Source organism: Pasteurella oralis, assembly GCF_042681465.1.
GTDB lineage: Bacteria > Pseudomonadota > Gammaproteobacteria > Enterobacterales > Pasteurellaceae > Pasteurella > Pasteurella oralis.
This window is the reverse complement of record NZ_JBHUFP010000009.1, coordinates 57,672-107,409: the sequence shown is the minus strand read 5'-3', so window position 1 is coordinate 107,409 and position 49,738 is coordinate 57,672. Positions and strand designations below refer to the sequence as shown.

46 protein-coding genes and 2 pseudogenes are annotated in these 49,738 nt (G+C 36.9%); 21 read left to right on the top strand and 27 right to left on the bottom strand.

What is annotated here, in order from left to right:
• The 8 genes and pseudogenes from ACFSAV_RS07120 to ACFSAV_RS07085 all read left to right on the top strand — a co-directional run.
• A pseudogene (locus ACFSAV_RS07120) lies at positions 1 to 417 on the top strand (electron transport complex subunit RsxC); the annotation flags it as partial.
• Positions 418 to 435: 18 nt separating this feature from the next.
• The gene (rsxD, locus tag ACFSAV_RS07115; RefSeq protein ID WP_379097857.1) at positions 436 to 1,482 is read left to right on the top strand and encodes an electron transport complex subunit RsxD; all 1,047 of its coding nucleotides are present in this window, start codon (positions 436 to 438) and stop codon (positions 1,480 to 1,482) included.
• A 12-nt stretch (positions 1,483 to 1,494) separates the two neighbouring features.
• On the top strand, positions 1,495 to 2,112 hold the full coding sequence (rsxG, locus tag ACFSAV_RS07110; protein WP_379098051.1) for an electron transport complex subunit RsxG: 618 nt from the start codon (positions 1,495 to 1,497) through the stop codon (positions 2,110 to 2,112).
• On the top strand, positions 2,109 to 2,834 hold the full coding sequence (locus tag ACFSAV_RS07105; RefSeq protein ID WP_101775796.1) for an electron transport complex subunit E: 726 nt from the start codon (positions 2,109 to 2,111) through the stop codon (positions 2,832 to 2,834). The genes rsxG and ACFSAV_RS07105 overlap by 4 nt, the downstream gene beginning before the upstream one ends.
• Complete coding sequence (nth, locus tag ACFSAV_RS07100; RefSeq protein ID WP_379097854.1) at positions 2,834 to 3,466, top strand: endonuclease III; 633 nt, start codon at positions 2,834 to 2,836, stop codon at positions 3,464 to 3,466. The genes ACFSAV_RS07105 and nth overlap by 1 nt, the downstream gene beginning before the upstream one ends.
• Before the next feature lie 152 nt (positions 3,467 to 3,618).
• On the top strand, positions 3,619 to 4,983 hold the full coding sequence (locus ACFSAV_RS07095) for a sodium-dependent transporter (protein WP_379097852.1): 1,365 nt from the start codon (positions 3,619 to 3,621) through the stop codon (positions 4,981 to 4,983).
• Between the two features lie 57 nt (positions 4,984 to 5,040).
• Positions 5,041 to 5,874 carry a glycosyltransferase family 25 protein gene (locus ACFSAV_RS07090; protein ID WP_101775794.1) on the top strand — a complete coding sequence of 278 codons (834 nt, stop codon included), beginning with the start codon at positions 5,041 to 5,043 and terminating at the stop codon, positions 5,872 to 5,874.
• 21 nt (positions 5,875 to 5,895) lie between these two features.
• Complete coding sequence (locus ACFSAV_RS07085) at positions 5,896 to 6,711, top strand: glycosyltransferase family 25 protein (protein ID WP_101775793.1); 816 nt, start codon at positions 5,896 to 5,898, stop codon at positions 6,709 to 6,711.
• Positions 6,712 to 6,798: 87 nt separating this feature from the next.
• Here the strand turns inward: ACFSAV_RS07085 and ACFSAV_RS07080 are convergent, their stop codons facing one another.
• From ACFSAV_RS07080 to ACFSAV_RS07065, 4 genes are all read right to left on the bottom strand, one after another.
• Positions 6,799 to 8,733, bottom strand: coding sequence for an ABC transporter ATP-binding protein (locus tag ACFSAV_RS07080; RefSeq protein ID WP_379097848.1), 1,935 nt, complete (start codon positions 8,731 to 8,733; stop codon positions 6,799 to 6,801).
• A 188-nt stretch (positions 8,734 to 8,921) separates the two neighbouring features.
• Complete coding sequence (locus ACFSAV_RS07075; protein ID WP_379097845.1) at positions 8,922 to 10,274, bottom strand: anti-phage deoxyguanosine triphosphatase; 1,353 nt, start codon at positions 10,272 to 10,274, stop codon at positions 8,922 to 8,924.
• 6 nt (positions 10,275 to 10,280) lie between these two features.
• Positions 10,281 to 10,976, bottom strand: coding sequence for a CidB/LrgB family autolysis modulator (locus ACFSAV_RS07070; protein WP_379097842.1), 696 nt, complete (start codon positions 10,974 to 10,976; stop codon positions 10,281 to 10,283).
• Positions 10,973 to 11,386: a CidA/LrgA family protein gene (locus ACFSAV_RS07065; protein ID WP_379097839.1), complete on the bottom strand. Its 414-nt coding sequence runs from the start codon at positions 11,384 to 11,386 to the stop codon at positions 10,973 to 10,975. Before ACFSAV_RS07065 ends, ACFSAV_RS07070 begins: the two co-directional genes overlap by 4 nt.
• Positions 11,387 to 11,518: 132 nt before the next feature.
• On the opposite strand from ACFSAV_RS07065, the gene ACFSAV_RS07060 reads away from it, so the two are divergent.
• The 3 genes from ACFSAV_RS07060 to ACFSAV_RS07050 are packed head-to-tail and all read left to right on the top strand — an operon-like array spanning position 11,519 to position 13,593.
• Positions 11,519 to 12,007: a thermonuclease family protein gene (locus ACFSAV_RS07060; protein ID WP_379097836.1), complete on the top strand. Its 489-nt coding sequence runs from the start codon at positions 11,519 to 11,521 to the stop codon at positions 12,005 to 12,007.
• Positions 12,004 to 13,203 carry a cysteine desulfurase gene (locus tag ACFSAV_RS07055; protein ID WP_379097833.1) on the top strand — a complete coding sequence of 400 codons (1,200 nt, stop codon included), beginning with the start codon at positions 12,004 to 12,006 and terminating at the stop codon, positions 13,201 to 13,203. The genes ACFSAV_RS07060 and ACFSAV_RS07055 overlap by 4 nt, the downstream gene beginning before the upstream one ends.
• Positions 13,204 to 13,593: a SufE family protein gene (locus tag ACFSAV_RS07050; protein ID WP_174674049.1), complete on the top strand. Its 390-nt coding sequence runs from the start codon at positions 13,204 to 13,206 to the stop codon at positions 13,591 to 13,593. It begins immediately after the preceding gene.
• A 294-nt stretch (positions 13,594 to 13,887) separates the two neighbouring features.
• On the opposite strand, the gene hldE is transcribed toward ACFSAV_RS07050, so the two are convergent.
• Entirely contained in the window at positions 13,888 to 15,318 is a 1,431-nt protein-coding gene (hldE, locus tag ACFSAV_RS07045) for a bifunctional D-glycero-beta-D-manno-heptose-7-phosphate kinase/D-glycero-beta-D-manno-heptose 1-phosphate adenylyltransferase HldE (protein WP_379097830.1), read from the bottom strand.
• A gap of 231 nt (positions 15,319 to 15,549) precedes the next feature.
• Between hldE and ACFSAV_RS07040 the strand changes: the two genes are divergently transcribed.
• A complete protein-coding gene (locus tag ACFSAV_RS07040) occupies positions 15,550 to 16,491 on the top strand; it encodes a Kdo(2)-lipid IV(A) acyltransferase (RefSeq protein WP_379097827.1) in 942 nt (313 codons plus the stop codon).
• A 62-nt stretch (positions 16,492 to 16,553) separates the two neighbouring features.
• On the opposite strand, the gene ACFSAV_RS07035 is transcribed toward ACFSAV_RS07040, so the two are convergent.
• The 6 genes from ACFSAV_RS07035 to sstT form a co-directional block, all read right to left on the bottom strand.
• Positions 16,554 to 17,114: a TorD/DmsD family molecular chaperone gene (locus ACFSAV_RS07035; RefSeq protein ID WP_101775784.1), complete on the bottom strand. Its 561-nt coding sequence runs from the start codon at positions 17,112 to 17,114 to the stop codon at positions 16,554 to 16,556.
• On the bottom strand, positions 17,111 to 17,719 hold the full coding sequence (locus ACFSAV_RS07030; RefSeq protein WP_379097824.1) for an NAD(P)H-dependent oxidoreductase: 609 nt from the start codon (positions 17,717 to 17,719) through the stop codon (positions 17,111 to 17,113). Before ACFSAV_RS07030 ends, ACFSAV_RS07035 begins: the two co-directional genes overlap by 4 nt.
• Before the next feature lie 8 nt (positions 17,720 to 17,727).
• Positions 17,728 to 18,177, bottom strand: a complete 450-nt coding sequence (locus ACFSAV_RS07025; protein ID WP_379097821.1) for an NfeD family protein — start codon at positions 18,175 to 18,177, stop codon at positions 17,728 to 17,730.
• Positions 18,178 to 18,202: 25 nt separating this feature from the next.
• Complete coding sequence (locus ACFSAV_RS07020; protein ID WP_101775781.1) at positions 18,203 to 19,126, bottom strand: SPFH domain-containing protein; 924 nt, start codon at positions 19,124 to 19,126, stop codon at positions 18,203 to 18,205.
• Between the two features lie 45 nt (positions 19,127 to 19,171).
• Positions 19,172 to 20,623 carry a molybdate ABC transporter ATP-binding protein ModF gene (gene modF, locus ACFSAV_RS07015; protein WP_379097818.1) on the bottom strand — a complete coding sequence of 484 codons (1,452 nt, stop codon included), beginning with the start codon at positions 20,621 to 20,623 and terminating at the stop codon, positions 19,172 to 19,174.
• Between the two features lie 85 nt (positions 20,624 to 20,708).
• Positions 20,709 to 21,950, bottom strand: coding sequence for a serine/threonine transporter SstT (gene sstT, locus ACFSAV_RS07010; RefSeq protein WP_379097815.1), 1,242 nt, complete (start codon positions 21,948 to 21,950; stop codon positions 20,709 to 20,711).
• Positions 21,951 to 22,317: 367 nt separating this feature from the next.
• Here sstT and ACFSAV_RS07005 point away from each other — a divergent pair, with 367 nt between their 5' ends.
• Complete coding sequence (locus ACFSAV_RS07005; protein WP_101775779.1) at positions 22,318 to 22,767, top strand: LexA family protein; 450 nt, start codon at positions 22,318 to 22,320, stop codon at positions 22,765 to 22,767.
• A gap of 179 nt (positions 22,768 to 22,946) precedes the next feature.
• On the opposite strand, the gene lpdA is transcribed toward ACFSAV_RS07005, so the two are convergent.
• The 5 genes from lpdA to ACFSAV_RS06980 all read right to left on the bottom strand — a co-directional run bounded on the left by lpdA (position 22,947) and on the right by ACFSAV_RS06980 (position 31,435).
• On the bottom strand, positions 22,947 to 24,368 hold the full coding sequence (gene lpdA, locus ACFSAV_RS07000) for a dihydrolipoyl dehydrogenase (RefSeq protein WP_379097812.1): 1,422 nt from the start codon (positions 24,366 to 24,368) through the stop codon (positions 22,947 to 22,949).
• Between the two features lie 123 nt (positions 24,369 to 24,491).
• Positions 24,492 to 26,375, bottom strand: a complete 1,884-nt coding sequence (gene aceF / locus ACFSAV_RS06995) for a pyruvate dehydrogenase complex dihydrolipoyllysine-residue acetyltransferase (protein WP_379097809.1) — start codon at positions 26,373 to 26,375, stop codon at positions 24,492 to 24,494.
• Between the two features lie 75 nt (positions 26,376 to 26,450).
• Positions 26,451 to 29,114, bottom strand: a complete 2,664-nt coding sequence (aceE, locus tag ACFSAV_RS06990) for a pyruvate dehydrogenase (acetyl-transferring), homodimeric type (protein ID WP_379097806.1) — start codon at positions 29,112 to 29,114, stop codon at positions 26,451 to 26,453.
• Between the two features lie 834 nt (positions 29,115 to 29,948).
• Positions 29,949 to 30,488, bottom strand: coding sequence for an alpha/beta hydrolase YcfP (gene ycfP / locus ACFSAV_RS06985; RefSeq protein WP_379097803.1), 540 nt, complete (start codon positions 30,486 to 30,488; stop codon positions 29,949 to 29,951).
• 32 nt (positions 30,489 to 30,520) lie between these two features.
• Complete coding sequence (locus ACFSAV_RS06980) at positions 30,521 to 31,435, bottom strand: ATP-grasp domain-containing protein (protein WP_379097800.1); 915 nt, start codon at positions 31,433 to 31,435, stop codon at positions 30,521 to 30,523.
• A 158-nt stretch (positions 31,436 to 31,593) separates the two neighbouring features.
• On the opposite strand from ACFSAV_RS06980, the gene ACFSAV_RS06975 reads away from it, so the two are divergent.
• Together ACFSAV_RS06975 and argA are read left to right on the top strand one after the other, a co-directional pair.
• Entirely contained in the window at positions 31,594 to 31,857 is a 264-nt protein-coding gene (locus ACFSAV_RS06975; protein WP_379097797.1) for a GrxA family glutaredoxin, read from the top strand.
• A gap of 125 nt (positions 31,858 to 31,982) precedes the next feature.
• A complete protein-coding gene (gene argA / locus ACFSAV_RS06970) occupies positions 31,983 to 33,293 on the top strand; it encodes an amino-acid N-acetyltransferase (protein ID WP_379097794.1) in 1,311 nt (436 codons plus the stop codon).
• A gap of 61 nt (positions 33,294 to 33,354) precedes the next feature.
• On the opposite strand, the gene manA is transcribed toward argA, so the two are convergent.
• The 5 genes from manA to manX form a co-directional block, all read right to left on the bottom strand.
• Entirely contained in the window at positions 33,355 to 34,557 is a 1,203-nt protein-coding gene (gene manA / locus ACFSAV_RS06965; protein WP_379097791.1) for a mannose-6-phosphate isomerase, class I, read from the bottom strand.
• Positions 34,558 to 34,559: 2 nt separating this feature from the next.
• A complete protein-coding gene (locus ACFSAV_RS06960; protein ID WP_101775891.1) occupies positions 34,560 to 35,021 on the bottom strand; it encodes a DUF986 family protein in 462 nt (153 codons plus the stop codon).
• A gap of 137 nt (positions 35,022 to 35,158) precedes the next feature.
• Positions 35,159 to 35,995 (bottom strand): PTS mannose transporter subunit IID, encoded by an 837-nt coding sequence (locus ACFSAV_RS06955; RefSeq protein WP_379097788.1) that lies wholly within the window; start codon positions 35,993 to 35,995, stop codon positions 35,159 to 35,161.
• A 14-nt stretch (positions 35,996 to 36,009) separates the two neighbouring features.
• Entirely contained in the window at positions 36,010 to 36,813 is an 804-nt protein-coding gene (locus ACFSAV_RS06950) for a PTS mannose/fructose/sorbose transporter subunit IIC (protein ID WP_379097786.1), read from the bottom strand.
• A gap of 28 nt (positions 36,814 to 36,841) precedes the next feature.
• A complete protein-coding gene (gene manX, locus ACFSAV_RS06945) occupies positions 36,842 to 37,819 on the bottom strand; it encodes a PTS mannose transporter subunit IIAB (RefSeq protein ID WP_379097783.1) in 978 nt (325 codons plus the stop codon).
• 390 nt (positions 37,820 to 38,209) lie between these two features.
• Here manX and ACFSAV_RS06940 point away from each other — a divergent pair, with 390 nt between their 5' ends.
• Entirely contained in the window at positions 38,210 to 39,427 is a 1,218-nt protein-coding gene (locus ACFSAV_RS06940) for an MFS transporter (RefSeq protein WP_101775767.1), read from the top strand.
• A gap of 44 nt (positions 39,428 to 39,471) precedes the next feature.
• Here the strand turns inward: ACFSAV_RS06940 and ACFSAV_RS06935 are convergent, their stop codons facing one another.
• On the bottom strand, positions 39,472 to 39,810 hold the full coding sequence (locus ACFSAV_RS06935) for a DUF496 family protein (protein ID WP_101775766.1): 339 nt from the start codon (positions 39,808 to 39,810) through the stop codon (positions 39,472 to 39,474).
• A gap of 195 nt (positions 39,811 to 40,005) precedes the next feature.
• Between ACFSAV_RS06935 and serC the strand changes: the two genes are divergently transcribed.
• The 3 genes from serC to aroA all read left to right on the top strand — a co-directional run bounded on the left by serC (position 40,006) and on the right by aroA (position 43,615).
• A complete protein-coding gene (gene serC, locus ACFSAV_RS06930; RefSeq protein WP_379097779.1) occupies positions 40,006 to 41,088 on the top strand; it encodes a 3-phosphoserine/phosphohydroxythreonine transaminase in 1,083 nt (360 codons plus the stop codon).
• A gap of 74 nt (positions 41,089 to 41,162) precedes the next feature.
• Positions 41,163 to 42,260: a histidinol-phosphate transaminase gene (gene hisC, locus ACFSAV_RS06925; RefSeq protein WP_379097776.1), complete on the top strand. Its 1,098-nt coding sequence runs from the start codon at positions 41,163 to 41,165 to the stop codon at positions 42,258 to 42,260.
• Positions 42,261 to 42,292: 32 nt separating this feature from the next.
• Positions 42,293 to 43,615 (top strand): 3-phosphoshikimate 1-carboxyvinyltransferase, encoded by a 1,323-nt coding sequence (gene aroA / locus ACFSAV_RS06920; protein WP_101775763.1) that lies wholly within the window; start codon positions 42,293 to 42,295, stop codon positions 43,613 to 43,615.
• Positions 43,616 to 43,681: 66 nt separating this feature from the next.
• Here aroA and cgtA read toward each other — a convergent pair whose 3' ends face one another.
• The 5 genes from cgtA to rplU form a co-directional block, all read right to left on the bottom strand.
• Positions 43,682 to 44,854 carry an Obg family GTPase CgtA gene (gene cgtA, locus ACFSAV_RS06915; RefSeq protein ID WP_379097773.1) on the bottom strand — a complete coding sequence of 391 codons (1,173 nt, stop codon included), beginning with the start codon at positions 44,852 to 44,854 and terminating at the stop codon, positions 43,682 to 43,684.
• A gap of 8 nt (positions 44,855 to 44,862) precedes the next feature.
• Positions 44,863 to 45,780: a DMT family transporter gene (locus ACFSAV_RS06910; protein ID WP_101775761.1), complete on the bottom strand. Its 918-nt coding sequence runs from the start codon at positions 45,778 to 45,780 to the stop codon at positions 44,863 to 44,865.
• A 1-nt stretch (position 45,781) separates the two neighbouring features.
• Positions 45,782 to 46,714 (bottom strand): DMT family transporter, encoded by a 933-nt coding sequence (locus ACFSAV_RS06905; RefSeq protein ID WP_379097768.1) that lies wholly within the window; start codon positions 46,712 to 46,714, stop codon positions 45,782 to 45,784.
• A gap of 65 nt (positions 46,715 to 46,779) precedes the next feature.
• The gene (gene rpmA, locus ACFSAV_RS06900) at positions 46,780 to 47,037 is read right to left on the bottom strand and encodes a 50S ribosomal protein L27 (RefSeq protein ID WP_101775759.1); all 258 of its coding nucleotides are present in this window, start codon (positions 47,035 to 47,037) and stop codon (positions 46,780 to 46,782) included.
• A 20-nt stretch (positions 47,038 to 47,057) separates the two neighbouring features.
• Positions 47,058 to 47,369: a 50S ribosomal protein L21 gene (rplU, locus tag ACFSAV_RS06895; RefSeq protein WP_101775758.1), complete on the bottom strand. Its 312-nt coding sequence runs from the start codon at positions 47,367 to 47,369 to the stop codon at positions 47,058 to 47,060.
• Positions 47,370 to 47,605: 236 nt separating this feature from the next.
• Between rplU and ispB the strand changes: the two genes are divergently transcribed.
• Positions 47,606 to 48,577, top strand: coding sequence for an octaprenyl diphosphate synthase (ispB, locus tag ACFSAV_RS06890; RefSeq protein ID WP_379098047.1), 972 nt, complete (start codon positions 47,606 to 47,608; stop codon positions 48,575 to 48,577).
• A 353-nt stretch (positions 48,578 to 48,930) separates the two neighbouring features.
• Positions 48,931 to 49,590: pseudogene (locus ACFSAV_RS06885) on the top strand (epoxyqueuosine reductase QueH); the annotation flags it as partial.
• Between the last annotated feature and the right edge of the window lie 148 nt (positions 49,591 to 49,738).

Here is a 49,738-nt window from a genome sequence, read left to right as displayed (position 1 = left end):
GCAAAAGCGAAAAAAGCCGCACAACAGACACAAAGTGCGGTGGAAAAAATCACGATTTCTGCCGACACAATAGTAATCGATGAACAAGATCCGCGTAAAGCAGCAATTGCAGCGGCTATCGCTAGGGCAAAAGCGAAAAAAGCCACACAACAGACACAAAGTGCGGTGGAAAAAATCATGATTTCTGCCGACACAATAGTAATCGATGAACAAGATCCGCGTAAAGCAGCAATTGCGGCGGCTATCGCTAGGGCAAAAGCGAAAAAAGCCGCACAACAGACACAAAGTGCGGTGGAAAAAATCACGATTTCTGCTGATACAGTAGTAATCGATGAACAAGATCCGCGTAAAGCAGCAATTGCGGCGGCTATCGCTAGGGCAAAAGCGAAAAAAGCTGCACAAGAAAATAAAGAATAAAGATAAGAGAAAACCAAAATGTTTAAAATGGTAAGCTCCCCACATACTCATTCAGGTAAGCTCACAATGCGTATTATGTTGTGGGTGATTTTAGCGATGCTACCTGCAATTTGTGCACAATTATATTACTTCGGTTTTGGTGTACTCATTCAAGCCAGTTTAGCCATCAGCTTTGCTTTATTGCTAGAATGGGGAGTGACTTTATTACGCAAAAAACCAGCGTTATGTTATATCTCTGATTTTAGCGTCACTTTAACCGCACTTATTCTTGCTGTTGCCATCCCACCTTATGCCCCTTATTGGTTAATCTTAATTGGCATATTTTGTGCTGTAATTCTCGGTAAACACGTTTACGGTGGATTAGGACAAAACTTATTTAACCCAGCAATGGTTGGTTATGTTGTACTGCTTATTTCATTTCCGCTACAAATGACAACTTGGCTTCCCCCTGCTAGTTTATTAAATGAGCCGCCAACAATTGCAGATGCTTACCATCTTATTTTTACTGGATTCAGTACAGATGGATTTAGCTTACATCAATTGACCACTTCAGTTGATGGAATTACACAGGCTACACCACTTGATAGCGCTAAAGTAGTGCTAAAAGAAGGTGAATATCAACACTTACTTGCCTCGCCAATTTTCGCGTCACATTTAGCCATTGGTTGGTGGCAAATAAATTTAGCCTTTTTGTTAGGTGGGATTTTCTTGATTTGGAAACGGATTATTCACTGGCAAATCCCTATTGCAATGTTGAGCACATTTATATTTTTTGCAGGTATCACTGAATTACTCTATCCAGCACAACATTTGAAAATGGTTGCGCACTTATTTAGCGGTGCGATGATGTTTGGTGCTTTTTTTATTGCGACAGATCCTGTTACTGCCTCTATTACACCGCGTGGTAAATTAGTGTTTGGTGGATTAGTTGGTCTGTTGACTTATATTATCCGCTTCCATGGCAATTATCCTGATGGGGTCGCATTTGCCGTTTTATTAGGCAATATTTGTGTACCATTAATTGATCACTACACTCGTCCACGTGTTGCAGGCTATCGTAAATAAGGAATAATAATGATGAAAACAATCAAAATTTCAACTTATTATGCCTTGTTACTTGCATTTATTGCGTTAATTTGCACTGCATTATCAACAGGGGTATATTTTTTAACTAAAGATAAAATTGCTGAGGAAATCAATAAACAACAACGCACATTATTGTTACAAGTTGTCCCACAGCAATATTTTGATAATGTATTGAGTGAAAACTGTTACGTTCCTACTAGTCAAAAGTTGATTGTTAATCGAATAAAAAATATCTGTGTGGCAACAAAAAATCAGCAAAAAACAGCCTATGCGATTGAAACTATCGCACCTGATGGTTATTCAGGCAATATCCGTTTACTTATTGGTATAACGCCCTCTGGCGAAATACTTGGTGTGCGCGTACTAGAACACCAAGAAACACCTGGACTAGGCGATAAAATTGAAACTCGCATTTCAAACTGGATTTTAAGTTTTACTCATCAACAAATTAACGCTAATAACTTAAATGAATGGGCAGTAAAAAAAGATGGGGGTAAATTTGATCAATTTGCTGGCGCCACTATCACGCCACGCGCAGTAGTTAATCAAGTAAAAAATGCAGCGTTAAATATGTTAGATGAATTGAATCAAGAGAATAATAGACAATGAACGAAACTTTACCAAAACAGACCGCACTTTCTGATCAGCATACACGTTCTTTAGAAACGCCAAAAGCACAATCAGAAAAACAGCCAAATACGATCTGGCAGGAGATTTTTTGGCAAGGCGTATGGAAAAACAACTCAACTCTAGTTCAATTATTAGGATTATGTCCATTACTCGCAATTTCAAATAGTGTTACTAATGCATTAGGCTTAGGACTTGCTACTATGCTAGTATTAATTTGTAGTAATACTGTTGTGTCTTTATTCCGTAAACACATTCCTCATGAAATTCGAATTCCAATTTATGTCATGATTATTGCGACTACTGTCACAATGGTCCAATTATTAATGAATGCTTATACTTATTCACTTTACCAATCCTTAGGCATTTTTATTCCTCTTATCGTAACGAATTGTATTGTGATTGGACGTGCTGAAGCATTTGCTTCCAAAAATTCCCTCTCTCATTCAATCTTCGATGGTTTCGCGATGGGATTTGGTATGTGCTTAAGTTTAATAGTACTAGGAGCAATTCGTGAAGTACTCGGAAATGGGACGTTATTTGATGGAATAGAACACTTATTGGGCGATTGGGCAAAAAGTTTACGTATTGAATTATTCCAATTAGATAGTCACTTTTTATTAGCTATTCTCCCCCCCGGCGCATTTATTGGTTTAGCGCTTGTTTTAGCAATAAAAAATTTTATTGATCAGTATAAAAAATAATGAATAAACAAAAACGAATTGAGATTTTAACTCGTCTACGAGATCAAAATCCGCATCCAACAACAGAACTGAATTATAGCTCACCTTTTGAGCTATTGATTGCGGTTATTTTATCTGCCCAAGCAACAGATAAAGGGGTAAATAAAGCAACGGATAAACTTTTTCCAGTGGCAAATACACCGCAAGCCATTTTAGCCTTAGGTGTTGATGGGTTAAAAGAATATATTAAAACGATTGGTCTATATAACAGTAAAGCAGAAAATATCATCAAAACTTGTCGCGATTTAATTGAAAAGCATAATGGTGAAATTCCTCAAAATCGTATCGCACTTGAAGCGTTAGCTGGTGTTGGAAGGAAAACAGCCAATGTGGTATTAAACACTGCATTTGGTCAGCCAACTATTGCTGTCGATACACACATTTTTCGAGTTTCTAATCGTACAGGATTTGCACCAGGTAAAGATGTTGTAAAAGTAGAGGAAAAATTACTTAAAGTTGTCCCTGATGAATTTAAAGTCGATGTCCATCATTGGTTAATCTTACATGGACGCTATACCTGTATTGCACGTAAGCCACGCTGTGGTTCCTGTATTATTGAGGATTTGTGCGAATTTAAGCAAAAAACGGAATAAAATTCCTCTTTTATTATGATTTACTACTAATAAATAAGGTAAAAGTGAAATCAAAAAGTTATCTTACTTGCATACCTAACAAAAACGACGAAAGATAATCTTTTCATTCTCAGTTGAGAATAAATAAATTTTTTAATAATTTGGATTTAATTATGACAACAAAACAAGAAAGACAAACTTGGTCTAGTCGACTTACTTATATTATGACAGTAGCTGGAGCAACTGTCGGTTTTGGCGCAACTTGGCGCTTTCCTTATTTAGTCGGTGAAAATGGTGGCGGTGCTTATGTGTTTTTATTCTGTTTAGCTATGCTCCTAATCGGCATTCCAATGATTCTTGTAGAAAATGTGATTGGTCGCCGATTACGTGTCAATTCCATTGATGCTTTTGGTGACAAATTAGAAACACGCAATATTTCAAAATATTGGAAAATTATAGGCTATTTAGGCTTACTCGGTGCCTTTGGTATCATGGCATATTATATGGTACTGGGTGGTTGGGTAATCACTTATATTATCAATTTAATTACAGGTACTCTTGATATATCAGTACCGATTAGCAAAGAAATTGCAAAAGATTTTTACGATTTACACATTAGTAACAGTCCCATTGAAGTTGCGTTATATACTCTATTGTTTGTTGCTGTAAATTACTTTATTCTCGCTAAAGGAATTATTGGCGGGATTGAACGCGCTGTAAAATACTTAATGCCATTATTATTTATCTTCTTAATTGGTATGGTTATTCGTAATATTACGTTACCAGGCGCAATGGAAGGTATTATCTTCTATCTCAAACCAGACTTCTCTAAAATTACACCACAATTATTCGTTTTTGTATTAGGGCAAGTATTTTTTGCTTTAAGCCTTGGTTTTGGTGTGCTCATTACACTTTCAAGCTACTTAAACAAAGAAGAAAATTTAATTCAAACCGCAATTATTACTGGCTTTACCAATACGATTATCGCCGTACTTGCTGGCTTTATGATTTTTCCTTCACTTTTTACTTTTGGTATTGCCCCAAATTCTGGACCAACTCTCGTCTTCCAAAGCTTGCCTATTGTATTTTCACATTTATGGCTAGGAAAAATCTTTGCAATCATTTTCTTTAGTTTGTTACTTATTGCTGCCTTAACAACTTCATTAACTATCTATGAAGTGATTATTACTGCATTACAAGAAAAACTGAAAATGCGCCGCAGCAAAGCAATTATTCTCACGCTGGGTAGTATCTTTGTTTTCGGCAATATCCCTGCTATTCTTGGTGATAACTTACTCAAAAATGTCACTATTTTCGGCAACAGTATTTTTGATACATTTGACTACGTCAGTGGTAATATTTTATTTATGTTAACTGCCTTTGGATGTGCTATTTTCGTTGGTTTCGCGCTGAAAGATGATGCCAAAAAAGAACTCTCTTCAAATCCAAATTCGACATTCACAATAATTTGGTTCAACTATGTAAAATTTGTCGTTCCTCTTATTATTTTAGTTATTTTTGTGAGCAATTTGTTGTAAGATTAAACAGGCGAACAAAAGTTCGCCTTTTCATTATAATAGATTGAAGGTTATCTCATGCATACTAATTATGTCATTAGCTTAACGAATGCTCACAGGCGTCGAGAGCACATCATAAAAGAATTTGGTCGCCAAAACATACCATTTGAGTTTTTTGATGCTTTAACCCCATCAAAATACTTAGATGATACTATCAATACTTACTTACCCAATCTTGCTCAAGCCTCCTTATCAGCGGGAGAAAAAGCCTGTTTCATGAGCCATTTTATACTTTGGCAAAAATGTTTGAATGAGAACTTACCTTACCTTTTTATTTTTGAAGATGATATCTTATTAGGTAAAAATGCAAATGCTTTTTTAAATGATGAAAAATGGTTAGAAGATCGCTTTGACTTGACTGACAGTTTTATCTTACGTCTTGAAACATTTTTACAGCCTGCAAAATGTGAAAAAACAAAGATTACACCTTATTTAGAAAGAGAATTTAATTCCCTTAAACAAGTACATTATGGTACTGCGGGTTATATTATTTCTCAACAAGCTATAAAAAATCTGATTAATACATTTAGACAATACAATAGCAATGATTTAAAGCCGATAGATATGATACTCTTTTGCAAAAGTTTAAATGATCCTCAACAAAATATATTTCAACAGTCTCCCGCACTGTGTGTACAAGAACTCCAATTTAACCAGAATAAGAGCCAGTTAAAAAGTCAATTAGAGCAAGAACGTATCCACATAAGACAGCAGAATAAAACAATAAAACCTAAACGCACCTTTAAAGAAAAGCTACAACGGCTCAAGCATAATATTATTCGTGCCCTGAAAAAATACCAACGTATTAAGCAACGGCAAGAAGCCCTAAAACACATTATTCCATTTAAATAACTTAATATATTAGGTTACATTATGAATACTAACTATGTAATTAGCATCGTAACAGCAGCGCAGCGCAGAGAACATATTGAAAAAGAATTTAATTCTAAAAATATTCCATTTGAATTTTTTGATGCGATGACGCCATCGGCTCAATTAACAGAGACAATTAATCAGTTATTACCTGAATTATTATCCCATCCAAATCAAACTCTAGGAGAAAAAGCTTGTTTGATGAGTCATTTAACGCTTTGGGAAAGATGTATAGATGAAAATATGCCTTTTATCACAATTTTTGAAGATGATGTTGTACTAAGTAAAAATGCACATCTATTTTTAAACAATTCTGACTGGATAACAGAGCGATTCTCTAATGAAGCATTTATTATTAAAATAGAAACAGTTTTACAATTAGTTAATACTAAATCTTCTAATGTTCCTCCTTTATCACATTATTCTTTCCCTAAATTAATTAGTGATCACACTGGTTGTGGGGGCTACATTATATCCCAAAAAGCAGCAAAACTCTTATTAATAGAATTCAATAAATTGACAAATGAGCAACTAAGACCTATTGATATTTTAATATTTGATACTTTTTTAAAATATCCTCTAGTTTCTATTTATCAGTTAGAGCCTGCAATATGTATACAACTTTGTGTAAAATATCCTCAAGAGTCAGACGAGAAAGAAGAATTACAAAGTCAACTTTTTAGTGAGCGTAAACAAAATAGGAAAATAAACCCATATAAAAGGAAATTGTCACTATGGCAACTATTAATTAAAGGCCTTACTAAACCTTACCGCTTATATAAAAAGAAACAAAGAAAAGTCATCCCATTCGAGTAATCAATCGCTCCAAAAAGTAAATTTCTAAAAAACTCATTAATAAAAAAATAAGAGCTATTTTCCCCGCTCTTATTTTTTTCACCTATTTCAAACACTTCTTCTCCTCTCTAACTCTTCCCAACGTATAAAAGCTTGTTCTAATTGTTGTTCTGTGTCGACAAGCGTTTGCAATTTAGTCGAAGTGTAATCATGTGGCTGTTGAAAAAATTCTGTACTACTGATTTCTGTTTGTAACACAGCGATTTTTTCTTCTAATTCTTCCAATAACTGCGGTAGTTGTTCTAACTCGCGCTGTTCTTTGTAAGAAAGTTTACTTGCGCGCTGTTGATTTTTAGTCGTACTTGAAACTTGAGAAATTTCGACCGCACTTTGTGGTGGAATATGTTGTTTTTTGAGCACCTCTTGTTGTGCCTTGTGGGCAAAATAATTAGTTTGTTGCTGTTTAGCCTCATGAAAACCACCAACATATTCATTGATAATCCCATTGCCTTCAAACATAAAACATTCTGTAGCAGTATTATCAATAAATTGACGATCGTGGCTTACAATTAATAATGTTCCCTGATAATCTGTTAAAATTTCCTCTAATAATTCCAATGTTTCAACATCAAGATCATTAGTTGGCTCATCAAGAATTAATAAGTTATTGGGTTTTAATAATAATTTTGCCAGCAATAAACGATTACGCTCACCACCAGACAATGCTTTAACTGGTGTCATTGCACGTTTCGGTGGAAATAAAAAATCTTGTAAGTAGCCTAAAACATGACGTTTTACGCCATTCACTTCAATATCTTGTTTTCCATCTGCAACATTATCCATAACTGTTTTTTCAGGATCGAGATCGGCACGATATTGGTCAAAATAAGCAATATCTAATTTTGTACCACAACGCACAGTACCTGATGTTGGTTGAATTTCCCCTAACAATAATTTAATAAACGTTGTTTTACCACAACCATTAGGACCAACTAACGCAATTTTATCGCCGCGTAATATGGTTGTACTAAAGTGTTGGACTAAAGTTTTACCCGCCACTTCATAGCTGACATTATCCAATTCAAATACAATTTTGCCTGAGCGACTAGAGTTATCGATTTGTAATTTCGCTGTGCCTAATACCTCTCGACGTTGACGCCGTTCTTCACGCAGCGCTTTTAATGCGCGTACACGCCCCTCATTTCGCGTTCTACGTGCTTTAATACCCTGTCTAATCCACACTTCTTCTTGTGCCAGTTTTTTATCAAAAAGTGCATTTTGAAGTGCTTCGATACGTAAATTTTCTTCTTTAGTTGTTAAATATAAATCATAATTGCCAGGGTAAGAGACTAATTTACCGCGATCAAGATCAACAATGCGTGTTGCCATTTTGCGAATAAATGAGCGGTCATGAGAAATAAATACCATACTGCCAGCAAAATCTAATAAAAACGCTTCTAACCATTCAATGGCATCCACATCTAAATGGTTCGTTGGTTCATCTAATAACAAGACATCAGGCTCACAAACTAAAGCTCGCGCTAACGCTGCTTTACGCAACCAACCACCAGATAATTCTGTCAGTAAAGTATCTGGATTAAGTGCGAGTTTAAGTAATACTTCTTTAATTTTACTTTCAAAGCGCCAACCATTGGCATGATCTAACTTTGCTTGAACTTGAGCTAATTGGCTTAAAAGAGTTTCATTATAATCTTGGGCTAATTTTGCTGAAATATAATGATATTCTTTCAGCAAATCAGCCAAATGTCCGATCCCTTCTGCAACATAATCAAAAACATTCCCTGCCGCATGACGAGGTGGATCTTGCTCTAAACGTGAAACAACAATATCTTGTTCAAACTGCAATCGACCATCATCCATTACTACATCACCAGATAAAATTTTCATTAGAGTCGATTTTCCAGCACCATTACGTCCAACTAAGCAAACGTGTTCACCAGCTTCAATATGTAATTCCGTATGATCTAATAAAGGATGATCACTAAATGAAAGGTAACCATTCGTTAAAGAAATTAATGCCATAATGCCTCATTGTTAATTTTATTGTTTATATCATTTTCGCCTATCATAGGTGGCTATATTTTACTCTGCAAAAATCTATTGAGTTTTGTATCATTTGCTCGCAATCTAAAAGTTAAATACAACAAATAATACACCTAAAGTGCTACCCAATAAGATGGAAATTGATAAATTGGTGATATTGCTTAATGCTATAGTTGCTGATAAACCCTTAATGCATAAGCATCAGACATACCAGCAATGTAGTCACAAATAATGCGTTTTTTACCCTGTTCTGCTGCATTTTTCCAGCGAGTTGCCGTATTACGTGGCAACAAGCGTTCAGGATCTGATTCAAAAATTTGGAACATTTCCGTTAAAATACGTTGGCCTTTGTATTCGATACGTTGAGTTTCTACATTTAAAATCACATATTTACGCACAAAATCTTTAAACACTTGTAATACGGCTTTAACTTCTGTTGGTAATTCAGCATTGTAACGTAATAAGGGTTCATGAAAATCCGCAGTTAATGTCCAGCGCACACTTGTAATAAAATAATTCACTAATGCACCAATCGCATTTTTACGTAAATAATGTTGATCAGAAAACAGGTTCGCTGTAATACTCTCAATATTTTTTCGCATCCAATCAGATGCTGATTTTTTTAGTGCCTCTACCGCTTCTTGCCATTGATGAAGATTAACGACACCAGTAACAATTGCATCTTCTAAATCATGTACGCCATAAGCAATGTCATCTGCTAATTCCATTAAACTACAGTCTAACGATTTAAAACGTGTTTTTAAAATTTCATTCGCCATTGATCGTGCTTTCTGCCATTGCCCAAATAACTTACGATCATATTCACTTAATGGTGCTAGCAACCAATCAAACATAGGCAAATCATCGCGAAATAACCCCTTACCGGGCTTCCAATCCATTATTTTCACATAACGAGGATCTGTATTTTCTGTTAAGGATAACTCTGCATATTGGGGCGAGGATTGATCTAATATCGTCGGATATTTCACAATCCCTAAAATAGTACGACGCGTTAAATTCATTCCTGCTTCAACAGTATAGGGTTCTAATTTTGTCAACAAACGAAACGTTTGTGCATTACCTTCAAAACCACCATGATGACGCATCATATAATTTAATGCCACTTCACCACCATGCCCAAACGGCGGGTGACCAATATCATGAGCAAAACAAAGGCTCTCGATTAAATCGTTAGTCGGTAATAACCCTTTAAGTTGTTTTTGTAGATCATTTTTTTCCACACTCAACTGGTTGGATAAATGAATGAAAGCGTCTGCAAAACGCATCTGGGCAGCCAAACTGCTACCGATTTGTGCTACTTCTAAAGAATGTGTGAGACGAGTACGATAAAAATCATTCTCTCCAATTGCATGGATCTGTGTTTTTGCCTGCAAACAACGAAATGCAGCAGAATGTAAAATTCGTCCACGATCGCGACAAAATGCGGGACGATGATCTTTTTCTCGAGGTGTATCTGCAATAAAACGCGTTTGCCAAATAGGATCAATTTGGTTCTTCATATTATGTTATGCCATGACAAAATAAATGAGTTTAAATGTGATAGGAGCAAGGATAGAAGTAATGATGCCACACAACACTAACGCGATGGAACTATAACTACCTGCTTTTTGATCGCTTTCCATACAGGTTACTGTACCTAAGGCATGCGAAATAGAACCAATCGCTAAACCCAATGCTTCCGAATGTTTAATACGTAATTTTTTTAATACCCACAATCCCAATACTGAACCTTGTAATCCAGCTAACACGACACCTACAGCCGCTATAGAAGGTATCCCTCCTAAACTATCAGCCACTGCCATTGCAATAGGGGTTGTTACTGATTTGGGTAATACAGTAGCAACCATATCTGGTGTTGCGCCTAGTACCAAAGCAAGTACTGCACCTGATATCATCGACAATAAAGCAGCAGCAAAAGTAATCAATAAAATCTGCTGCCAATGACGACTGATTTGATGAAGCTGTTCATATAAGGGGACTGCTAAAGCAACAATACTAATACCAAGTAAATTATTTAACGGCGCATTACCTAATAAATACTGGTCATAAGAGATATTCATACTTAACAATATGCTAACTAAGATAATCATCGTCAACACAAAAGAATTAAATAAGATCGATTTCCAATATTGACTAATTTTAATCGCTAAGCCAAATGCAAGCAGAGTGAGAACAGAATAGAGATAAATACTGACATTCATCGTGCTTTCTCCATTTGTCTGCGTACCACTTTCTTACGTAAATACGCAAATGATTTGCGCGAAAAGAGATAATCAGAGAATAAACCAACAAAAACCAACGTAAAACATGTGCTTAATATGTTTGGAATGAGCAAAACTTTGATTTGAGCAAGCAATATATCAGCATATTTCACAATACCCACACTGACAGGAACAAACAATAATGCCATATAACGAATCAATAAACTTGAAGACAAAAACACCCAATCTAATTTGATAATCCGCAATGTTAGGCATATAAATAATAGCAACAGTCCCCAAATACTAGCAGGGATACCTAAATGAACATAAGCAAAAATCCACTCTCCGAGCCATAACATGCCATACAAAATAGCAAATGAGCGTATTAGATCAAAAATTTTTTGGGTCATTTTTACTCCATTAACTTCTAACAGCTAAAAATTACTGTCTTACATAAAAATGAGGGAATATTTTACGCTCATTTTTCATATTTTGTTAGTTTTTAGGTAGAATAGTCAGATTTTATCAGGACTTTTTCTTCTATGTATAAAAAGAAAGCATTTATTGGACTTTGTTGTTTATTATTGAGTTACACTGTCCAAGCAAACCGTCCTCTATATTGTAAAGTCGTTAGCATTTCCGATGGTGACACGCTAAGTTGTTTATTAAAAAATAATAAACTAATTTGTGTACGCCTTGCTGGCATTGACACACCAGAAAAAAATCAAGCATTTGGTCAAAAAGCCAAACAATTTTTAGGTAAGCTCGTTCATAAACAACAAGTCAAGCTCGTTGTCGCGGGTTATGATCATTATCAGCGTACACTTGCTGAAGTTTATACGTTACAAGGACAAAATATTAATTTAGCCATGGTCAAGGCAGGGATGGCATGGGTATATGAAAAATACAATACCAAGTCAATTTATTTACAAGCGCAACATAAAGCTAAACAACAAAACCTAGGACTTTGGCAAGAACGTCACCCCATTCCACCAACGCAATGGCGTAGAGAAAAGAGAATATCACAATGACATTTAATTCGACCGCATTTCAACTACATTTTCCTTATTTGCAACAACCCAATGCTGTCACTTATTTAGATAGCGCTGCAACCGCATTAAAACCGCAAGCATTAATTGATGCAACAATCGACTTCTACCAATCTGCAGGTTCTGTACATCGTAGCCAATATGATCAAAAACAGACCGCACTTTATGAGCAGGCACGTGAACAAGTAAAAAAGCTTGTCAATGCAGAATCTTCTTCCGCTATCATTTGGACTTCAGGCACTACCCAAGCAATTAATCTAGTTGCACAAGGGCTTGCTGCCCAATTTACTACACAAGATGAAATCATTATCAGTGAAGCAGATCATCATGCTAGCTTTGTAACTTGGCATCAAATTGCACAAAAGTGCGGTGCAAAATTACGTATTTTACCGCTAACAGAACAGTGGCTGATTGATGAAACTGCACTGCTCAATGCATTAAATAGCCATACGAAATTAGTCGCCCTAAATTTTGTGTCCAATGTCACAGGGGCACAACAGCCTATTCAAAAATTGATTCAACTTATCCGCCAACATAGTCGTGCTCTTGTGTTAGTTGATGCAGCTCAAGCAATTAGCCATATTAAAATTGATCTAGCAACATTAGATGCAGATTTCCTAGCCTTCTCAGCACACAAACTTTACGGGCCAAATGGGTTAGGAGTATTAACAGGTAAATTAAGCGCGCTTGAGCAACTTCAACCTTATCAATATGGCGGTAAAATGGTCGATCGTGTATCAAAACAACAAATTACGTTTACTGAATTACCTTATCGACTAGAAGCAGGTACACCGAATATTGCCGCTGTCATTGGTTTTAATGCGGTCCTCACATGGTTACAACAGTGGGATTTTATACAAGCCGAACAATATACAGTTCAGCTAGCGAAACAATGTAAAGCACGTTTAATGCATTATCCAAACTGCCAATTGTTTCACTCCGCACAACCAAGTTCAATTGTCTGTTTTATTTTTAACAATGTTGCAACTGTTGATTTAGCTACTTTATTAGCTGAACAAAATATCGCCTTGCGCGCAGGAGAGCATTGTGCACAACCTTACTTAGCGCGTTTGGGACAATCATCTACTTTACGTTTATCTTTTGCACCTTATAATCAGCAAACTGATTTAGATATTTTTTTCAACGCGTTAGATAACGCCTTAGACTTATTAGCTTAAATGATCAAACAACAATTAATACATAGTAAAACTTGGGAAGAACGTTACCGTTTAATTATTCAAGCGGGAAAAAATCTTGCTCCGCCCACAGAGCAGCAATTAGCTCAAATGCAGTTTATTTCAGGTTGTGAAGCTAAAGTGTGGTTTCAAATTTTTGAAAAAAACGACCGCACTTTTCATTTTGCGGCGTTTAGCGAAGCGCGTATTATCAATGGATTACTGTGGATTTTATTACAAGAGATCAATGGTAAAACCGCTATACAGCTACAACAGTTTGATTTACAAGCCTATTTTTCAGCGCTAGGTATTGCACAACGTTTAAGTTCAACAAGATTGAATGGACTAAAACAAATCGAAAATCAATTACACCAACTAAAAAATACGGTTTAATTTGTGCTAACAGCATAGATTAAATTTCATAGCATAAATAACTAATCGGTCCCAGTGAATATTCACTAATGGAAAGCCTCCTTACTACATGAACTCTTAAAATAAGCAGTTTATCTCACTATCATTTGAAACCAGTTTCCATTGTTAGCTCACTTGCATTACTTTCTTCTTTCAATGGCAAACAATGCACTATAATGAGTAGTCAAATTTGTCTCACAAAAAAGGGCAGACCCTTGTCTGCCCTATAATCATCATTGTGATATAAATTTAAACTTCATGTTATAACACAAAAAATTAATCTTTTAACTGCTTAATCTTGCTAATTACATTGGTTGTCGAACATCCATTTTCAAAGTTAAGCACGCGTACATCCCCACCATTTGCCCACACTTCTTTACTACCAGCAATGTCTTCTGGTTTATAGTCACCACCTTTCACTAATAAATCAGGCAATACTTCAGCAATTAAACGTTGAGGTGTATCTTCATTAAATTCTACTAGCCAATCTACAGAGGCTAAACCCGCGAGTACTGCCATACGGGCAGATAAATCATTAATTGGGCGAGTTTCACCTTTTAAGCGTTTAACTGACGCATCGCTATTTACTGCAACAATTAAACGATCACCTAATTTACGTGCATTTTCTAAATAAGAAACATGACCTGGATGTAAAATATCAAAACAACCATTAGTCATCACTATTTTTTCGCCACGGGCCTTTGCTTGTGCAACAACCGCTTTCAATTCCGTTTCATTCATAATACCAAACCCTGTATTTGAACGCCCATGAATCGCATTTTCTAATTCCACAGTAGATACTGTTGATGTCCCTAATTTGCCAACGACAATACCTGCTGCCACATTTGCTAAATAACAAGCTTCCTCAAAAGTACGCCCATCTGCTAATGCCGTCGCTAATACACTAATTACAGTATCACCCGCCCCTGTCACATCAAATACTTCTTTTGCTTCTGTAGCTAAATGGAACGCAGGTTGATTTGGTCGTAATAATGTCATCCCTTTTTCTGAACGAGTGACTAATAACGCCGTTAGCTCAAAATCCGCTATTAGTTTTAACCCTTTTTCAATAATCTCATCTTCAGAATGGCAAGCACCAGCAACAGCTTCAAACTCTGACATATTTGGCGTTAATAATGTTGCACCACGATAACGTTCAAAATCTGTCCCTTTAGGATCAATCAGGACAGGAACCTTGGCTTGACGTGCAATTTGAATCATTTGTTGGACTTGATTTAATGTCCCTTTACCATAATCAGACAATACTAAAGCACCATAATGTTTAACCGCATTCTTAAGTTTTTCAAGCAATACATCGCTCGTCACATTTTGGAAATCTTCTTCAAAGTCTAAACGTAATAGTTGCTGATGACGTGATAAGATACGAAGCTTAGTAATAGTTGGATGTGTATTTAATTGAACAAAATCACAATCAATACGATTATTAGCTAATAAATACGTTAATGCACTACCAGCTTCATCTTGTCCAGTTAGACCTAATAATTGTACAGGCACATTTAACGCTGCAATATTCATCGCCACGTTAGCAGCTCCCCCTGCACGTTCTTCATTTTCCTGCACACGAACTACAGGTACCGGCGCTTCAGGCGAAATACGATTAGTTGCGCCAAACCAATAGCGATCAAGCATTACATCACCTAATACTAGCACTTTGGCATTATGAAATTCTGCTGAATATTGAAACATTTGATTTCTCTCTATGTGAAAAAATTTTGTTAATTTTAGCATAGGAAAACAACTATTTCCCCTTTAAATTCCATTAAATAATATGAGATTTTTTATAAGATGACTTTCCTAATTAGGCGAGAACTAGTAATATGCATGCCCTATTTATGTGATAATTTGTCATACTACGGAAGATTCGAGTAATATGTTTTTTCATACTCAATTTCTCACTCAAGATACTAAAACGATTTTATGGTGAACAACAAACTCCCTACATTTCAGCAAGCATTTTTAAAACCAAAACACTGGGGATTTTGGCTTGGCGTTGGTCTCTGGCGCTTAATTTTATTGCTACCTTACCCGATTTTACTCAAAATTGGGCATGCTCTCGGCTGGCTATTGACCAAACTAAATGTTGGAAAACGTAGGACTAATATCGCTCGTCGTAATTTACAACTTTGCTTTCCACATTATTCATCAACACAAATAGAACATATTCTAACGGAAAACTTAAAAGCGACAGGCATGGCAATTATCGAAACAGGTATGGCGTGGTTCTGGTCTGATGCACGTATTAAAAAGTGGTCAAAAATTGAAGGATTAGAATATTTAAAACAATATCAACAAGATGGTATTATCCTCGTTGGTGTTCATTTCCTTACTTTGGAATTAGGAGCAAGAATTACAGGCTTACATCAACCAGGTATTGGTGTTTATCGTCCAAATGATAATCCATTGATGGACTGGTTACAGGTACGTGGGCGGCTACGTTCTAATAAAGACATGCTCGATCGTAAAGATCTGCGTGGTATGATTAAAGCAATTCGGCATGGTGAAATTATCTGGTATGCACCAGATCATGATTATGGACGTAAAAATGCGGTATTCGTGCCTTTTTTTGCCGTACCTGACGCAGCCACAACAACAGGCAGCTACTATTTATTAAAATCATCACCGAACAGTAAAGTGATTCCTTTTTCTCCGCTACGTAATGCTGATGGCTCAGGCTATACTGTAAAAATTTCAGCACCAGTTGACTTTTCTGATATCTGTGACGAAACCAGTATCGCAATACGCATGAACCAAGTAGTTGAAAAAGAAATCATGCAAGGTGTCGAACAATACATGTGGTTACACCGTCGTTTCAAAACTCGACCAGATGATAATCAACCGAGTTTATATGATGATGAATAAAAAAGTGTGGTAAAAAAGCAGACTTTTTAAGATCTGCTTTTTGACTGCATAGTGTTGAGTGGTTACACTTCGTCTAATTCATCTGCCATTGCAGCAAGAATATCTTTGCACAACAGAGCTAACGCTTTATAAAAAGGCAAACTGGCTTTTGTTTGCACTTGTGCCAAAAACTGACTTGCACAAGGTAATAAAAAATACTCAAAAAATTCTCGTTGGGCAGCAACTGAATCTAAATTATCTTCAATCCAAGAGGCGCTAAGTAAAAGCAATGCAAAATGATCCGCATTTTCCACTTCTGGCATACCACGCATTTGACGAAAGTTGACGAATTCAACCACATCGACTTCATAAGCTGAAATTTGCGTTTTGACTAATGCATTCTCACCGATAAATAACTTTTGATACTCTTTATCCAGTGCATTCAAATCCAATGGCATTTGTAAGCTAGCTAGTGCTCGTTCGCTTTGTGTATCGGTAGACAATGCCCAGAGCTGAGTTAAGCCATTTTGCTGTAGCCAAGTAAATACATTCGCTAAAATAGGATCAGTTGGTGAACGATACCATAAATTACCAAATAGGCGGCTAATCATCGAAAAATTACTCAGTTGATTTTCTGTTGTCATGCTTTTTGCTCTAAAAGTGCGGTCAAATTTTGCTGAGTTTTAGTAACGGCACTCTGCAACATTTGCTGTCGAGCCTGATCATCAATAATATGGATATCACCAAATAGCTCATGCTGAATATCGATAATACCGCAATAGTTAAATAAACCATCAACTAAACAATCTTTTAATGAATCCGCAAAACCTATTTCTTGATAGCGCGCAACATTATTACCAATCGTAATAAATTGTTGCATCTTTTTGTCTTGTAACAAACCGACTGATTCATCATTTTCGGTTTTATAAGCAAAACCATAGCTTAATACCCGATCCAAATAACCTTTCAATATGGCAGGAAATCCCATCCACCAAAGTGGATAAATGAGGGTAATCAAATCAGCATGAGTAATCAGTTTTTGTTCATGCTTCAATTCAGCTGGCACAATATCTTGATATATAGCTTGCATTTCTTCCCATGATAAAACGGGGTTGAAATTTAGAGTATAAAGATCACGTACAACAGTTTCCGCTCCTGCATTTTGGCTAGCTTGCACCACAGCATCTAAAATCGCGCGATTAAAGCTATTTTGTGTATTAGGATGCGCAAAAATAATCAGATGATTCATCGTATTCCTTAATTTACTTTGTTGACTAATAAGGTAATACCTTCCACACCAATCACTTCGACTAAATCACCTACTTGCAATTGATTGCCTTGAATTCGCCAAGTCGTATCACCAAAATGTCCACGTCCAATACCATTACGAGCCATTTCTTTGACAGTACCTTTTGCACCAAGCATCGCGTGATCACGCTGATTTAATGAAGAATGAGATTGATCACTTTTATCCTTACTGTGTTGATATTTCCACCAAACCACACTAAAAATCAATGCTAAAATGGCATAGCTAATTACTAGTACAGTTAAAGATAAACTTGGAATTAACGCCATAATCCCCGCAGTTACTAATGCTGCAAGCCCCCACCAAAGAAAAAACACGCCAGGAATGACAATTTCTGCAATAAGTAGCACAAAACCTAAAATAAGCCAGTGCCAAACATTCCAAGTGGAAAACCATTCCATAATCAACCTCACTTTCTGACTTTAATTACGCTTGTTTATCGTTTTTCAATAATTCTGCGATACCTGCGATTGAACCAATCAAGTTACCTGCTTCTAATGGCATTAACACCACTTTACTGTTTTCTGAACCACCAATTTCTTTTAAAGCTTCGGTATATTTTTGGGCAATAAAGTAATTAATTGCTTTGGTATCACCACTTGCGATCGCTTCAGACACCATTTGTGTTGCACGAGCTTCCGCTTCTGCCGCACGCTCACGCGCTTCTGCTTGCAAAAATGCTTCTTGACGTTCACCTTCTGCTTTCAAAATACGTGCTTGTTTATCACCTTCTGCACGTAAAATTTCTGCTTGACGCACCCCTTCTGCTTCTAAAATATCTGCGCGTTTATTACGCTCAGCCTTCATCTGCGCGTTCATGGCAGCAATCAATTCTTGTGGCGGGCGTACATCACGGATTTCAATACGAGTAACTTTAATCCCCCATGGGTTAGTGGCTTCATCAACAATAGACAATAAACGACTGTTGATTGAATCACGTTGCGACAACATTTCATCTAACTCCATTGAACCTAACACCGTACGAATATTTGTCATAGTTAAATTGATAATCGCCTGCTCTAAATGATTCACTTCATAAGCTGCATTACGCGCATCAATAACTTGTACGAAGCACACAGCATCAATTGAAACGTTTGCATTATCTTTTGAAATGACTTCTTGTGAAGGAATGTCTAATACTTGCTCCATCATGTTAATTCGACGACCAACACGATCAATAAAAGGAACCACAAAATTTAGACCTGGTGTTAACGTATGGGTATAACGACCAAAACGTTCAATTGTCCAATGATAACCTTGCGGAACCGTTTTCAATGTGGAATATAAAACAACAACAACTAATACAATAAAGAAAATTGTTGCAATGGGTAAACCGTTAATAAAGCTCATTCTTATTCTCCTAAATGAATTAAATTCACACAAAAGTCTAGCAAATTAGACCGCACTTTGTATATAAGAATATTGTCCAGATTCTGCAACAAATTCAAATATATGAGTAATGCAATTTGGCGCATCCTGATCTTGATGAGAAACAAAAAGTAACTGTGTTTGGCTATTATTCACTAATTGCTCAATAAAGTGCTTAACTAACTTTCTATTTAAACCATCAAGTCCTTGAAAAGGCTCATCTAAAATTAAAATTGGTGGATGTTTTACCATCGCTCTTGTAATTAAGAGGAGGCGTTGCTGCCCCCAAGAAAGTGAACGAAATGTTTTTTTGGCAACATGATCCAAATGTAAACGCTGTAACCATTGCATTGCTTTTAGTTTTAACATTTCAGGTACCTGTTGATAGACGCCAATACTATCAAAAAAACCCGAAATAATCACATCCAGCACGCTACAGTTAACGCGGTAGTCCATATGTAATTGACTGCTGACATAACCAATCTTCTGTTTAATCTGCCAAATAGTTTCGCCGCTACCACGTTGTTTACCGAAAAGCACAACATGATTGGCATAAGCTTGTGGGTGATCACCAGTTAAAATAGATAATAATGTCGACTTGCCTGCACCATTAGGTCCTTTTATCCACCAATGTTGCTGTGGTGCGACTGTCCAACTTAAATCATGTAAAATCTTCTTATCCGCATATTGAATATTCACATGCTTTAGTTCAAAAGGATTGATCCCTGCTGCTAATGTCATAGGCTCGCCAACTACTTCTGGCAAAGGAACATTAAGTGATGTTTCTGCTTGACAAAGCTGTTGATACACTAAGTGTTGCTCAATTTGTTGTCTTGTTCCTTGTAAAATCAATTCACAACGATCTAATAGTGCAATATGACTCACCCTATCTGGAATGTCAGCAAAACGGTTTACAATTAACATTAACGCCATATTATTTTGCAATTGGCTTAATAATGCTAACCAATCTTGTACTGACTTTTTATCTAATCCCTCAAAAGGTTCATCTAAAATCAATAAATCAGGTTCACTAACCAAAGCTTGGCACAATAACACTTTTCGGCTTTCTCCTGTTGAAAGCTGAATAAATGGACGTGTTAATAATGCAGTAATATTCAATACTTCTGCATATTGTTGGCAAAGGGCATATTTATCCGAACCATTTAAAATAATGTCTTGCGCCGTTTTACCAAAATCATCTGGACTTACTGTATCACTATTACGATCCTTAAACGTGGCCTCAACAATATCTTGCTGCTTTTCAAAAGAAAGCACAGCAATACGCTGAAAATGGTTTTGATATTCACCACAATCTAACACTAATTTATTTTGCAATGCCAAAGAAAATGCACTTTTCCCACTCCCATTACTACCAACTACCACCCAAAATTCGCCTTGTTTTAAAACAAAATTGGCAATATTTAAACGTTGATATTGCATTAATTTAAAGCTAGCTTGCTCGATATATAATTGACTCATTGCGGTTTCCCTATTGCTAATCTCTGCCAATATTGATTATAAAAAAAGCGGATATAACATCCGCTTTTTATACATCACTATTACATTATGCTTGGTTATTTTCTTCAGCAATACAAGCTGCCGCAGTAAACAAGACATCCGTCGATGAGTTTAGCGCAGTCTCTGTTGAATCTTGTAAAATACCAATAATAAAACCGACACCAATCATCTGTGCTGCCACATCATCAGAAATACCAAATAAACTACAAGCTAGTGGAATTAACAATAATGAACCACCAGCAACACCAGAAGCACCACAAGCACACACACTAGCAACGACACTTAACAATAATGCACTGAAGAATGATACCTCGATACCTAACGTATGTACTGCAGCTAAAGTTAAAATTGTTACTGTAATCGCCGCACCAGCCATATTAATGGTTGCACCTAATGGAATAGAAACAGAATAAGTTTCTTCATCTAAATTTAAACGTTTTGCCAAATTAATATTCACTGGAATATTCGCAGCCGAGCTACGCGTAAAGAACGCTGTCACCCCACTTTCACGCACACAAGTCCAAACTAATGGGTATGGATTACGACGAATTTTCCAATACACTAAAATTGGATTGACCACAAAAGCAACAAATAGCATTGAACCAACTAAAACTACTAATAAATGGACATACCCACCTAGTGCAGCTAACCCCTTATCAGCCAAGGTTTCGCTCACTAAACCAAATACACCAATTGGTGCAAATGCAATAATCACATACACAATTTTTGATACTGCTTCAGCTAAATCTGAAATCATGACTTTAGTTGTTTCAGAAGCATGGCGCAACGCTAGACCTAAACCAATAGACCATGCTAATACACCAACGAAATTTGCTTTAAATAACGCATTTAAAGGATTATCTACAACGTTAAACACTAAAGTGAGTAATACTTGTTCAACACCTTGTGGAGCAGATGTCATGTCTTCTTTTGTTGCTAAAGCCACTTCACTTGGGAATAAGAAACCAGCTATTACTGCAGTTAACGCCGCTAAGAAAGTCCCTAAAAGATATAAAATCACAATAGATTTCATATTACTTTTAGTCCCAATTTTTTTATTTGCAATCGCAGCCATAACAAGCACAAAAATCAAAATCGGGGCAACTGCGCGTAATGAACGAACAAAAATCGTCCCTAACACACCGACTTTTTCTGCTAAGTTAAAACCTAATACACCTTGTAATGTAGGTGTGATTAATGCCACGATAAGACCTAAGATAAGACCAATAAAAATGCGTTTAACCAAATTACCTTGGAAAAACAAACTAAATAAACGAGATGTATTCATAATTAAATCACGCACGTGCTCATACACTTGTTATTAATATTTAGATCAAATATTTGATCCCCCTAACAATGACTAAAGATAGCCTACTTTTTAATTAAAGAAAATATCAATTCTTATATTTTTGATAAATTACCAATCCTCTATTAAAAATAGCCTAATTCTGATTAGAAAAAATCTCATTTTTAGGTCAATTTTTTAGATGAAACTTATTCTACTAAAGGATTAAAAAACAGCAACTTGATTAGATTACATACAGAAAAAGTGTAAATTTTTTTCAATAAACACAAAATACCCTCTTGACAACCTGTATATAACAACAGTATATTTCACCTGTATAAATAACCAGTTTAATTTAAAGAGGTATATGATGAATTACGCAAATAATACTGTGGCACAAAATGATAACGCCTTGTCCTATCGTCCTATGCCACTTTATGATGATATCCAGCATTCACGTTTTAACTTTAGCAAGAAACTTGATTTGAATCTTTACTGCGTAAAACGCCCACAGCAAACTTGTTTTATCCGTGTGACTAATCCAAATATGCTAGCTTGGGGAATAGAAGTAGATGACATGCTCGTAGTAGAGAAAAATGAAAGTTTATCATTAGGTGATTTAGTCGTATTAGAAGTAGAAAATCAATTTCACATTTATGAATTTATCGCTCATCAACATGCTGAATTTGTTTTTCTTTCCCTTGATTCAAAACAAGCTAATATTAAAACAGAAAATTGGTTATCTTTACCTATTGTAGGGACTGTCACTAACACCATTCACCAAATTAAACCTCGAAGTAAAATGCGTTTTGCCGCCTAGGGGCTAAATTCAATAAAGTGCGGTCAATATGTTAAAAATTTTAACCGCACTTTACTCGGCTTTAAAAAACACCAGACTCACCATACAAAATAGATTGTGCTTTGCTATATAGCATATAAAAAAATACCGCACTTTAGATAAGTGCGGTAAAAAGTTACTCTTTGTAATCCAATAACAAATTATTTTTTCTTCGCTTTTGGATTCGGTAAGTCAGTAATTGAACCTTCAAACACTTCTGCTGCTAAACCAACAGACTCATGTAAAGTTGGGTGGGCATGGATCGTTAGCGCTAAATCTTCTGCATCACAACCCATTTCGATTGCAAGGCCAATTTCACCTAACAATTCGCCGCCATTCGTCCCCACAATAGCACCACCGATGACGCGATGAGTATCTTTATCGAAGATTAATTTAGTCATACCGTCTGCACAATCAGACGCAATTGCACGACCAGAAGCAGCCCAAGGGAACTTCGCCACTTCGTAGTTAATACCTTCTGCTTTACATTCTTTCTCTGTTTTACCAACCCAAGCTACTTCAGGTTCAGTATAGGCAATTGAAGGAATCACTTTTGGATCGAAGTAATGTTTCATACCTGCAATCACTTCCGCTGCAACATGCCCTTCATGTACGCCTTTATGCGCGAGCATTGGTTGACCGACAATATCACCAATCGCAAAAATGTGCGGTACATTCGTACGCATTTGTTTATCTGTGCGAATAAAACCACGATCATCCACTTCAACACCAGCTACACCGGCATCAATTAATTTACCATTCGGTACACGACCAATCGCGACTAATACAGCATCATAACGACGTGTCTCGTTTGCTGCTTTGCCTTCCATTGATACATAAATACCATCTTCTTTCGCTTCAACCGCTGTCACTTTCGTTTCTAATAATAAATTGAATTTTTTAGAAAAACGTTTAGTATAAATTTGAACCATATCTTTATCCGCTGCTGGAATAACTTGGTCAAACATTTCTACTACATCAATTTTTGAACCTAATGCGTGGTAAACTGTCCCCATTTCAAGACCAATAATCCCTCCCCCCATAATTAATAGGTTTTCAGGCACTTCTTTTAATTTAAGTGCATCTGTGGAGTCCCAAATACGCGGATCTTCATGTGGAATAAACGGTAATTGAATTGGACGTGAACCTGCTGCAATAATCGCATTATCAAATTTAATAGTAGTTTCACCTTCTTCACCAGCAACAATAATTGTATTTGGACCAGAGAATTTACCATAGCCATTTACAACTTGTACTTTACGTTGTTTAGCCATACCCGCTAAACCGCCAGTAAGTTGATTAATGACTTTTTCCTTCCAACCACGGATTTTATTCACATCGGTACTTGGTTCACCAAACACGATTCCATGTTCTGCTAATGCTTTTGCTTCTTCAATAACTTTAGCAACGTGTAACAATGCTTTTGATGGGATACAACCTACGTTTAAACACACACCACCTAAGGTTGAATAACGCTCGACGATAACAGTTTCTAAACCTAAATCTGCACAACGGAATGCTGCTGAATAACCCGCTGGTCCCGCACCTAATACCACAACCTGAGTTTTAATTTCTTTATTCATTTTAACCTCGTTAAACGATGTGATGAACTTGTTTAAAATTTCACGATTTTTGACCGCACTTTATCATCACATTTGGCTAATAAATACTTATCCGTTCAACATAATGCTGAACGGATAAAGCAATTACATCACTAAACGACGAAGATCAGATAATACGCCATTAATATAACTAATAAAACGTGCACCATCTGCACCATCAATAACACGGTGGTCGAAAGATAATGATAATGGCAACATAAGACGCGGGGTAAACTCTTTACCATTCCAAACTGGCGCCATTTCAGATTTAGACACACCCAAAATAGCCACTTCTGGTGCATTCACAATTGGGGCGAAATGAGTTGTACCAAGACCACCCAAGCTAGAAATAGTAAAACAGCCACCTTGCATATCTGCTGCAGTCAATTTACCTTCACGCGCTTTTTTCGACACTTCCATTAATTCACGAGAAAGCTCAATAATGCCTTTTTTATTAACATCTTTGAATACAGGCACGACCAAGCCGTTTGGTGTATCCACAGCAACCCCAATATTGACATATTTTTTCAAGGTTAAACGCTGACCATCTTCTGAAATAGAACTATTGAAACGAGGATAAGCTTCTAAAGCTTTCGCAACGGCTTTCATAATGAATACCACTGGAGTGATTTTCACACCAAGTTTTTGTTTCTCTGCAAGTACGTTTTGTTCTTTACGGAATTGCTCTAAATCTGTGATATCAGCACGATCGAAATGAGTAACATGTGGGATCATTACCCAGTTACGATGTAAGTTTGCACCTGAGATTTTATTGATACGAGTTAACTCAACTTCTTCGATTTCACCAAACTTACTGAAATCAACTTTCGGCCATGGCAATAAACCTAAGCCTGCTCCATTTGCAGCACCACTTGCTGGTGCGACTGGTACTGAGCCTGATTCAACAGCTTTAATAGCCGCTTTAACATATGCTTGAACATCTTCTTTTAAGATACGTCCTTTACGGCCAGTACCTTTAACTTTATCTAAGTTAACTCCAAATTCACGTGCTAAACGACGAACCACTGGTGTTGCATACGCGAAAACTGAACTACCTGTCACTTCAGCATCACCCGCTGGTACACTTACAACAGGTGCACTCGCTTGTGCTGGTGCAGCTTGAGGCGCAGGTGCAGGTTGCACGGACGCTGCAACAGACTCAGATACCGCACCTACTACTTCAAAGCGCATAATTAATGAACCAGTAGATACTTTATCACCTGACTTCACTAAAATTTCTTTTACTACGCCTGCAAATGGTGCAGGTACCTCCATTGAGGCTTTATCACCTTCCACAGTGATCAATGATTGTTCTTCAGTGACAGTATCGCCCACTTTGACCATGATTTCAGTCACATTCACTTCATCACCACCAATATCAGGCACATTTACATCTTTCACCGCACTTTGTGCTGGTGTGGTCGAGGCGGCAGCTTGCACTGGCGCAGATTCACTAGCGGGAGCTGAACCTGTTTCAAATTTCATAACTAATGAACCGGTTGAAACTTTATCACCAACTTTAATTAAAATTTCTTTTACTACACCCGCAATTGGTGCTGGAACTTCCATTGAAGCTTTATCACCTTCCACATTGATGATAGATTGCTCAACTTCAACCTTATCACCAACTTTAACCATAATGTCAGTTACGTTAACTTCATCACCACCAATATCTGGTACATGAACTTCTACTACAGCATTTGCCACTGGCGCAACAGATACGGCTTCTACTTTTGGCGCTTCTGTAGGTTTCGCATCGCCAGCTTCTAATACAAACATCGGTGAACCTGTAGAGACCTTATCACCAACTTTGACTAAAACTTCTTTAATGACACCAGCTTCTGGGGAAGGCACTTCCATTGAAGCTTTATCACCTTCTACATTAATTACGCTTTGATCTACTGCAACCGTATCGCCTGCTTTCACCATGACCTCAGTAACAGTAACTTCATCACCACCAATGTCTGGTACTTGAATTTGTTTTGACATGTTCTTTTATCCTCCAATCATTCCATAAAACGCTCTCTTTTTTCATTTTCAGGGAGCAGGAATGTTAATCGTAAATTAGGCGTAAAGTGGATTCACTTTATCTGTATCAATACCGTATTTTTGAATTGCTTCTGCAACCACGTTCTTATCGATAGTGCCCTGTTTCGCAAGCTCAGTTAATGCCGCAATAGCAACATAACGCGCATCAACTTCAAAATGCTCACGTAAGTTTTCACGGCTATCTGAACGACCGAAACCATCTGTGCCTAATACACGATAGCTTGCAGCTGGTACATATGCACGTACTTGTTCTGCAAACAATTTCATATAATCTGTTGCTGCAACTGCTGGCGCATCATTCATCACTTGAGCAATATATGGCACTCGTGCTTGCGCTTCTGGGTGTAATAAATTCCAACGATCAACATCAGCACCTTCACGCGCAACTTCTGTGAATGATGGCACACTATACACATCAGAAGTCACACCAAAGTCATTTGCCAATAATTGTGCTGCTTCACGAACATGACGTAAAATCGCACCAGAACCTAATAATTGAACTTTACCTTTACCTTGACCCGTTACAGTTTCAAATTTATAGATACCTTTACGAATACCTTCTTCCGCCCCTTTTGGCATTGCTGGCTGATCGTAAGTTTCATTTAAAGTCGTAATGTAATAATAAATGTTTTCTTGCTCTGGACCATACATACGACGTACACCATCTTGCATAATTACAGCAACTTCAAAAGCAAACGCTGGATCATAAGAGATACAGTTAGGAATTGTTAACGATTGAATATGGCTGTGACCATCTTCGTGTTGTAAACCTTCACCGTTTAATGTTGTACGACCCGATGTACCACCGATCATGAAACCACGTGCTTGTTGGTCACCCGCAGCCCACATTAAGTCACCAATACGTTGGAAACCAAACATAGAGTAGTACACATAGAATGGGATCATTGGGAAGTCATTAGTAGAATAAGACGTTGCTGCAGCCAACCAAGATGCCGTTGCTCCTTGCTCATTAATCCCTTCCTGTAATACTTGACCATCAATTGCCTCACGATAATAAGAAACTTGCTCACGATCTTGTGGGGTATAATTCTGACCATATGGGTTGTAGATACCAATTTGACGGAATAAACCTTCCATACCAAAAGTACGCGCTTCATCTGCTAGAATAGGTACAATACGTTGTCCTACAGATTTGTTTTTCAATAATACGTTCAACGAGCGCACAAATGCCATAGTAGTTGAAATAGGACGCGCTTGCGCTTCAAACAATTGTGCAAATTCTTCTAATTCTGGCACTTCTAATTGTTCCGTAAAACGCGGTAAGCGAGTTGGTAAATAACCTTGTAACGCTTGGCGACGCTCATGAAGATATTTATATTCCTCTGAACCTTCTGCAAACTTGATATAAGGTAAGTTTTCAACCTCAGCATCTGCAATATCAATGTTAAAACGATCACGAACATGTCTTACACCTGACATATCCATTTTTTTCACTTGGTGAGCAATATTTTTACCTTCCGCAGCATCACCCATACCATAGCCTTTGATCGTTTTTACAAGTAATACAACTGGCTTACTTTTCACTTGTTTTGCTTTATTAAATGCAGCAAAGATCTTTAATGGATCATGTCCACCACGATTTAATGCCCAAATTTCATCATCTGTCATTTCTGCCACTAATGCTTCTGTTTCTGGGGAACGACCGAAGAAGTGTTTACGGACATAAGCACCATCTTTTGATTTCATTGTTTGGTAATCACCATCAACAACTTCCATCATTAATTGCAATAATTTACCTGAGGTATCACGTTGTAATAAGCGATCCCAACGGCGCCCCCAGATAACCTTAATGACTTCCCAGCCCGCACCGTTAAATAAACCTTCTAATTCTTGAATGATTTTACCATTTCCTGTGACAGGTCCATCTAAGCGCTGTAAGTTACAGTTAATGACGAACACCAAGTTATCTAATTTTTCACGCGCAGCAACTGAAATTGCACCACGTGATTCAACTTCGTCCATCTCACCATCACCTAAGAACGCATAAACTGTTTGATCTGCAGTATCTTTTAAGCCGCGGTTATGTAAATATTTTAAGAAGCGAGCTTGATAGATTGCATTCAATGGTCCAAGCCCCATTGACACTGTTGGGAATTGCCAGAACTCAGGCATTAATTTAGGATGAGGATAAGAAGAAAGACCTTTACCGTGTACTTCTTGGCGGAAGTTATCCATTTGTTCTTCAGTTAAACGACCTTCTAAGAATGCACGTGCGTAAATGCCCGGAGAAATATGACCTTGGAAGAAAACTAAATCGCCTCCGTTTTTCGCAGAACGCGCTTTAAAGAAGTGGTTAAAACAAACTTCATAAATAGTTGCTGAGGATTGGAAAGAAGACATATGTCCACCTAACTCCAAATCTTTTTTCGAAGCACGCAATACCATCATAATTGCATTCCAACGAATAGCACCGCGAATACGTCTTTCTAAATCTAGGTTGCCTGGATAATTAGGTTCTTCAGAAGCTGGAATGGTGTTAATATAGTCAGTAGTGATACCTGTTGGTAAAGAAACATTGTTTGCACGAGCATGTTGCATTAATTGTTCAATAATGAACTGTGCTCTTTCAACACCCTCTTCGCGAATGACCGCATCAATAGCTAACAACCAATCATTAGTTTCGACTGGATCTACGTCATTCTTTAACATATCTGACATAGTCTTTTCCTTATTTTGTTAAGTTAAAAGTAAGCTCAATCTTAATTAAGATTAAACAATGAATTAATAACTAAATTGATAAAATTGAATACAATTTGTGCAAGATTTGCTTAAACAAAAGCACTTCACAAATTTTTAACAAATTTTATAAATATTATTAGATTTTTTTAGAGAAAGATAGTGATTTCTCTCACAAAACGCAAAAAAGAATACTTTTTAGGTAGCTGTTTTCTTCCCAAGATCTATTCCTTTCAAACCGTCAAAAAAAAGTCAAAATATATCTATTTGCATGTAATAAAAGCAAATGAAAACTATTTTTATATTATAACCTTCATTTTAAAGAATAAGTAGAAATTGTATCAAAAACGACCAAACGAATCTTAATTGACTCAAATCACAATGACAATAAAAGAGCGGTCAATAATGTTCAAATATTCTAATGTCTATATGCTGTTCAGAAAAAGCTGGAGTATATGATTTGCTGATTTGTGATACGAGTTAAACAGAGTCTTACCGCAAGCAAGTAAAATTGACTTTCAAAAAGGAGCGTTGACGTTTCCCAAAAGAGCGTAAGTTATGTATCTAAAAATTATGTCTATAAATTAAGAAGCCATTTATCATACTGTGAATCAGACGTTGAAGAAAAAAGCCTAACTACTAAAAAATTGTCTATTTACATTTTAAAAACAAAGCCTAAAAGCAATAAGTACATTCAAAAGAAAGGGATGTTAATGGGTAGCAAAAATTCACCTTTATAGCAGGTAGTTTTTAGTCAACAATAAAAGGACAAAAATTTTCGTCCTCTTATTTGAATTCAGTATGTATATAGTTTAATTAACTTTGCTTAAATGCTTTGATCTTTTGTAAGTGATGAGAAATTTTCTTAAATTTATGGGTTTCTACTTCATCCCATACAATTTCATAGAATGGTGATAACACATCAGCACTACGCTGTGAATCAAGAATACCATCTTCTTTTGATAAAAAGACTAAACAATTATCCCGATTTTTTTCCCGAAAGTTTTCAACGCATTTCGTTGCAATATCTTCATATTCTTCTGGGCGATCTATCTTGCCCTGCATGTTCTCATAAGGGAATAAATTAGGATTAAAAATAGCCTGCTTAATGCCACATAAGAAACCTATCCGTTCAGACCAATAACCACCTAAACCCACACCACAAATTAAAGGCGCCGGATCTTTACTTTCAGCAATTAATTTATGTACTTCTTTTAATAAAAACTGCATATCATGACGTGGGTGTAAAGTACTATAATTAATAAAACGTACATCATCGTCAATAAACTTTAATTGCATTACTTTTTCATAATTGCCCGGGCTACTTGAATCAAACCCATGTAAATAAATTATCATTTATGGCTCCTACATATTAAAATCATTGAATTTTATACCGCACTTTGCGCTACTTTGCATTTCTTTTCAAGATAAACTATCATCTGCAACGCAATATCAATACCACTCGTTTTCTCGATCATTTCTAAACCGGGACTCGCATTCACTTCCAATACTAATGGACCACGTTTTGAACGAATTAAATCAACACCCGCCACTTCCAAGCCTAATGCTTGTGTTGCTTGTACTGCAATCGCCCTTTCTTGTTCAGATAAAGTTATTTTTTCAGCTAAGCCACCACGATGAAAATTAGCACGAAATTCGCCATTCTGTCCAATTCGTTGCATACAAGCCACAACACGTTCACCAATCACAAAACAACGCACATCACTACCATTCGCTTCTTCAATAAATTCTTGGGTGAGAACGGGCACATCTGCTTGCTTTAATGTTTCTAAAATACTCACCGCACTTTGTTTTTTCTCCGCTAAAATTACGCCAATACCCTGTGCACCAGATAGCGTCTTTAAAATTGTTGGCGACGCAATTTGTGCTATCGCACAACTTGCGTGAAATTCAGAACCTGATAACAATGATGTCGGAACATGAATGCCACTTTCAGCTAAAATTTGCAAACTTAACCATTTATCTCTTGCTTTCAAAAATGCCTGTGCCGAATTCAAACAGGGTACCTTCTTTGCTGCAAAATGGCGTAATACTGCACATCCCATTTTAGTACTTAATGTACCAAAACGAGGAATAACAGCATCATATTGCGGTAATAGTACAGGTTCGACCTCCATATTTGCTTGATAATACAATTCAAAGTGCGGTCGATTTTCTGTTAATTTCAATAAACAACGATTTGGATCAAAAATATCCATTTGATGCCCACTACTCTCGGCAGCTTCTTTTAAACGCTGGCAGCTATAGAGGCGAGGCTCACGGCATAACATTAATAATTTCATAACCATTCAATAGCAAGAAAAGTCACATAACAAATTGTCATATTATACTCATCAAGCTTATGCTGAAAAATAGTTTATTCTTTTTCTTTGCATAAGGTAGAATAGTCTGATTTAAACGAAACTAAATTGTTTGTTTTCAACTCAAAAGAGGAAATAATATGTTTGTTGTTATCTTTGGTCGCTCAGGCTGTCCATATTGCGTACGTGCTAAAAATTTAGCAGAAAAATTAAAAGAAACGATGACTGACTTTGATTATCGCTACGTTGATATCGTAGCTGAAGGTATTACCAAAGCGGATTTATCTAAATCCGTTGGTAAACCAGTAGAAACTGTGCCACAAATTTTTATTGATGAAAAACCAATTGGTGGCTGTACCGATTTTGAAGCGTTAATGAAAGCACAATTTAATGTGATTGCCTAAACTGTAGCGACATAAAATGCGATGAAAATTCATCGCATTTTTTATGTGTATCAATTTCTACTTGCACATTTATACAAATGAATATAAATTCAATTTAAATGAATAATTATTAAAAGAGATACAACATGCGCAGCACAGAATTAGTTCATTGGTTTAGACAATCTACACCTTATGTCAATATGCATAGAGGGAAAACCTTTGTTATCATGCTTGATGGCGATACAATTGCTTGTACCAATTTTGTCAATATTATTAACGATATCAGCTTATTACATAGCTTAGGTATTAAACTAGTTCTCGTATTCGGTGCTCGCTATCAAATTAATCAACTGCTACAGCAACACCAAATCGAATCGCTTTATCACAAAAATATTCGAGTGACTGATTTAGCTTGCTTAGAATTGGTTAAACAGGCTGTAGGGAAACTAAACTATGATATTAATTCACGATTATCATTACGCTTACCTCACTCACCATTAATTGATGTTGTCACTGGTAATTTTATTTTAGCGCAACCAATTGGCGTTGATGATGGCATTGACTATCAACTCAGTGGCAAAATTCGCCGTGTGAATATTGAAAGTATCCAACAACAATTAGAGCGAGATGCAATTGTCTTAATTGGTCCAATCGCGCCCTCTGTCACAGGCGAAAGCTTTAATCTGCCTTTTGAAGATATCGCGACACAAGTTGCAATAAAATTAAAAGCAGAGAAACTCATTGGTTTTACTGTTGAACAAGGTATCTTAGATCCCGAAAAACAACGGATTAGCGATCTCTTGCCACAAGAAGCAGAAAACCATCTCAACCAATTAATTACCCAAAACCAATATCACAGTTCACAAGCCAGATTCTTACAAGCGGCAATTGAAGTATGTCGCAACGGTGTTAAACGTGCTCATTTAATCAGCTATGAAGAAGACGGGGCATTATTACAAGAATTATTTACTCGTGATGGTGTTGGTACACAACTTTCTATTGAGCTTTCAGAAACGATTCGTTGCGCAACAGTAGCAGATATTCCCGCTTTACTTGAACTCATCCGCCCACTCGAACAACAAGGCATTTTAGTAAAACGTTCACGTGAGCAATTAGAAATGGAAATTGATAATTACACTATCATTGATCGCGACGGCGTTGTAATTGCCTGTGCAGCCTTAAATAGTTACCCAACAGAGAAAATGGCAGAAATGGCATGTGTTGCTGTTCACCCTGATTACCGTAATTCATCTCGTGGTGATATTTTATTTGCAGCAATTCAAAAACGAGCAAAGCAACTGGGGATTAAAAAACTTTTCGTGCTCACTACACGAACTGTACATTGGTTTCAAGAACGTGGTTTTCAACTTGCTCAGCTCGAAGATTTGCCACTCAAAAAACGCCAACATTACAATTATCAGCGTCGCTCAAAGATATTAATACTCAAATTGCACTAGGCAAAATAAAAGGCTAACATCGTTGTCCCTATCAGATGTTAGCCCTTTTATGACTAATTGATTAAGGTAGCTTAGCAATCACACAATAGCCTTCATCTATCCCTTCAATGTGATATTCACTATCACTTTCAATGAATACTGACTCCCCCTTCTTCACATTAAGTGCGGTCGATTTTTGCGAAATTTTCAATTCTCCTTGCATGACAAACAAAATTTCAGCGCTTCGCGCCTGACATTGATGAATTTCGCCTTGCACATAACGAACATTTGTCAAAGCAAAATCTTGTGCTGGCGTTGAGTAAGTAAATACTCGCGCTTGCTCTGGTGCAATTGGAATAATATTAGGCTCCACTTCACGGCAATCAATGATTGCTAACAGCGCAGGAATATCCACATGCTTTGGCGTTAAACCACCACGAATAACATTATCTGAACATGCCATTAATTCAATATTTTGCCCACGTAGATATGCATGAGGAATACCTGCATCTTGAAAAATCCCTTCTCCTTTTCTTAAATGCACAATATTAAATAAATAGAAGCACACTAAACCAGCATCTAATTTTTCTAATGGAATGTCCATGGCTTCCATAGTATACAATAACCAATAATCTGGATTATTAAGTTCAAGTTTATTTGCCTGATATTTGGCTTTATTCTCCTCAATAATAGGTAATAACCATTGTACCAATTGGATTTGATCTGCTTGCATAATATCGGCATAAAAATCATGTAAATCCTGCTGTTCAAGCTTTGTCGCAAGTACATGTAATGAAGGACGCGCTTTTAATGTTTTTAAAATTTTTGTTTTTGTCTTAAAACCATGCAGCAACCAAAAATCCGATAACGCAATCATCATTTCAGGCTTATGATTATTATCTTTATAAGTTCGTTTCGGATCAGCTAAATCCACGCCATTTGTATTTTCTTGCGCAAACCCCAGTTCAGCCTGTTGCTTCGTAGGATGTAATTGGATAGAAAGCGGTTTAGCTACATCAAGAATTTTTAATAAATATGGTAACTCTTGACCAAACTTGGTAATACTCTGCTGACCAAGTGCGGTCGGTTTTTGTGCTAAAAATGTAATCAATGATTGTTTCTGACCTGTAACTTCAATTAATGAAGGAGAAGAGACATGCGCACCAAGCCACCACTCTGCATAATGTTGTTTAGGATTTGGAACTAAATTAAGTAACTGTGGAATATAGCTTTTCCCACCCCAAGCATAATGTTGTACATTACCCGTTAACTGATAAATCCCCATTTTTACTCCCTATTCTTATAACCACCAAAAAATTGTATGACTTGTTCACGATCAAATTCTGTTAACAAACGCACTAATAAACGCTTACCACTTTTCATATCAATAACTAAAATATTGTCTTCTGCTAAATTTATTTGATGAATGTTCTGATATAAAAAGTAAATATTACCGAAGAAAAAGCCGTTCTCTTTTAGCATCAATACAGGTGAGCGCATAAAAGCAGCATAAACAGTAAGGATAATTAAGGTGGCAAGTAAATATAAACTCAACGCAGATAGACTTGTTTTTGCTTGATAAACAATCAAAATAATCAAAACAATAAAAATAACAGCATCTTTTTTGGCTTGCTTTTGCAAACGCACTTTTAATAATGTCTTACCTTTATAGCGATCCATACCAAATTGATCATAAAGTGCATAAAAAAAGAACAAAAGAATACCAGTAAGAAGTAATGTATTAATCATAATCAATAAGGAAGTAATCATCGCCCAAAAATAGTAACAAACTTACTCACTAAAGTAAATTTTGTACAAATAAAAGGGATGACCCTGCGTTCATCCCTCTTAAAAGCGCACTCTAACAAAATAATAGTACAAACAGACTAGGCTAAAATACCAGTCCAAGCACCAAAGATACCGATTGCAAAGAAGCCAATGATAATCCACAGTGCATTGACACGATTACGAAGTAACCACGTGCAAGCAAAAGTTAATAATAATGGTAATAAACCAGGCATTAAGCTATCCAGAATAGTTTGTACGGTTTCGACACGCATTGTACCATCTTGCATCTGAATTTCTGCAACTACAAATGGCACATTAATACTCGTCCATTTTTGGACTAACGCCCCCATAATAAACAAACCAAGAATTGACGCACCTTCCGTTAACTTTTGCAGTAAACCACCGCTCATATCACCAACAACATCAAGTCCTTTCTTATAACCATAAGTTACACCAAAATAACGTGTTGCTAAACGAACGAGGTTGAAAAGCACAAAGAATAAAATTGGTCCTAAAATGTTACCATTTACAGCTAAACCCGCGCCTAATGCTGCAAATACTGGACGAGCAGTTCCCCAATAAATTGGATCACCTACACCTGCTAAAGGTCCCATAAGACCTACTTTAATCCCGTTAATCGCCGCATCATCAATTGGCTTACCATTAGCTCGCTCTTCTTCCATAGCGATTGTTACACCTAATACAGGTGCTGCAACAAATGGCTGAGTATTAAAGAATTCTAAATGACGTTTTACAGCATCTTTACGTTCTGGTGAATCTGGATCTGGATATAAACGCTTAATAACAGGTACCATAGAATAAGCAAATCCAAGTGCTTGCATACGTTCAAAGTTCCAAGACCCTTGGAAAAGATTAGAACGACGTACTACTGCGTTTAAATCGCTTTGCGTTACTTTTTTCATTTCAGTTGTCATTGTTGTAATTCCTATTAATCTAATCTGTTATCAAGCTCATTGTTACCATTACTTACCACTTGCACCACTTGTTTACTTTGATTGTATTTTGGGTGAAGTTGGATATAAAGTACTGCCATGATCGCACCTAATACCCCTAAAGCAACTAAGTTAAACTCAGTGAAAGCGGCAATAACAAAACCAGCATAGAAGAAAGGCATTAAGTGACCAGCACGCATCATATTAATGACCATCGCATAACCTACAACAGCAATAAAGCCACCTGCAATTTTTAGACCTGTTGTCACAACAGGTGGAATCGCATTTAGCATAGCTTGTACAGTATCTGTACCCGCAGTCATCGCAACGATTAAGGCAGGAATCGCAATACGCATTGCTTGTAATAACAATGCTGAACGATGAATCCAATCTAATTTATTTAAATCACCTGTTTCCACTACATTATCTGCCGCATGTTGAAAACCAACTGTAATCGCACGTACCACATAAGTTAATACTTGACCAGCCGCAGCCAATGGAATCGCAATAGCAATCCCCGTTGAGATGTCTTGTCCACCAATAATAACAAGAATCGTTGACACAACAGAAGCTAACGCTGCATCTGGTGCAAGCGCGGCACCAATGTTCATCCAGCCCAATGCTAATAATTCAAGTGTACCACCAACAATGATGCCAGTTTTAATATCACCAAGCACTAACCCAATTAATGTGCAAGCAATTAATGGACGGTGCGTTTGCCACTCATCAAGAATTGAGCCCATACCTGACATACAGGCAACGAGGAAAACCAATATGATTTGTAAAGTTGAAATTTCCATTCTAATTTCCTTTCATGAACATCTTTATTTAAATAAGGTTATTTTTCTTCAGTAAATCCATCATATACTGACGGCTATCATTTGATACTTTACGAACATCCAGCTCAATATTTTTAGCATCAAGTACCTTGAACGCCTCAATATCTTTATCATCAACAGCAACTGCGCTGGTAATCATTTTCTTGCCATCTTTATATGCCATACCACCAATATTAATTGATTTAAACTCAACACCAGCTTCTGCTAAACGCACAACATCCGTTGGATTAGTAAACAACAACATCATACGCTCACCAGCATATTCAGGGTTGTTATATACACGAATCATTTTTTCTACATTCACAACATGTGCTGTTACACCTGGTGGTGCAACACTTTTCAACATAGTGGAACGAACACTATCTTTTGCTACATCATCATTCACTACAACAATTCGTGTCACTTTACTTTCTTTTGTCCAACGCGTCGCAACTTGACCATGGATCAGGCGATCATCAATACGCGCTAAGCCAATTTCTAAATGACCAACACCATTCGCTGTTACTACAGCAGGCTCAACAGGTTTAGCAGCTGGTACAGTTTCTTGAGCAGGTGCGTCTTCCTCTTCCTGATAACGCAGTGCACGAACACCAGTACGTCCAGTTTCAAGAGCAATCGCAACAAGCTCTTGTAAACTTGGTTCATCATCACGTGCCATGAAAGTTTCAACTAGCATAGGAATATTAACACCAGTCACAATATCCATATTATCCTGACCTTCTGCTACACGATTAGCCGCATTAAATGGGCTGCCTCCCCAAGTATCCACTAAAAACAACACTTGATCACAATGTGATAAAGTAGTCGCCAGCTTCTCTTGGTATTTAGTCATAATCGTTTCAGCATTTTCCCCAGGAACAAAATCGATAGTCGCAACATTTTCTTGCTCTCCGATTAACATTTCTGTGGTTTTCAGTAACTGCTCTGCCGCAACACCATGAGTCGCTATAATAATAGCAATAGTCATTGTTTGACTCCTTTATAAAATTAAAAATCAAATAGAGTTATTTGAATCGCGGATTATAGAGTAAAGGTCAATACAATGATGTGACTTAGATCACAATTCCAAGCTATAACTAAGAAAAAAAGACAACAATCGTCACATTTTTAAACAAAAATATGGAGTATCACTTCAAAATTCATGAAGATAAAATGCTTCATTTGCCTATTTAAAAAATCAATCAAAATTTTTAACATTTTACTAACAAATCTATCTCATTGAGTCAAAACAAGGTTTTCATTCTTTTTATTGTTGCAAAGTGTTAAAAAATCCGTAAACTACGCACCAATTTCTTAATCGAAGAAATTCTCTCTCCAAACTTTAAAGGGCTACCTGAGAGTAGCAAAAGGATCAATAATGAATGACAACGTCAATAAAGATGGCTGGAAAGCCTTACTAGGATCTGCCGTAGGTTATGCTATGGATGGATTCGATCTTCTTATCCTCGGCTTCATGTTATCAGCAATTTCAGCTGATCTTGCTTTGACACCTGCACAATCCGGTTCATTAGTCACTTGGACATTAATTGGTGCAGTTGCTGGCGGTATCATTTTTGGTGCATTAAGCGATAAATATGGTCGTATTCGTGTCTTAACTTGGACTATCGTGCTATTTGCACTTTTCACGGGTCTTTGTGCTTTCGCACAAGGCTATTGGGATCTACTCATTTACCGTACAATTGCAGGCATTGGGCTTGGTGGCGAATTTGGCATTGGTATGGCGCTAGCAGCAGAAGCTTGGCCTGCTCGCCACCGTGCAAAAGCCTCATCCTATGTTGCATTAGGTTGGCAAGTAGGTGTATTAGGCGCGGCATTATTAACGCCTTTGTTACTGCCATATATTGGCTGGCGAGGCATGTTCTTAGTTGGTATTTTCCCTGCTTTTGTCGCTTGGTATTTGCGTGCGAAATTACATGAGCCTGAGATTTTTGTCCAAAAACAGACCGCACTTGAAAATCAGAAAACGTCTCGTCTAGAACCCTTTAGATTGTTAGTAAAAGATAAAGCCACTGCCAAAATTAGTCTCGGTATCGTGATTTTAACCTCAGTACAAAACTTTGGTTACTACGGTATCATGATTTGGATGCCAAATTTCTTATCAAAACAATTAGGTTTTAGCTTAACTAAATCAGGGTTATGGACTGCAGTGACTATTTGCGGAATGATGTTTGGTATTTGGCTATTTGGACAGCTTGCCGATCGTATTGGACGCAAACCAAGCTTTTTACTCTTCCAATTTGGTGCTGTCATCAGCATTTTCACTTATTCACAAATGAGTGATCCCACTTATATGCTATTCGCTGGCGCAATATTAGGTATGTTCGTAAATGGCATGATGGGCGGATATGGTGCATTAATGTCTGAAGCTTATCCTACCCAAGCGCGTGCAACCGCACAAAATGTACTATTTAATTTAGGACGAGCAGTTGGTGGATTTGGACCAATTGTTGTTGGTGCATTAGTTTCGACTTACTCGTTCCAATTAGCAATTGCTTTCTTAGCGAGTATTTACATCATTGATATGATTGCAACTATCTTCTTGATTCCTGAATTAAAAGGAAAACAATTAGACTAAAATGAAACCCAAAGCGGCTTTTAAGCCGCTTTTACTTTTTTGTATTACTCTTTTTTCATTAACGCTTCGTGCGCTTGTTTCTGTTCTTTCATTTTTTCACGAATATCTCGGCGTTGTTGTGAGATTTCCGCATTTCTAATCATATAATCATCTACTCGTTTTTCATAATCATCACGCATGTTTTCAATAATCGCGCGTACATCAGCAATAGACATATCATCACGGATATATTGATTTAAGTTATCTAATAACAATACACGTTTTTGGTTATCGCGAATTTTGCGATTATTATCTTCACGATCACGCGCTAATTTATTTTTTAAACGATACATACGCACATACTCTAATACTTCTTGAAATGACTGTTTATTAACATTTTCCATAATACGACTCTCTTATAATAAATAAAAATTAACCGTCCTTAATTTATCCATTTTTCTTGTCCCCGTCAAAGCGTTCATTCGGTTTTTAAAAATTAAATCTGAAAATAACAAAAATTCAACAAAATACCGTTGCTTAGAACCAACTGAGGTGATAAAAATATCGAATTGTTTTTTTGTTTACTTAAGGAAGTGAAAATGTCAAAAGTGTTTAACTTTAGTGCAGGTCCCGCCATGATACCAAGTGCAGTGTTGGCACAAGCACAAACAGAACTATTAAACTGGCAAAACCAACACACTTCTGTTATGGAAGTTAGCCACCGTGGTAAATTGTTTATGGAATTAGCAACACAATCCGTCAATGATTTACGTCAACTTTACAACATACCAGATAACTACCAAATCTTGTTCCTACAAGGTGGTGCCCGTGGTCAATTTGCCGCAATTCCAATGAACCTGCTCAAAGAAAAGGGTAAAGCTTTGTATCTCACTAGTGGTCATTGGTCGGCGACCGCAGCTAAAGAAGCACGCTTATTTGGCGAGATTGATGAAATCAATATTCTTGAGCAAGGCGACGAATTAAAAGTGAGTAATTTAGACTTTAGTGATATTGCTCCGCAATATGATTATGTGCACTACTGCCCAAATGAAACGATTAGTGGTGTCGAAATTTTTGATATACCCAACGTGGGGAATGCCGTATTAGTGGCAGATATGTCATCCAATATTCTTTCACGCGAAATTGATATTAGTCAGTTTGGTCTCATTTACGCTGGCGCACAGAAAAATCTTGGTCCTGCGGGGATTACGATTGTCATCGTACGTGATGATTTAATCGGTCATGCACGTAAAACTACGCCAACAATTTGGAATTATGAAATACAAAAAAATGCAGATTCCATGATCAATACGCCTCCTACTTTTGCTTGGTATTTATGTGCATTAGTGTTTAAACACTTGCTCTCACAGGGAGGAATTAAAGCGATGGAAAAACACAATCAAAACAAAGCCAAATTACTTTATGATTATTTAGATCAAACCACTTTCTATCATAATACCGTCGCAAAACAAAATCGTTCTCTGATGAATGTTACCTTTACTACAGGCAGTGATGAATTAAATGCTAAATTTGTCACCCAAGCTACTGCCGCAGGTTTACATGCTCTTAAAGGACATAAAGTGTTAGGCGGTATGCGTGCGTCAATTTATAACGCAATGCCAATTGAAGGTGTTGAAGCATTGATTGCGTTTATGCAGCAATTCGCTGCAGAAAACAGTTAAAGTGCAGTCAATTTTTAAAAAATTTTCTGGGCAGACTCAGACAATCGCTCTGCCCCATCAATAAAAGGGAAAATATGCAATATATCAATATCGCGAATGAAGGCATAAAACAACTTCAACCTTACCAAGCAGGTAAACCCATCGAAGAATTAGAACGTGAATTAGGCATTTCAAATATCATTAAACTCGCCTCAAATGAAAACCCATTTGGCTTACCAGAAAGTGCCAAACAAGCAATACAAGCTGAACTCAATAATTTGACCCGCTATCCTGATAGTAATGGCTTTTATTTTAAACAAGCCATCGCCAAAAAGTTTGGCTTAACACCTGAGCAAATTACTTTAGGTAATGGCTCAAACGATTTATTAGAGCTCATCGCACATACTTTTGCTTCCGAACATGATGAAATCATGTTTTCACAATATGCATTTATCGTCTATCCATTAGTAACACAAGCAATTAATGCCCAAAAAATCGAAATTCCAGCAAAAGACTATGGCACTGACTTAAATGCTTTTTTAAACGCAATCAGTGCTAAAACTAAACTGATTTATATTGCAAATCCAAATAATCCAACGGGTACATTTTTAAGTGCGGTCGAAATTTCTGAATTTTTGGACAAAGTACCAAACCATGTCATTGTCGTATTAGACGAAGCTTATACCGAATTTACTTTACCAGAAGAAAGAATCGACTCTTTCCAACTATTAGCAAAACACCCAAATCTTGTGATCTGTCGCACGCTATCTAAAGCCTATGGTTTAGCGGGTTTGCGTATTGGTTATGCGGTTTCTTCAACAGAAATTGCCGATTTATTTAATCGTGTTCGCCAACCATTTAATTGTAACAGCTTAGCGCTTGCTGCTGCCACAGCCGTCATTAATGACGAGGCATTCATTGCTAAAGTCGCAGAGAACAACTATCAAGGTTTAACTCTATTAGAAGATTTCTTTATTGCCAAAGGATTGAAATATGTAGCTTCAAAAGGCAATTTTGTCCTGCTAGATTTACAACAACCTGCTTTACCTATTTATCAAGCCTTATTGCGTAAAGGAATAATTGTTCGCCCAGTTGGAGGGTACGGATTACCAAATCATTTACGTATCAGTATAGGTTTACCAGAAGAAAATCAGCGCTTTATTCAGGCGTTAAGTGAAATTCTAAAAATTTAACCGCTCTTTTAATGCAAGGAATTGAACAAGTTATGCAACAAGCCACATCCATTACATTAAATCCAATTAGCTTGATTGAAGGTGAAGTGAACTTACCAGGCTCAAAAAGCTTATCTAATCGTGCTTTACTCTTAGCAGCACTTGCCCATGGTAAAACCACGTTAACCAATTTATTAGATAGCGATGATGTGCGGCACATGCTTAATGCACTAAAACAATTAGGTGTCAGCTATCAACTTTCAGAAGATAAATCCGTTTGTGAAGTCGAAGGTCTAGGTGGTGCATTACAATGGCAAAATGGTTTAGCATTATTTTTAGGTAATGCAGGTACTGCAATGCGCCCGCTCGCTGCTGCATTATGTTTATCTCACCCAGAAACGGAAGGCAAAAATGAAATTGTCCTCACTGGTGAACCTCGCATGAAAGAACGTCCAATTCAACATTTAGTTGATGCATTAAGACAAGCAGGTGCAGATATCCAATATTTAGAGCAAGAGGGCTATCCTCCTATCGCAATTCGTAATACGGGTTTAAAAGGCGGAATAATTAAGATCGATGGTTCCGTTTCTTCTCAATTTTTGACCGCACTTTTAATGGCATCGCCACTGGCAACGGCAGATACGGAAATTGAAATCATTGGTGAATTAGTATCCAAACCTTATATCGATATGACATTGAACATGATGCAAACTTTTGGTGTAAACGTTGAAAATCAACATTATCAGCGTTTTTTTGTTAAAGGGAATCAACAATATCGTTCACCAACAACATTTTTAGTGGAAGGCGATGCCTCTTCTGCCTCCTATTTCCTCGCCGCTGCCGCAATTAAAGGTAAAGTCAAAGTGACTGGCGTCGGTCAAAATAGTATTCAAGGTGATCGTCTATTTGCTGATGTATTAGCAAAAATGGGGGCAAAAATCACTTGGGGTGAGGATTTCATTCAAGTAGAAAAAGGTGAACTAAAAGGCATTGATATGGATATGAACCATATTCCAGATGCTGCAATGACTATTGCTACAACAGCGCTCTTTGCTGAAGGTGAAACAGTCATTCGTAATATTCACAATTGGCGTGTTAAAGAAACTGATCGCTTAACAGCAATGGCAACCGAGCTGCGCAAAATTGGTGCAGAAGTGGAAGAAGGTGAAGATTTTATTCGCATTCAACCTCTAGAATTGACCAAATTTCAACATGCACAAATTGAAACCTATAATGATCATCGCATGGCAATGTGCTTTGCTTTAGTGGCATTATCCAATACTGCTGTGACTATCTTAGATCCAAGTTGTACCGCAAAAACGTTCCCAACCTTTTTCGTAGAATTTCTAAAATTAGCAAAAACTGACAATATATAACAAAAAAAGCTAAGGTTAATCCCTTAGCTTTTGCAATACAAAATTTGGTAAAAATCGACCGCACTTTTATGCCTTATAGATAATTTCGACCCCTTCTTCATCTTCCTCTGACCAATCATCCCAATCCTCATCATCTTCATTAGATTGATATTCAGCCAACTGCGCTTGATGATAGTCATCCCACTTAAATTTCACTTCTGTGTTTTGTTCAACATCTTGCACTTCTTGACGAGGGTTCGCTTCAATGAAATCCATAATCTCACGACAAAGTGGTTGGACATTTTTGCCAGTAACAGCAGAAATCAAATAGTAATCTTCTTCCCAACCTAAACGCGCAGCAATTTCTTTTGCACGCTCATGCGCCTCTTCATCGCTCATTGTGTCAATTTTATTAAACACCAACCAGCGTGGTTTATCCGCTAACGCTTCGCTATATTGAAATAACTCAGATTCAATGATCGAAATATTATCTACAGGATCACTTTCATCAATCGGTGCAATATCCACTAAATGAATCAAGACACGGCAGCGTTCTAAATGCTTCAAAAAGCGAACACCTAATCCGGCCCCTTCAGCAGCACCTTCAATTAGCCCTGGAATATCTGCCACAACAAAGCTATGGTTTTCATCAACACGTACCACGCCTAAACTCGGCACTAATGTCGTAAAAGGATAATCAGCTACTTTAGGCTTAGCCGCTGATACTGCTCGAATAAAAGTTGATTTACCTGCATTGGGTAAGCCTAACATACCCACATCAGCAAGCAACATCAATTCCAATTGAAGATCTCGCTTTTCACCCGGTGTACCATTCGTTTTTTGGCGCGGTGCACGATTAACCGAAGATTTAAAACGTGTATTGCCTAACCCATGGTAACCTCCTTTTGCCACTAACATTTTGGCACCATGTTTAGTCAAATCACCTAACACTTCTTTAGTATCATTATCAATTGCACGCGTCCCCACAGGTACTCTCAAAGTAATATCATTACCACGATGACCAGTGCAACCCGCACTACGTCCATTTTCTCCACGACCCGCAGCAAAACGCTTTTCAAAACGATAGTCAATTAAAGTATTTAAATTCTCATCTGCAATTAAATAAACATCGCCACCATCGCCACCATCACCACCATCAGGTCCACCTTTTGGAATATATTTTTCACGTCGGAAGCTCACACAGCCATTACCGCCATCGCCAGCTTCTACACGAATTAGTGCTTCATCAATAAATTTCATTCGTTCTCCTAACGCTTAATAAACTTGTGCCCAATCGCAGAGGTAATTGCCCCGAATACAACGACCAATGCGCCAATATAACTAATTGAATTTAAATCTGGTTTTGCAAAACTTTGAGGATAAAAGAGATACAGTAAATAAGAAAATAAAATCGTGAATAAAGGCATTAATGTAATCACGACACTAACTTTAGAGACATCCCAACGATTAAGCGCTTCTGCATAAGCACCATAACCAACCAGCGTATTTAAGCAACAATAAATAAAACAAAATAATGTCCACCCACTTAACACACTGACTTGTCCAACTTCGGCAAATGGTGTGAATACTAACGCACAACCAATATAAATCACAAATAAAATTTGCTGTGAGTTGAATTCACGTAACATTAATTTTTGTGCAATACCATAAATACTCCAAATTAATGCAGCCGATGCGGCTAAAAAGATTCCCGTTGAGTAGGCATTTACACTAAAAAAAAGTATAAAACGATCATTAAAAAATAACATTAAACCAACAATTAACAGTATCAAACCAATTTTCTGATTTAAACGCAATTTTTCCTTAAAGAAAAACACACCAAATATCATCATTGTAAAAGAAGATAGCTGCCCAAAAATTTGTGCAATTGAAGGCTCAATATACTTTAATGAAGTATTAAATAACACAAAGTTACCCGCTAAACCAATTACGCCAATAACAGCTAATAAACGGTAACGCGGTAAAAACTGTGATACTTTAGGCAATTTTTTTGTAAGTCCTAAAATAATAAATAAACCTAACGCGGCAACTAAAAAACGATACCACACAATCGTTTGTGGGGTCATCACCGCCACTACTCGTTGTAATGCAATTGGCAAAGAACCCCATGCCATTGCTGTAATTAATGCAAACAAAAATCCCATTAAAGGTTGCTGTTGTTTCATATTATGGCTTCCTATTTGTGATTTTTCCTAAGATTCGATGCCCTGTTGCAGAAAATAATGCGCCAGAAACAACAAGTAAAGCACCGATATAACTTATCCAATTTAAGTCCTCATACATAAAATGTGCTGGTACAATCCAATGCGAAATTTCAGAAAATATTAAAGTTAATATAGGAATTTGCGTCACTATTGCACTCACTTTAGCTACATCCCAATGATTTAATGCTTCAGCATAAGCACCATAAGCAACCAAAGTATTCAAACAACAATAAATCAAACAAGCAATTTGTACTATGTTTAAATTTGTCACTTGCGATATTGTGGCTATAGGTAAAAAGACAATGCTACAACCAATATAAATTGGTAATAAAACTTGTTGAGCAGTTAGACGAGTAGACATCAGCTTTTGGCAAACACCATAAGCCACCCAAACTAAACTCGCGCTAATACAAATTATGATACCTTTCACATACAAACTGAAATGCAAAAAGTCGGCAAATCGCTCATTAAAGAAAAAAACTAATCCTAAAATTAATAACAATAACCCAATCTTTTGGTGAGTCGCGAATTGTTCTTTAAATAACCACACGCCTGCCAATAACATACCAAAAGACGTTAACGGGCTAAATACTTGACTTGTTGTTGGAGGTATATATTGCAAAGCAACATTATATAAGAAGAAATTTGCTGACAATCCAATAATACCTAAAAGAATTAATAACCAATGCTGAAGTCGTAGCATAGTCAAATTAGGTAATTTTTTAGTTACATTTAAGATGAAAAATAATCCTACTGCTGCCATTGCAAATCGAAACCACACTATCGTTTGTGCATCCATGACTTTCAATATTTGCTGCAAAGCAATTGGCAGAGATCCCCACATACAAGCTGCAATAAATGCAAAAAGAAATCCCAGCAGAGGTTGCTGCTTCATATAAAATGCTCCTACAAAAAAGCCCCGCAACTTGTGCGAGGCGTTTTTGATTTAGGAATTTGAAATTACTCAGTAACAATACTGACGTATTTACGGTTTTTCTCGCCTTTCACTTCAAATTTAACTTTACCATCTGCAGTCGCAAATAGAGTGTGGTCACGACCCATGCCAACGTTTGTACCAGCGTGGAATTTAGTACCACGTTGACGAACGATAATGCTGCCTGCTAATACAGACTCACCACCAAAACGTTTAACACCAAGGCGTTTAGCTTCAGAATCACGACCGTTACGAGTTGAACCACCAGCTTTTTTAGTTGCCATCTACTTGATCTCCTCTGAAATTATGCTTGAATCCCAGTGATTTTCACTTCTGTGAACCACTGACGATGACCTTGTTGTTTACGGCTATGTTTACGACGACGGAATTTAACGATTTTTACTTTTTCGCCACGACCGTGTGCAACCACTTCTGCCACTACTTTACCACCATTAACTAATGGCGCACCAATTTTAACATCTTCACCGTTAACGATCATTAACACTGAGTCAAACTCAACTGTTTCACCAGTTGCTACTTCAAGTTTTTCTAAACGAACTACTTGACCTTCGCTTACTCGGTGTTGTTTACCGCCACTTTGAAAAACTGCGTACATATATACTCCGCTACTCTAGTGCTTTAATGTTTTGTTCATTTAGCACTGCAAAAATTCATATAAATAGGTCGCAAATTCTACGCAAAAAATAACTTAAGAGCAAGCGCTTATTTATAATAAAATAAAAAAATTGTGAATTTGTGTGATTTGATTTCAGAAATGACAGAAAATTCGGTACAATCTCTTGCACATTTGGTCTTAAATCAATTATTACAATGATAAATCAACATAATTTAATGAATATTGATGCAATCCAACGCTTAGTGCATAGCGATATGCAAAAGACAAACGAAACGATTTTAGCACAGCTTAAATCTGATGTTGCGTTGATTAATCAGCTTGGATATTACATTATTCAAAGTGGCGGTAAACGTATTCGTCCAATGATAGCCATTCTAGCTGCTCGTGCTTTGGGTTTTCGTGGGCACGAACCTATCACTTGCGCCACATTTATTGAATTTATCCACACGGCAACATTACTACATGACGATGTTGTCGATGAATCTCAATTGCGCCGCGGTAATCCAACTGCTAATGCTGAATTTGGTAATGCAGCAAGTGTGTTAGTTGGTGATTTTATTTATACGCGTGCGTTCCAATTAATGACTCAGTTGGACTCCTTGCCTATTCTGAAAGTCATGTCTGATGCCACGAATGTTATTGCTGAAGGGGAAGTTCAACAATTAATGAACGTTAATGACCCTGATACGACGGAAGAAAACTATATGAATGTCATCTATGGAAAAACTGCCCGTCTATTTGAAGCTGCAACTCACTGTGCTGCTATTCTGGCACAAGCGACTGAACAACAAGAAAAAGCATTACAAGACTATGGACGTTATCTAGGCACTGCATTTCAATTAATTGATGATATTTTAGACTATAGTGCAAATGCACAAGAATTAGGTAAAAATGTAGGCGATGATTTGGCAGAAGGTAAGCCTACCTTGCCTTTACTGCATGCTATGCACAACGGCACTCCTGCTCAATCTGCACTCATTCGCAATGCGATTAAACAAGGTGGTAAACGCGATATATTAGATGATGTATTAGCGATTATGGCTGAACACAAATCTTTAGATTATGCGATGTTACGCGCTAAACAAGAAGCACAAAAAGCCGTTGATGCGATTAAGATTTTACCTGATAGTGATTATAAGCAAGCATTAATCTCATTAGCATATTTATCAGTAGATCGAAACTATTAAGATGATCAATATCTTAAACCACAATATTCAAATCAATTTATTTTAAATCTGACTACGATAGTATTGATTTTAATATTTTGCTATTGTTATAGATACGTTGCACTCACTTGAGATCAGCAAAAACATTTATACTGTAATGTGTTTTTTTACGATATACCTGAATTTGCACCTGATGAAAATAGTTTTTTATTTGAAAGATTTTATGATTTACTGGAGAAAACTTATTAAAGGTTTATCTATTGATTTTAGCCTGAGCAACGATGATTTTTATCCTATTTCTCCAAACGATATACAACAATTTAACTATTTAAAAAATGACTAATCAAACTCTCACGAAAAAAACAAGTAAAAGTAAAGCTCCAAATGCGCCTTTCATCCGCCCTAAATTAGAATTACCAAATGGACATAACAAATTGTTATTACATTCTTGCTGTGCTCCCTGTTCTGGCGAAGTTATGGAAGCCATTCATGCTTCAGGCATTGAATTTACAATTTATTTCTATAACCCCAATATTCACCCATTAAAGGAATATTTAATTCGTAAAGAAGAGAATATCCGTTTTGCTGAAAAATGGGGCATTCCATTTATTGATGCGGATTATGATCGCCAAAATTGGTTTGATCGAGCAAAAGGCATGGAAGATGAACCAGAACGCGGTATTCGTTGTACTATGTGTTTTGATATGCGTTTTGAAAAAGCTGCTGAGTATGCGCATAACAATGGTTTTCCAGTATTTACAAGTTGTTTAGGTATTTCCCGTTGGAAAGATATGAACCAAATTAATGGTTGTGGACATCGTGCAGCAGAAAAATATGATGATGTGATTTATTGGGATTACAACTGGCGCAAAGGCGGTGGTTCACAGCGTATGATTGAAATCAGTAAGCGTGAACGCTTCTATCAGCAAGAATATTGTGGTTGTGTTTATTCTTTACGTGACACGAATAAATGGCGTGAAGCGAATGGGCGTCAAAAAGTCGAAATTGGTAAGCTCTATTACTCTGCCGATTAATTCAATTGAAGCTTTCTTTTAAACGTCAGTTATATGAATGCCCACTTTTTGAGTCTAGCAAGACTTTTTAAATTGATAACCACCTTGTAAACAAGGTGGTTTTTAATTAGCAACAAAAAGTACAATAAATTCCGTAAGAATTGACCGC

Coding starts and splice junctions, on each gene's coding strand:
- modF (WP_379097818.1), bottom strand. CDS start 20,623: ATGAGTCAATTATATATCGAGCAAGCTAGCTTTAAATTAATGCAATAT.
- ACFSAV_RS06910 (WP_101775761.1), bottom strand. CDS start 45,780: ATGAAACAACAGCAACCTTTAATGGGATTTTTGTTTGCATTAATTACA.
- ACFSAV_RS07065 (WP_379097839.1), bottom strand. CDS start 11,386: ATGACCCAAAAAATTTTTGATCTAATACGCTCATTTGCTATTTTGTAT.
- argA (WP_379097794.1), top strand. CDS start 31,983: ATGCGCAGCACAGAATTAGTTCATTGGTTTAGACAATCTACACCTTAT.
- ACFSAV_RS06960 (WP_101775891.1), bottom strand. CDS start 35,021: ATGATTAATACATTACTTCTTACTGGTATTCTTTTGTTCTTTTTTTAT.
- rpmA (WP_101775759.1), bottom strand. CDS start 47,037: ATGGCAACTAAAAAAGCTGGTGGTTCAACTCGTAACGGTCGTGATTCT.
- ACFSAV_RS07040 (WP_379097827.1), top strand. CDS start 15,550: ATGGTGAACAACAAACTCCCTACATTTCAGCAAGCATTTTTAAAACCA.
- hldE (WP_379097830.1), bottom strand. CDS start 15,318: ATGTTTCAATATTCAGCAGAATTTCATAATGCCAAAGTGCTAGTATTA.
- ACFSAV_RS07080 (WP_379097848.1), bottom strand. CDS start 8,733: ATGGCATTAATTTCTTTAACGAATGGTTACCTTTCATTTAGTGATCAT.
- ACFSAV_RS07050 (WP_174674049.1), top strand. CDS start 13,204: ATGATCAAACAACAATTAATACATAGTAAAACTTGGGAAGAACGTTAC.
- ACFSAV_RS07095 (WP_379097852.1), top strand. CDS start 3,619: ATGACAACAAAACAAGAAAGACAAACTTGGTCTAGTCGACTTACTTAT.
- ACFSAV_RS07070 (WP_379097842.1), bottom strand. CDS start 10,976: ATGAATGTCAGTATTTATCTCTATTCTGTTCTCACTCTGCTTGCATTT.
- hisC (WP_379097776.1), top strand. CDS start 41,163: ATGCAATATATCAATATCGCGAATGAAGGCATAAAACAACTTCAACCT.
- ACFSAV_RS07085 (WP_101775793.1), top strand. CDS start 5,896: ATGAATACTAACTATGTAATTAGCATCGTAACAGCAGCGCAGCGCAGA.
- ACFSAV_RS07025 (WP_379097821.1), bottom strand. CDS start 18,177: ATGGAATGGTTTTCCACTTGGAATGTTTGGCACTGGCTTATTTTAGGT.
- ACFSAV_RS06955 (WP_379097788.1), bottom strand. CDS start 35,995: ATGACAACTGAAATGAAAAAAGTAACGCAAAGCGATTTAAACGCAGTA.
- ACFSAV_RS07090 (WP_101775794.1), top strand. CDS start 5,041: ATGCATACTAATTATGTCATTAGCTTAACGAATGCTCACAGGCGTCGA.
- aroA (WP_101775763.1), top strand. CDS start 42,293: ATGCAACAAGCCACATCCATTACATTAAATCCAATTAGCTTGATTGAA.
- lpdA (WP_379097812.1), bottom strand. CDS start 24,368: ATGAATAAAGAAATTAAAACTCAGGTTGTGGTATTAGGTGCGGGACCA.
- ycfP (WP_379097803.1), bottom strand. CDS start 30,488: ATGATAATTTATTTACATGGGTTTGATTCAAGTAGCCCGGGCAATTAT.
- ACFSAV_RS06980 (WP_379097800.1), bottom strand. CDS start 31,435: ATGAAATTATTAATGTTATGCCGTGAGCCTCGCCTCTATAGCTGCCAG.
- ACFSAV_RS07020 (WP_101775781.1), bottom strand. CDS start 19,126: ATGAGCTTTATTAACGGTTTACCCATTGCAACAATTTTCTTTATTGTA.
- manX (WP_379097783.1), bottom strand. CDS start 37,819: ATGACTATTGCTATTATTATAGCGACTCATGGTGTTGCGGCAGAGCAG.
- sstT (WP_379097815.1), bottom strand. CDS start 21,950: ATGAATACATCTCGTTTATTTAGTTTGTTTTTCCAAGGTAATTTGGTT.
- ACFSAV_RS07030 (WP_379097824.1), bottom strand. CDS start 17,719: ATGAATCATCTGATTATTTTTGCGCATCCTAATACACAAAATAGCTTT.
- ACFSAV_RS06975 (WP_379097797.1), top strand. CDS start 31,594: ATGTTTGTTGTTATCTTTGGTCGCTCAGGCTGTCCATATTGCGTACGT.
- nth (WP_379097854.1), top strand. CDS start 2,834: ATGAATAAACAAAAACGAATTGAGATTTTAACTCGTCTACGAGATCAA.
- ACFSAV_RS07060 (WP_379097836.1), top strand. CDS start 11,519: ATGTATAAAAAGAAAGCATTTATTGGACTTTGTTGTTTATTATTGAGT.
- aceE (WP_379097806.1), bottom strand. CDS start 29,114: ATGTCAGATATGTTAAAGAATGACGTAGATCCAGTCGAAACTAATGAT.
- ACFSAV_RS07105 (WP_101775796.1), top strand. CDS start 2,109: ATGAACGAAACTTTACCAAAACAGACCGCACTTTCTGATCAGCATACA.
- manA (WP_379097791.1), bottom strand. CDS start 34,557: ATGGGGATTTATCAGTTAACGGGTAATGTACAACATTATGCTTGGGGT.
- ACFSAV_RS06905 (WP_379097768.1), bottom strand. CDS start 46,714: ATGAAGCAGCAACCTCTGCTGGGATTTCTTTTTGCATTTATTGCAGCT.
- cgtA (WP_379097773.1), bottom strand. CDS start 44,854: ATGAAATTTATTGATGAAGCACTAATTCGTGTAGAAGCTGGCGATGGC.
- ACFSAV_RS07035 (WP_101775784.1), bottom strand. CDS start 17,114: ATGACAACAGAAAATCAACTGAGTAATTTTTCGATGATTAGCCGCCTA.
- ACFSAV_RS07005 (WP_101775779.1), top strand. CDS start 22,318: ATGAATTACGCAAATAATACTGTGGCACAAAATGATAACGCCTTGTCC.
- ispB (WP_379098047.1), top strand. CDS start 47,606: ATGAATATTGATGCAATCCAACGCTTAGTGCATAGCGATATGCAAAAG.
- ACFSAV_RS06950 (WP_379097786.1), bottom strand. CDS start 36,813: ATGGAAATTTCAACTTTACAAATCATATTGGTTTTCCTCGTTGCCTGT.
- rsxG (WP_379098051.1), top strand. CDS start 1,495: ATGAAAACAATCAAAATTTCAACTTATTATGCCTTGTTACTTGCATTT.
- ACFSAV_RS07055 (WP_379097833.1), top strand. CDS start 12,004: ATGACATTTAATTCGACCGCATTTCAACTACATTTTCCTTATTTGCAA.
- rplU (WP_101775758.1), bottom strand. CDS start 47,369: ATGTACGCAGTTTTTCAAAGTGGCGGTAAACAACACCGAGTAAGCGAA.
- ACFSAV_RS07075 (WP_379097845.1), bottom strand. CDS start 10,274: ATGAAGAACCAAATTGATCCTATTTGGCAAACGCGTTTTATTGCAGAT.
- aceF (WP_379097809.1), bottom strand. CDS start 26,375: ATGTCAAAACAAATTCAAGTACCAGACATTGGTGGTGATGAAGTTACT.
- ACFSAV_RS06940 (WP_101775767.1), top strand. CDS start 38,210: ATGAATGACAACGTCAATAAAGATGGCTGGAAAGCCTTACTAGGATCT.
- serC (WP_379097779.1), top strand. CDS start 40,006: ATGTCAAAAGTGTTTAACTTTAGTGCAGGTCCCGCCATGATACCAAGT.
- rsxD (WP_379097857.1), top strand. CDS start 436: ATGTTTAAAATGGTAAGCTCCCCACATACTCATTCAGGTAAGCTCACA.
- ACFSAV_RS06935 (WP_101775766.1), bottom strand. CDS start 39,810: ATGGAAAATGTTAATAAACAGTCATTTCAAGAAGTATTAGAGTATGTG.